The organism is Bacillus sp. JCM 19034 (assembly GCF_001310635.1).
Classification (GTDB): domain Bacteria; phylum Bacillota; class Bacilli; order Bacillales; family Bacillaceae_D; genus Halalkalibacter.
This window is the reverse complement of sequence record NZ_BAXR01000005.1, coordinates 1-57,671: the sequence shown is the minus strand read 5'-3', so window position 1 is coordinate 57,671 and position 57,671 is coordinate 1. Positions and strand designations below refer to the sequence as shown.

At 37.9% G+C, this 57,671-nt stretch carries 62 protein-coding genes and 10 pseudogenes; 56 read left to right on the top strand and 16 right to left on the bottom strand.

The window, feature by feature from the left end; all coding sequences use genetic code 11:
• Positions 1–78: 78 nt before the first annotated feature.
• The 12 genes and pseudogenes from JCM19034_RS24850 (at position 79) to JCM19034_RS09940 (ending at position 12,763) form a co-directional block, all read left to right on the top strand.
• A complete protein-coding gene (locus tag JCM19034_RS24850; RefSeq protein WP_370621878.1) occupies positions 79–516 on the top strand; it encodes an oligosaccharide flippase family protein in 438 nt (145 codons plus the stop codon).
• Complete coding sequence (locus JCM19034_RS09990) at positions 498–1,391, top strand: polysaccharide biosynthesis C-terminal domain-containing protein (protein ID WP_370621877.1); 894 nt, start codon at positions 498–500, stop codon at positions 1,389–1,391. Before JCM19034_RS24850 ends, JCM19034_RS09990 begins: the two co-directional genes overlap by 19 nt.
• A 23-nt stretch (positions 1,392–1,414) precedes the next feature.
• Entirely contained in the window at positions 1,415–1,630 is a 216-nt protein-coding gene (locus tag JCM19034_RS09985) for a YdbC family protein (RefSeq protein WP_062049380.1), read from the top strand.
• Positions 1,631–1,832: 202 nt separating this feature from the next.
• Positions 1,833–3,239, top strand: a complete 1,407-nt coding sequence (gene treP / locus JCM19034_RS09980) for a PTS system trehalose-specific EIIBC component (protein ID WP_082393951.1) — start codon at positions 1,833–1,835, stop codon at positions 3,237–3,239.
• A gap of 71 nt (positions 3,240–3,310) precedes the next feature.
• Positions 3,311–4,969 (top strand): alpha,alpha-phosphotrehalase, encoded by a 1,659-nt coding sequence (gene treC / locus JCM19034_RS09975; protein ID WP_062049378.1) that lies wholly within the window; start codon positions 3,311–3,313, stop codon positions 4,967–4,969.
• 137 nt (positions 4,970–5,106) lie between these two features.
• Complete coding sequence (locus JCM19034_RS09970; protein WP_062049377.1) at positions 5,107–5,586, top strand: glutathione peroxidase; 480 nt, start codon at positions 5,107–5,109, stop codon at positions 5,584–5,586.
• 227 nt (positions 5,587–5,813) lie between these two features.
• Positions 5,814–7,705, top strand: a pseudogene (locus JCM19034_RS09965) (ABC-F family ATP-binding cassette domain-containing protein).
• A gap of 133 nt (positions 7,706–7,838) precedes the next feature.
• On the top strand, positions 7,839–8,594 hold the full coding sequence (locus tag JCM19034_RS09960) for a DeoR/GlpR family DNA-binding transcription regulator (protein ID WP_062049374.1): 756 nt from the start codon (positions 7,839–7,841) through the stop codon (positions 8,592–8,594).
• Positions 8,591–9,511: a 1-phosphofructokinase gene (pfkB, locus tag JCM19034_RS09955; protein WP_062049372.1), complete on the top strand. Its 921-nt coding sequence runs from the start codon at positions 8,591–8,593 to the stop codon at positions 9,509–9,511. The genes JCM19034_RS09960 and pfkB overlap by 4 nt, the downstream gene beginning before the upstream one ends.
• 1 nt (position 9,512) lies before the next feature.
• Positions 9,513–11,374, top strand: a pseudogene (locus JCM19034_RS09950) (fructose-specific PTS transporter subunit EIIC).
• Between the two features lie 135 nt (positions 11,375–11,509).
• Positions 11,510–11,851 carry a hypothetical protein gene (locus JCM19034_RS09945; RefSeq protein ID WP_062049370.1) on the top strand — a complete coding sequence of 114 codons (342 nt, stop codon included), beginning with the start codon at positions 11,510–11,512 and terminating at the stop codon, positions 11,849–11,851.
• 123 nt (positions 11,852–11,974) lie between these two features.
• On the top strand, positions 11,975–12,763 hold the full coding sequence (locus tag JCM19034_RS09940; protein WP_062049368.1) for a carbon-nitrogen family hydrolase: 789 nt from the start codon (positions 11,975–11,977) through the stop codon (positions 12,761–12,763).
• Between the two features lie 64 nt (positions 12,764–12,827).
• Here the strand turns inward: JCM19034_RS09940 and ptsG are convergent, their stop codons facing one another.
• Both ptsG and glcT read right to left on the bottom strand, forming a co-directional pair.
• Positions 12,828–14,873, bottom strand: coding sequence for a glucose-specific PTS transporter subunit IIBC (gene ptsG, locus JCM19034_RS09935; protein WP_062049366.1), 2,046 nt, complete (start codon positions 14,871–14,873; stop codon positions 12,828–12,830).
• A 174-nt stretch (positions 14,874–15,047) separates the two neighbouring features.
• Positions 15,048–15,879: pseudogene (gene glcT / locus JCM19034_RS09930) on the bottom strand (glucose PTS transporter transcription antiterminator GlcT).
• A gap of 242 nt (positions 15,880–16,121) precedes the next feature.
• On the opposite strand from glcT, the gene JCM19034_RS09925 reads away from it, so the two are divergent.
• Positions 16,122–16,439, top strand: coding sequence for a hypothetical protein (locus tag JCM19034_RS09925; RefSeq protein ID WP_062049364.1), 318 nt, complete (start codon positions 16,122–16,124; stop codon positions 16,437–16,439).
• Positions 16,440–16,486: 47 nt separating this feature from the next.
• Here JCM19034_RS09925 and JCM19034_RS09920 read toward each other — a convergent pair whose 3' ends face one another.
• Together JCM19034_RS09920 and JCM19034_RS22275 are read right to left on the bottom strand one after the other, a co-directional pair.
• A complete protein-coding gene (locus tag JCM19034_RS09920) occupies positions 16,487–16,738 on the bottom strand; it encodes a hypothetical protein (RefSeq protein ID WP_062049362.1) in 252 nt (83 codons plus the stop codon).
• A gap of 56 nt (positions 16,739–16,794) precedes the next feature.
• On the bottom strand, positions 16,795–16,932 hold the full coding sequence (locus JCM19034_RS22275; RefSeq protein ID WP_197276387.1) for a hypothetical protein: 138 nt from the start codon (positions 16,930–16,932) through the stop codon (positions 16,795–16,797).
• Positions 16,933–17,014: 82 nt separating this feature from the next.
• On the opposite strand from JCM19034_RS22275, the gene rnhA reads away from it, so the two are divergent.
• The 3 genes and pseudogenes from rnhA to JCM19034_RS09905 all read left to right on the top strand — a co-directional run.
• Complete coding sequence (gene rnhA / locus JCM19034_RS09915; RefSeq protein ID WP_062049360.1) at positions 17,015–17,620, top strand: ribonuclease H; 606 nt, start codon at positions 17,015–17,017, stop codon at positions 17,618–17,620.
• A gap of 59 nt (positions 17,621–17,679) precedes the next feature.
• Positions 17,680–17,901 (top strand): hypothetical protein, encoded by a 222-nt coding sequence (locus JCM19034_RS09910; RefSeq protein WP_062049358.1) that lies wholly within the window; start codon positions 17,680–17,682, stop codon positions 17,899–17,901.
• 58 nt (positions 17,902–17,959) lie between these two features.
• Positions 17,960–18,460, top strand: a pseudogene (locus tag JCM19034_RS09905) (oligoendopeptidase); the annotation flags it as partial.
• A 184-nt stretch (positions 18,461–18,644) separates the two neighbouring features.
• On the opposite strand, the gene JCM19034_RS20975 reads toward JCM19034_RS09905, so the two are convergent.
• The gene (locus tag JCM19034_RS20975) at positions 18,645–18,815 is read right to left on the bottom strand and encodes an FbpB family small basic protein (RefSeq protein WP_082393949.1); all 171 of its coding nucleotides are present in this window, start codon (positions 18,813–18,815) and stop codon (positions 18,645–18,647) included.
• A 113-nt stretch (positions 18,816–18,928) separates the two neighbouring features.
• On the opposite strand from JCM19034_RS20975, the gene JCM19034_RS09900 reads away from it, so the two are divergent.
• From JCM19034_RS09900 to JCM19034_RS09875, 8 genes are all read left to right on the top strand, one after another.
• The gene (locus tag JCM19034_RS09900) at positions 18,929–19,339 is read left to right on the top strand and encodes a hypothetical protein (RefSeq protein WP_062049354.1); all 411 of its coding nucleotides are present in this window, start codon (positions 18,929–18,931) and stop codon (positions 19,337–19,339) included.
• Positions 19,340–19,465: 126 nt separating this feature from the next.
• Positions 19,466–19,612 (top strand): hypothetical protein, encoded by a 147-nt coding sequence (locus JCM19034_RS22270; protein WP_197276386.1) that lies wholly within the window; start codon positions 19,466–19,468, stop codon positions 19,610–19,612.
• A gap of 118 nt (positions 19,613–19,730) precedes the next feature.
• Entirely contained in the window at positions 19,731–19,889 is a 159-nt protein-coding gene (locus JCM19034_RS21755) for a hypothetical protein (protein WP_156323944.1), read from the top strand.
• A 46-nt stretch (positions 19,890–19,935) separates the two neighbouring features.
• Positions 19,936–20,085 carry a hypothetical protein gene (locus JCM19034_RS21750; protein WP_156323943.1) on the top strand — a complete coding sequence of 50 codons (150 nt, stop codon included), beginning with the start codon at positions 19,936–19,938 and terminating at the stop codon, positions 20,083–20,085.
• 433 nt (positions 20,086–20,518) lie between these two features.
• Positions 20,519–20,899, top strand: a complete 381-nt coding sequence (locus JCM19034_RS09890; protein WP_062049351.1) for an OsmC family protein — start codon at positions 20,519–20,521, stop codon at positions 20,897–20,899.
• 34 nt (positions 20,900–20,933) lie between these two features.
• Positions 20,934–22,310 (top strand): MATE family efflux transporter, encoded by a 1,377-nt coding sequence (locus JCM19034_RS09885; RefSeq protein WP_062049349.1) that lies wholly within the window; start codon positions 20,934–20,936, stop codon positions 22,308–22,310.
• 103 nt (positions 22,311–22,413) lie between these two features.
• Positions 22,414–22,938 (top strand): YitT family protein, encoded by a 525-nt coding sequence (locus JCM19034_RS09880; protein ID WP_231686898.1) that lies wholly within the window; start codon positions 22,414–22,416, stop codon positions 22,936–22,938.
• A 129-nt stretch (positions 22,939–23,067) separates the two neighbouring features.
• Positions 23,068–23,877, top strand: a complete 810-nt coding sequence (locus JCM19034_RS09875) for a YfkD famly protein (RefSeq protein ID WP_062049347.1) — start codon at positions 23,068–23,070, stop codon at positions 23,875–23,877.
• 98 nt (positions 23,878–23,975) lie between these two features.
• Here JCM19034_RS09875 and yfkAB read toward each other — a convergent pair.
• Positions 23,976–25,093, bottom strand: a pseudogene (gene yfkAB / locus JCM19034_RS23100) (radical SAM/CxCxxxxC motif protein YfkAB).
• A 130-nt stretch (positions 25,094–25,223) separates the two neighbouring features.
• Between yfkAB and JCM19034_RS09865 the strand changes: the two are divergent.
• The 5 genes and pseudogenes from JCM19034_RS09865 (at position 25,224) to JCM19034_RS09845 (ending at position 29,087) form a co-directional block, all read left to right on the top strand.
• On the top strand, positions 25,224–25,409 hold the full coding sequence (locus JCM19034_RS09865; RefSeq protein ID WP_062049345.1) for an SE1561 family protein: 186 nt from the start codon (positions 25,224–25,226) through the stop codon (positions 25,407–25,409).
• Between the two features lie 21 nt (positions 25,410–25,430).
• Positions 25,431–26,066: a histidine phosphatase family protein gene (locus tag JCM19034_RS09860; protein WP_062049344.1), complete on the top strand. Its 636-nt coding sequence runs from the start codon at positions 25,431–25,433 to the stop codon at positions 26,064–26,066.
• A gap of 97 nt (positions 26,067–26,163) precedes the next feature.
• Positions 26,164–27,701, top strand: a pseudogene (locus JCM19034_RS09855) (fumarate hydratase).
• 160 nt (positions 27,702–27,861) lie between these two features.
• The gene (gene pdaA, locus JCM19034_RS09850; protein WP_062049342.1) at positions 27,862–28,659 is read left to right on the top strand and encodes a delta-lactam-biosynthetic de-N-acetylase; all 798 of its coding nucleotides are present in this window, start codon (positions 27,862–27,864) and stop codon (positions 28,657–28,659) included.
• A gap of 98 nt (positions 28,660–28,757) precedes the next feature.
• Positions 28,758–29,087 carry a hypothetical protein gene (locus tag JCM19034_RS09845; protein WP_062049340.1) on the top strand — a complete coding sequence of 110 codons (330 nt, stop codon included), beginning with the start codon at positions 28,758–28,760 and terminating at the stop codon, positions 29,085–29,087.
• Positions 29,088–29,218: 131 nt separating this feature from the next.
• Here the strand turns inward: JCM19034_RS09845 and JCM19034_RS09840 are convergent, their stop codons facing one another.
• Positions 29,219–29,581 (bottom strand): hypothetical protein, encoded by a 363-nt coding sequence (locus JCM19034_RS09840; protein WP_062049338.1) that lies wholly within the window; start codon positions 29,579–29,581, stop codon positions 29,219–29,221.
• Positions 29,582–29,886: 305 nt separating this feature from the next.
• Here JCM19034_RS09840 and rlmD point away from each other — a divergent pair, with 305 nt between their 5' ends.
• From rlmD to JCM19034_RS09825, 3 genes and pseudogenes are all read left to right on the top strand, one after another.
• Positions 29,887–31,293 carry a 23S rRNA (uracil(1939)-C(5))-methyltransferase RlmD gene (gene rlmD / locus JCM19034_RS09835; RefSeq protein ID WP_062049336.1) on the top strand — a complete coding sequence of 469 codons (1,407 nt, stop codon included), beginning with the start codon at positions 29,887–29,889 and terminating at the stop codon, positions 31,291–31,293.
• A 189-nt stretch (positions 31,294–31,482) separates the two neighbouring features.
• Positions 31,483–32,310: a GNAT family N-acetyltransferase gene (locus tag JCM19034_RS09830; RefSeq protein ID WP_062049334.1), complete on the top strand. Its 828-nt coding sequence runs from the start codon at positions 31,483–31,485 to the stop codon at positions 32,308–32,310.
• A 134-nt stretch (positions 32,311–32,444) separates the two neighbouring features.
• Positions 32,445–32,980, top strand: a pseudogene (locus tag JCM19034_RS09825) (GNAT family N-acetyltransferase).
• Positions 32,981–33,221: 241 nt separating this feature from the next.
• Here JCM19034_RS09825 and JCM19034_RS09820 read toward each other — a convergent pair.
• Together JCM19034_RS09820 and JCM19034_RS09815 are read right to left on the bottom strand one after the other, a co-directional pair.
• Positions 33,222–34,583: an MATE family efflux transporter gene (locus JCM19034_RS09820; protein ID WP_062049332.1), complete on the bottom strand. Its 1,362-nt coding sequence runs from the start codon at positions 34,581–34,583 to the stop codon at positions 33,222–33,224.
• A 19-nt stretch (positions 34,584–34,602) separates the two neighbouring features.
• Positions 34,603–35,199 carry a TetR/AcrR family transcriptional regulator gene (locus JCM19034_RS09815; protein ID WP_062049330.1) on the bottom strand — a complete coding sequence of 199 codons (597 nt, stop codon included), beginning with the start codon at positions 35,197–35,199 and terminating at the stop codon, positions 34,603–34,605.
• A 194-nt stretch (positions 35,200–35,393) separates the two neighbouring features.
• Between JCM19034_RS09815 and JCM19034_RS09810 the strand changes: the two genes are divergently transcribed.
• Positions 35,394–36,140: a CPBP family intramembrane glutamic endopeptidase gene (locus tag JCM19034_RS09810; RefSeq protein WP_062049328.1), complete on the top strand. Its 747-nt coding sequence runs from the start codon at positions 35,394–35,396 to the stop codon at positions 36,138–36,140.
• A 50-nt stretch (positions 36,141–36,190) separates the two neighbouring features.
• Positions 36,191–36,616: a hypothetical protein gene (locus JCM19034_RS22250; protein ID WP_197276383.1), complete on the top strand. Its 426-nt coding sequence runs from the start codon at positions 36,191–36,193 to the stop codon at positions 36,614–36,616.
• 487 nt (positions 36,617–37,103) lie between these two features.
• Here the strand turns inward: JCM19034_RS22250 and JCM19034_RS09800 are convergent, their stop codons facing one another.
• Positions 37,104–37,520 (bottom strand): hypothetical protein, encoded by a 417-nt coding sequence (locus tag JCM19034_RS09800; protein ID WP_231686897.1) that lies wholly within the window; start codon positions 37,518–37,520, stop codon positions 37,104–37,106.
• Between the two features lie 416 nt (positions 37,521–37,936).
• On the opposite strand from JCM19034_RS09800, the gene JCM19034_RS09795 reads away from it, so the two are divergent.
• The 8 genes from JCM19034_RS09795 (at position 37,937) to JCM19034_RS09775 (ending at position 44,024) form a co-directional block, all read left to right on the top strand.
• On the top strand, positions 37,937–38,473 hold the full coding sequence (locus tag JCM19034_RS09795; RefSeq protein ID WP_062049321.1) for a hypothetical protein: 537 nt from the start codon (positions 37,937–37,939) through the stop codon (positions 38,471–38,473).
• A gap of 23 nt (positions 38,474–38,496) precedes the next feature.
• Complete coding sequence (locus JCM19034_RS23095; RefSeq protein WP_231686896.1) at positions 38,497–39,243, top strand: hypothetical protein; 747 nt, start codon at positions 38,497–38,499, stop codon at positions 39,241–39,243.
• A gap of 190 nt (positions 39,244–39,433) precedes the next feature.
• Positions 39,434–39,556 (top strand): hypothetical protein, encoded by a 123-nt coding sequence (locus tag JCM19034_RS24060; protein WP_269431686.1) that lies wholly within the window; start codon positions 39,434–39,436, stop codon positions 39,554–39,556.
• Between the two features lie 38 nt (positions 39,557–39,594).
• Positions 39,595–40,170: a multicopper oxidase domain-containing protein gene (locus tag JCM19034_RS24845; protein WP_370621876.1), complete on the top strand. Its 576-nt coding sequence runs from the start codon at positions 39,595–39,597 to the stop codon at positions 40,168–40,170.
• A gap of 23 nt (positions 40,171–40,193) precedes the next feature.
• Positions 40,194–41,939 carry a hypothetical protein gene (locus JCM19034_RS24840; protein WP_370621875.1) on the top strand — a complete coding sequence of 582 codons (1,746 nt, stop codon included), beginning with the start codon at positions 40,194–40,196 and terminating at the stop codon, positions 41,937–41,939.
• A complete protein-coding gene (locus JCM19034_RS24835) occupies positions 41,933–42,235 on the top strand; it encodes a hypothetical protein (RefSeq protein WP_370621874.1) in 303 nt (100 codons plus the stop codon). The genes JCM19034_RS24840 and JCM19034_RS24835 overlap by 7 nt, the downstream gene beginning before the upstream one ends.
• 260 nt (positions 42,236–42,495) lie before the next feature.
• The gene (locus JCM19034_RS24830; protein ID WP_370621873.1) at positions 42,496–43,206 is read left to right on the top strand and encodes a hypothetical protein; all 711 of its coding nucleotides are present in this window, start codon (positions 42,496–42,498) and stop codon (positions 43,204–43,206) included.
• A 32-nt stretch (positions 43,207–43,238) separates the two neighbouring features.
• Entirely contained in the window at positions 43,239–44,024 is a 786-nt protein-coding gene (locus JCM19034_RS09775; protein ID WP_062049316.1) for a hypothetical protein, read from the top strand.
• A gap of 64 nt (positions 44,025–44,088) precedes the next feature.
• On the opposite strand, the gene JCM19034_RS21745 is transcribed toward JCM19034_RS09775, so the two are convergent.
• Together JCM19034_RS21745 and JCM19034_RS21740 are read right to left on the bottom strand one after the other, a co-directional pair.
• Entirely contained in the window at positions 44,089–44,313 is a 225-nt protein-coding gene (locus JCM19034_RS21745) for a hypothetical protein (RefSeq protein WP_156323942.1), read from the bottom strand.
• A gap of 59 nt (positions 44,314–44,372) precedes the next feature.
• Positions 44,373–44,516, bottom strand: coding sequence for a hypothetical protein (locus JCM19034_RS21740; protein WP_156323941.1), 144 nt, complete (start codon positions 44,514–44,516; stop codon positions 44,373–44,375).
• A 253-nt stretch (positions 44,517–44,769) separates the two neighbouring features.
• On the opposite strand from JCM19034_RS21740, the gene JCM19034_RS09770 reads away from it, so the two are divergent.
• On the top strand, positions 44,770–45,234 hold the full coding sequence (locus tag JCM19034_RS09770) for a hypothetical protein (protein WP_062049314.1): 465 nt from the start codon (positions 44,770–44,772) through the stop codon (positions 45,232–45,234).
• A gap of 40 nt (positions 45,235–45,274) precedes the next feature.
• On the opposite strand, the gene JCM19034_RS09765 is transcribed toward JCM19034_RS09770, so the two are convergent.
• Positions 45,275–45,562, bottom strand: coding sequence for a hypothetical protein (locus JCM19034_RS09765; protein ID WP_062049312.1), 288 nt, complete (start codon positions 45,560–45,562; stop codon positions 45,275–45,277).
• A gap of 401 nt (positions 45,563–45,963) precedes the next feature.
• Here JCM19034_RS09765 and JCM19034_RS09760 point away from each other — a divergent pair, with 401 nt between their 5' ends.
• From JCM19034_RS09760 to JCM19034_RS09705, 12 genes and pseudogenes are all read left to right on the top strand, one after another.
• Positions 45,964–46,260: a hypothetical protein gene (locus JCM19034_RS09760; RefSeq protein ID WP_062049310.1), complete on the top strand. Its 297-nt coding sequence runs from the start codon at positions 45,964–45,966 to the stop codon at positions 46,258–46,260.
• 347 nt (positions 46,261–46,607) lie between these two features.
• A complete protein-coding gene (locus JCM19034_RS09755) occupies positions 46,608–46,943 on the top strand; it encodes a hypothetical protein (protein WP_062049308.1) in 336 nt (111 codons plus the stop codon).
• A 75-nt stretch (positions 46,944–47,018) separates the two neighbouring features.
• Positions 47,019–47,645, top strand: coding sequence for a hypothetical protein (locus tag JCM19034_RS09750; RefSeq protein ID WP_062049306.1), 627 nt, complete (start codon positions 47,019–47,021; stop codon positions 47,643–47,645).
• A 41-nt stretch (positions 47,646–47,686) separates the two neighbouring features.
• Entirely contained in the window at positions 47,687–48,115 is a 429-nt protein-coding gene (locus JCM19034_RS09745; RefSeq protein WP_062049304.1) for a GNAT family N-acetyltransferase, read from the top strand.
• A gap of 193 nt (positions 48,116–48,308) precedes the next feature.
• On the top strand, positions 48,309–48,752 hold the full coding sequence (locus JCM19034_RS09740; protein WP_062049303.1) for an N-acetyltransferase: 444 nt from the start codon (positions 48,309–48,311) through the stop codon (positions 48,750–48,752).
• A 92-nt stretch (positions 48,753–48,844) separates the two neighbouring features.
• Positions 48,845–49,809: pseudogene (locus tag JCM19034_RS09735) on the top strand (S66 peptidase family protein).
• 123 nt (positions 49,810–49,932) lie between these two features.
• Positions 49,933–50,332: pseudogene (locus JCM19034_RS09730) on the top strand (GrpB family protein).
• A 15-nt stretch (positions 50,333–50,347) separates the two neighbouring features.
• Positions 50,348–50,985 (top strand): annotated as a pseudogene (locus JCM19034_RS09725) (pyridoxamine 5'-phosphate oxidase family protein).
• A gap of 59 nt (positions 50,986–51,044) precedes the next feature.
• The gene (locus JCM19034_RS09720; RefSeq protein ID WP_062049300.1) at positions 51,045–52,319 is read left to right on the top strand and encodes a hypothetical protein; all 1,275 of its coding nucleotides are present in this window, start codon (positions 51,045–51,047) and stop codon (positions 52,317–52,319) included.
• Between the two features lie 161 nt (positions 52,320–52,480).
• Positions 52,481–54,130 (top strand): bifunctional diguanylate cyclase/phosphodiesterase, encoded by a 1,650-nt coding sequence (locus JCM19034_RS09715; protein WP_197276382.1) that lies wholly within the window; start codon positions 52,481–52,483, stop codon positions 54,128–54,130.
• 34 nt (positions 54,131–54,164) lie between these two features.
• The gene (locus tag JCM19034_RS09710; protein WP_062049290.1) at positions 54,165–54,377 is read left to right on the top strand and encodes an EAL domain-containing protein; all 213 of its coding nucleotides are present in this window, start codon (positions 54,165–54,167) and stop codon (positions 54,375–54,377) included.
• 10 nt (positions 54,378–54,387) lie between these two features.
• Positions 54,388–54,684, top strand: coding sequence for a hypothetical protein (locus JCM19034_RS09705; protein WP_062049289.1), 297 nt, complete (start codon positions 54,388–54,390; stop codon positions 54,682–54,684).
• A 108-nt stretch (positions 54,685–54,792) separates the two neighbouring features.
• Here the strand turns inward: JCM19034_RS09705 and JCM19034_RS09700 are convergent, their stop codons facing one another.
• From JCM19034_RS09700 to ectA, 3 genes are read right to left on the bottom strand one after another with little or no spacing between them, the layout of a single operon-like run.
• Complete coding sequence (locus tag JCM19034_RS09700) at positions 54,793–55,179, bottom strand: ectoine synthase (RefSeq protein WP_062049287.1); 387 nt, start codon at positions 55,177–55,179, stop codon at positions 54,793–54,795.
• Between the two features lie 47 nt (positions 55,180–55,226).
• Positions 55,227–56,510: a diaminobutyrate--2-oxoglutarate transaminase gene (gene ectB / locus JCM19034_RS09695; protein WP_062049285.1), complete on the bottom strand. Its 1,284-nt coding sequence runs from the start codon at positions 56,508–56,510 to the stop codon at positions 55,227–55,229.
• 51 nt (positions 56,511–56,561) lie between these two features.
• Complete coding sequence (gene ectA, locus JCM19034_RS09690) at positions 56,562–57,095, bottom strand: diaminobutyrate acetyltransferase (RefSeq protein ID WP_082393945.1); 534 nt, start codon at positions 57,093–57,095, stop codon at positions 56,562–56,564.
• 286 nt (positions 57,096–57,381) lie between these two features.
• Here ectA and JCM19034_RS24055 point away from each other — a divergent pair, with 286 nt between their 5' ends.
• The gene (locus JCM19034_RS24055) at positions 57,382–57,504 is read left to right on the top strand and encodes a hypothetical protein (RefSeq protein WP_269431685.1); all 123 of its coding nucleotides are present in this window, start codon (positions 57,382–57,384) and stop codon (positions 57,502–57,504) included.
• Positions 57,505–57,671: the final 167 nt, after the last annotated feature.

The window sequence follows — 57,671 nt, the reverse complement described above, 5'->3', positions numbered from 1 at the left end:
AACTTTTTCTTTATAATATCGATATTTTTAGAACTTGTCTCATATAGTGTACGGACAGATGAAAGAGGGAGAGAAATAATGAAGACATTTTTTAGAAGTGCAATTCTTTTGATTGGTGTAGCTCTTATAGTTGAGTGTATTGAATTTGTCATAAATATTGTGCTAGCACGTGAGCTTGGCGAAGAAGGGCTAGGCCTTTATATGGCAATTTTCCCAACGGTGGCGTTTATCATTGTTCTTTCAAGCTTAGAATTACCAATCTCGATTTCTAAGCTTGTTGCAGAAAAAGAGGAATTATTTCATAGAAGCATGCTTAAGCATGCTTTACGCTTTGCGACGATATGTGCGGTTATTTGTACGATAGTAGCCATCGTTATTCTTCCGATTATACCTGTCTTTAATCAATATCATCCGATTGTACCATGGCTATTTATTAGTCTCATTCCAATTATAACGTTTTCATCTGTTGCAAGAGGTTACTTTATGGGTGCACAGCAATGGGTAGGATTGCTTTAGCGAATTTTATTAGACGTGCTGCCCAGCTGCTATTGCTCATTATGTTATTTCTCTGGTCATCCTATCATCTAGAATTTGCTCTCGTCATTGCATTTATTACGTTAATTGCTAGTGAGGCCATTGTCTTTCTATATCTCTTTGTCGCTTTCATGAGACAGATGCGTCTTTTGAAACAGAAACCACGTGCCGAAGTTGGTTGGAAGAAAGTACGTCAGGGATTATTATCTGTATCAATCCCAACAACAGGACTACGAATTTTCCATTCAGCAACGTTTGCAATTAAGCCGTTCTTTATAAAAAGTGCACTCGTTCGCTCAGGAATGGTCGAATCAGTGGCGATGGTTCAGTACGGGAAATTAGCAGGGGTGGCGTTCTCGATTGGCTTTTTCCCAGCTTTTATCGCACATTCGCTATTAATTGTCTTAATTCCAACGGTATCTGAAGCTTTTCATAAAGCTGATTTACAGAAATTACGCTCTCTTTTACAAAAAGTGATGTTCATTACGGCAATTTATGGAATTGTTGCTGTTTGTATTTTCTATTTTTATGCAGATACATTAACTAGTTTATTTTTTAAAGACTCACCTGCTGTTCGTTATTTACAGCTGTTATTGCCGTATTTCCTGTTTCATTATTTTGTTATACCGATGCAAGCATATTTAATTGGTCTCGGTCTAGTGAAGGAGGCGTTTCTGCATGCGTTATATACAACGATTGTCTCCTTTATTTTGATGTATGTACTTGGATCGATGTCAGCCTTTCAAATGGACGGAATTATCATTGGTATGAATATTAGTGCGGTGTTATTAACGATGATGCATTATGTGACGATTTGTGAGAGAATTAGGGTGACATGGTGGTTAAGGGCAAAGTAAATGTAAACGAGGTGTAATAAGGTATGGCCGAAATTAAGTTTGAAATCGTCAAAACCATTGCAGTTCTGTCCGAATCAGAAAAAGGATGGACGAAGGAGTTAAATTTAATTAGCTGGAATGGACGTGAGCCAAAATACGATATTCGTGACTGGGCTCCGAATCACGAAAAAATGGGAAAAGGTGTGACGTTAACAGAGGAAGAATTAAACAAATTGACATCTGCACTGAAAGATTTGTAAGAGTGTCGCTTTGTTAAAGGAATAATAAGTGTATGTATTTAAGTTTGTCGCGAATTAGTGACAAGCTTTTTTTATAGATTTTAGCATTGATTTATTGGTTTGCTAGAATAGGCAACGGGTATAGAACAAATAATAAAAGATGATTAACGAGAAGTGTGTCGTGTCTTGTAATGACTTTATAAGAAGAGAGGAGAGAGAATAATTGAGCCAATATCGGAATGATGCAGAGAAAATACTCGAGGCAATTGGTGGCAAAGAGAATATGGCGTCTGCAACTCACTGTGTTACACGACTAAGGTTTGCACTTGAAGATGAAGGGAAAGTAGATAAAGATCAGCTTGAAAATATTGATGTAGTGCGAGGATCATTTTCAACAAATGGTCAATTTCAAGTTGTCATAGGTCAGGGAACGGTTGATAAAGTATATGCAGAACTAATGGATTTATCTGGGAAAAAGGCTGCGACAAAAGAGGATGTAAAAACAGCCGCAGAGAAAAATTTAAATCCATTACAGCGTGCGATCAAGATGCTTGCAGATATTTTTATCCCGATTTTACCTGCGATTGTGACAGCAGGTTTACTACTTGGTATTAATAATATTTTGACAGCAGAAGGGATATTTGCTGAGCAATCTGTCGTGGGAATGTTCCCACAATGGGCTGATCTTGCTGATATCATTCATCTCATTGCCAATACAGCATTCGTATTTTTACCGGGACTTATTGGTTGGTCGGCAATGAGGCGATTTGGAGGTAGTGAGCTTTTAGGGATTGTTCTTGGTTTAATGTTAGTATACCCAGACCTATTAAATGCGTGGGATTATGGTAAAGCATTAGAAGTAGGAGAAATTCCTTATTGGAATATCTTCGGACTCGACATTGCGAAAATGGGCTATCAAGGCCAAGTGCTCCCTATTTTAGTCGCTTCTTATGTACTAGCAAAAATTGAAAATGCCTTAAGAAAGCGTGTACCAGACGGGTTTCAGCTGCTTGTTGTTGCACCCGTTGCGTTATTAATTACGGGCTTTATTGCTTTTATTGCGATCGGACCGATCACATTTCTGATCGGAAATATCATTACAGATGCATTTGTTTGGGTATTTAGCAATGTTGCAGCGATTGGTGGACTTTTGTACGGTACGATCTATGCACCGCTCGTTATTACAGGGATGCACCATACGTTCTTGGCAGTTGACTTACAGTTGATTGGAAGTACGGGTACAACGTTCTTATGGCCAATTTTAGCATTATCAAATATTGCCCAAGGTTCTGCTGCACTTGCGATGTATTTTGTCTTAAAGGATGAGAAGACAAGAGGATTATCGATGACATCGTCGATATCAGCTTACCTTGGTATTACAGAGCCGGCGATGTTCGGTGTGAATTTACGCTACCGTTTCCCGTTTGTTTGTGCGATTATTGGTTCTGCAATAGGAGCGGTTTGGATTACGCTTAATTCTGTTACCGCTTATTCAATCGGTGTCGGTGGATTACCAGGTATCTTCTCAATAACAGCAGGCTACTGGCTAGTATTCCTAGTTGGGATGATTATTGCTATTGCCGTTCCATTTGTCTTGACATTTTTATATGGTAAAGCACGTATGAGTTAAGTTGCCTAATGAGGGGAAATGCTCCTTATTAGGCTTTCAAACATATCAGGATGTTTAAAGGAGTAGAGAACATGAATGAATGGTGGAGAAGGGCAGTCGTTTATCAAATTTATCCGAAAAGTTTTAATGATACAACTGGGAATGGTGTCGGTGATATTCAAGGGATCATTGAGAAACTTGATTATTTGCATACGTTAGGGGTCGATGTCCTTTGGGTAACGCCGATCTACGAATCACCACAAAAGGATAACGGCTATGATATTTCTGATTATTTTTCAATTCATGAAGAGTATGGAACGATGGCTGATTTTGAGAAATTGTTGGATGAAGTACATGCTCGTGGGATGAAGCTGATTATGGATCTCGTTGTCAATCATACATCAACGGAACATAAGTGGTTTAAAGAGGCGATCGCTTCCGGTGATAGCCAATACCGACATTATTATATATGGAAGGATCCTGTAGACGGTGGAGAGCCATCTAATTGGCAGTCCAAATTTGGCGGGAATGCATGGGAGTATGATGAAAAGTCAGGACAATATTATTTGCACTTGTTTGATGTTACCCAAGCGGATTTGAATTGGGAAAATGAAGAATTGCGGCATGCTGTCTATGATATGATGCATTTCTGGTTTGAAAAAGGGATTGACGGTTTTCGCTTAGATGTCATTAACTTAATCTCCAAAGATCAGTCCTTTCCAAATGATCACGACGGAGATGGTCGTCGATTTTATACGGATGGGCCACGTGTTCATGAATTTTTACAAGAGATGAATCAGGCAGTGCTTTCTAAATATGATAGTATGACGGTTGGAGAAATGTCTTCTACATCAATAGAGCATTGCATTAACTATTCAAACCCAAACAGAAACGAATTAAGCATGACGTTTAATTTTCATCACCTTAAGGTAGATTACCCGAATGGAGAAAAATGGGCTTTAGCTGATTTTGATTTCCAGGCATTAAAGGATATTCTTTCGACGTGGCAAGTGGAGATGCATAAAGGTGGTGGCTGGAATGCGTTATTTTGGTGTAACCACGATCAGCCTCGTGTCGTATCGCGATATGGGAATGCTGAGGATTATCATCAAAAATCTGCAAAAATGCTAGCTGCAGCCATCCATATGATGCAAGGCACGCCATATATTTATCAAGGTGAAGAGTTTGGGATGACGAATCCTAAGTTTGAATCAATTGATCAATATCGTGACGTGGAGACGTTAAATTATTATAAGCGTATGAAAAAAGAAGGCAACTCTGAAGAGGAGATTATGGCGATTATTAAAGAAAAATCACGCGATAACTCAAGAACACCTGTACAATGGAACGATCAACCACATGGAGGTTTTACAACAGGTACTCCATGGATTAATGTCGCTGAAAATTATAAAGAAATTAATGCCGAACAAGCCTTAAAAGATAATGACTCCATTTTCTACTTTTATCAAAAGTTAATTCGTTTACGTCATGAATTAGCGATTGTCACGGAAGGAGTCTATCGTCGTCTCGATCAAAAGCACCCGCAACTATTTTTGTATGAACGTGTGAAAGAAAACGAAAAATTGCTCGTCATCAACAATTTCTATGATCAGGACGTGACGTTTGATATTCCAGCTGAATGGCAAGAAGACCTAAATGCAGAGCTATTATTATCAAATGGGTCTGAACGGAAACTTGAAAAAAAGATGACACTTTCTCCGTATGATTCTCTCATTTTCCATAAGAAATGAAACACTAAAATGGGTAATCAAAGGTGAAGAACAACTTTCAAATGATTAATGAAGAAATAACAGGAAAAATTAAGCGGATACTTCGTGTATTACTGATCTCTTTTGTATAATGAGGTTAAACAATGAGGAGGTCATATATGAGTATTCACGAATTTACTGTAAAGAAATCGAATGGAGAAGAACAGTCACTTGAAGCCTATAAGGGTCGTGTGTTGTTAATCGTAAATACAGCAACAAAATGTGGATTAGCTCCGCAGTTTGAAGGTTTGGAGGAGCTATACCAGCGATATCGAGACCAAGGCTTTGATGTACTTGGTTTTCCGTCAAACCAATTTATGAATCAGGAGCCTGTAGAGGATTCTGATATGACAAAAACGTGCAAAATTAATTTCGGGGTAAACTTTCCATTATTTGCGAAAATTGATGTGAACGGCTCAAATGCTCATCCACTTTATACATTTTTGAAGAAGGAACAAAAAGGTGTTCTTAGCTCGGAAATTAAATGGAACTTTACGAAATTTCTTGTTGATAGGCAAGGAAATGTGGTAAAACGGTATGGACCTCAAGTTAAACCTGAAAAAATAGAGGATGATATTAAGAAGCAATTACAGGTATAATGGAATAGGTGAAAGATTTAAGGCCACTGGAAAAGGAATCCTTTTTCAGTGGCTTATCTTTAGAGATTCCGTATAGGTGACCATAGGTTATGGACACCTAGGAGATGTAGGTAAATTCGAGGAAGAGCATCGGCTTCGCACGTTACACAGCTCTATCTATGTAACGGCCACGGACGATGCTTGAAAGAAAAACTGTAATCGCGTTTTTCTTATAGGAGGTTGATGGTGTGAGTATTTTGCAAGTGGAGCAGTTAACGAAATCATATGGTGATAAAGTGTTGTTTCAAGATATATCTTTTACCGTTGAAGCAAGTCAACGAATTGGTATTATTGGTGTGAATGGTACTGGTAAATCATCGTTACTAAAAATAGTAGCTGGTATTGAAGGGGCCGATACTGGTGAGCTCAAGCATGCGAATGATTTTCAAATAGAGTATTTGGCCCAGCATTCAACGTTAGAAGAGGATCGGACTGTAATTGAGGAAATTTATGCTGGACAGTCAACTGTTATGGTGACGATGCGTGCATATGAAAAAAGCTTAATGAAATTTGAACAAGATCCAACGAATGAGGCTTATCAAAAGGAATACATGAAATGGCAGGCAAAAATGGATGAAGAGGAAGCGTGGGAAGCAAACACGCTTGCGAAGACGATTTTAACAAAGTTGGGTGTGAAAAATTTCCACTCAAAGATTAGTAAGCTTTCAGGAGGACAAAAGAAACGTGTCTCAATTGCGAAAGCATTAATTCAGCCTGCTGATTTACTTTTGCTTGATGAGCCGACAAATCATCTTGATCATGAGACGATTGAATGGCTAGAAGCTATTTAGCGAATTATAAAGGTGCGATCATGTTAATTACGCATGATCGTTACTTTCTAAATCGTGTAACAAATTATATGTATGAGCTTGACAAAGGGAAGCTGTATGTATATGAGGGAAATTATGAACAGTTTCTCGAGAAGAAAGCAGAGCGACAAATCCAGGAGGAGCAACAGGAGCAAAAGCGGCAAAATGTCTTACGACGAGAGCTTGCATGGTTAAGGCGAGGGGCTAAGGCTAGGACAACGAAGCAAAAAGCAAGGATTCAACGAATTGACCGAATAAAAGAAGAGGAGCCTCTATCTGAGCAACGTGATTTCGACTTCTCAATCGGGTCAAGAAGACTTGGGAAACAAGTCATTGAATTAAAAAATGTCCAAAAGACATTTGCGGACAAAGTCATTGTGCATTCGTTAAATCAATTGATTATTCCTGGTGAACGAATTGGAATTGTCGGTCCAAATGGTACAGGAAAAACGACGCTTCTCAATATGCTTGCGGGACGTTTAACACCAGATGCTGGTGAAGTAGTCGTCGGGGAAACGGTTCATATCGGTTACTATACACAAGAGGACAAGGAGATCAATGGCGATTTACGGATGATCGATTATATTAAAGAAATAGCGGAGGTCGTCTATACAGCGGATGGGTCTCAAATAACGGCTGAACAAATGCTAGAGAGATTTTTATTTCCTCGCTCTAGTCAATATACGTATATTAGACGATTATCAGGAGGCGAGAGAAGACGCCTTTATTTATTACGTGTATTAATGGATGAACCTAATGTACTGTTTTTAGATGAGCCGACAAATGATCTTGATACAGAGACGCTTTCTGTATTAGAGGATTATTTGGAACAGTTTCCAGGTGTCGTTATTACCGTATCGCATGATCGCTATTTTTTAGATCGTGTTGTTGATCGCTTGCTCGTATTTGAAGGGGATGGTCACGTTTCTTCCTTTCAAGGACATTATACAGATTATTTAGATAGAAAAAGGGAAGAAGAAAGCGTAGAAAAAGCTATTACACAACCTGTTGAAAAAAAGTCAGAGAAGCCAAAAACGAGAAAAAAGCTATCCTATAAAGATCAGCTAGAATGGGGAAATATAGAAGAGCGTATTACAAAATTAGAACAGCAAATCGCCGAGCTTGAACAGGCAATTGAAGAAGCAGGTAGCGATTTCGGTCAAATTCAGCCATTGTTGAATGAAAAAGAAGAAGTGGAAGCAGAATTAGAGGTGGCAATGGACCGATGGACTGAGCTTTCAATGTTAGTTGAGGGGCTTGACGCTGAATAATCTAATTAAATATGATAACGTTAGTGGTGATCGTTTATGAGCGATTTCCACTTTTTTTGGTCGTTTTTATGATGTTTTTGATTGATTTTGATCGTTTTTGGTAGTATACTGAAAATTGTAAGAGGTGATAATCATGTTAGTAGTCGAGCGTCAAAAAAAGATTGTTTCGATGTTACATGAAATGGAAACGGTAAAAATTCAAGATATTATTGAAGTAACAGGGTCTTCAGAGTCAACTGTTCGTCGTGATTTAATGGAGCTTGAACGTGCGGGGAAGTTAAAGCGATTACATGGTGGGGCAACATTACCACAAAATAAACTGGTTGAACCAACAATGGAAGAGAAAACAGCCAAAAACCGTCATGAAAAAAGACAGATAGCAAAGTTTGCTGCTGAACTCGTAACAGAAGGAGACTGTATTTATTTAGATGCTGGTACGAGTACGTTAGAGATGATTCCTTTTCTTAAAGGAAAGGATGTCGTAGTTGTTACAAACGGACTAATGAACATTGCAGCATTACTTGAGATTGGCATTAACACACATGTCATTGGTGGCTACGTGAAGTCAGGTACGAGTGCTTTTATCGGAAGAAGTGCGATAAGAAGCTTAGAGACGTACCAATTTGATAAAGCGTTTATCGGCGTTAATGGGATTAGTCTAAAAGGGGAATGTACTACCCCTGATCCAGAGGAAGCTTTTATTAAAGAATATGCGATTGAGCGAGCACAGCAAGGAATCATTCTCGCCGACCACACGAAATTTGGTGAGGTATCTTTCTCAACATTTGCTCAAATTCGCGATTGTATGATTGTGACGAGTAATCAAATAGATAAAAGCTATTACGAAGAATTAAAAGGTCAAACAACGTTAGAGGTGGTTTCATTATGATTATGACCGTAACATTAAATCCTGCTATTGACCATTTTGTTCGTCTTGATCAATTTGAACTTGGTCTTGTCAATCGAGCAAAATCCGATCAAAAGGTAGCAGGAGGCAAAGGGATTAATATCTCAAAGGCATTGAAAAATTTAGGCCATTCAAGTGTCGCACATGGATTTATTGGTGGATTTACGGGTCGTTTTATACAAGAACAGCTTGAACTAGAAGAGATTGGAACAGACTTTACGCAGATTCAAGCAGATACACGTATTAATGTAAAGATTCAAAGTGAGATTGAAACCGAGATTAATGGAGTATCTCCACAAATTTCAGTAGATGAACTAAAACAATTAGAAAGTAAGCTAGAGCAATTACAAGCTGGTGATTTCTTAGTGCTGGCAGGAAGTGTACCGAAAACGTTACCGAAAATCGTTTATCAACGTTTAATGGAGCAAGCAGCAGCGAAAGGAGCTCAAGTGTTTATTGATACGAGTGGCGAAGCACTAAAGTCTGTCATCGATCTTAAGCCAACATTGATTAAACCGAATCATCATGAGTTAGCTGAATTATTTTCAACAACAATCTCAACTAAAGAGGAAGCGATTCCGTATGCAAAGCAGCTTGTTGAAAAAGGCATTCGCTACGTACTAGTCTCTTTTGCAGGAGATGGAGCCATTTTAGCTACAAAAGACGGAGTTTATTTTGCGACAGTTCCAGAAGGGAAAGTTGTCAATTCAGTTGGAGCAGGTGATTCGGTTGTAGCTGGATTTATTGCTGCATTAGCTGAGGGACAGTCGATTGAAAACGTGTTTGCCTTTGCTGTTGCCTCAGGTAGTGCAACTGCTTTTTCACAAGGCTTTTGCCAAAGAAATAACGTACTAACACTTGCAAAAGAAGTAACCATTACAACTATGGGGGATGAGTAAGATGAGAATTTCTGAGCTGTTAAAAAAGATACGATTATTTTAAATATGCAAGCAACAGATAAATCAAAAGCGATTGACGAGCTTGTGCGAAAACTAGATACTGCCGGTAGATTAGCTGATTCATCGCAATATAAAGAGGCGATTTGGGAACGTGAAGAACAAAGCACAACAGGGATCGGTGATGGTATTGCGATTCCACACGCCAAAAGTGCAGGAGTGAAAACACCAGCGATTGCCTTTGGACGTTCTATTACAGGCTTGGATTATCAATCTTTAGATGGTCAGCCAACGCATCTATTTTTTATGATTGCTGCATCAGAGAATGCAACACAATCACATTTAGATACACTATCACGCTTATCGACGTTTTTGATGGATGAGGATTTTCGTCAAAAGCTTCAATCAGCACAATCTGAAGCTGAAATTGTTGAAGCGATTGATCAAAAAGAAGCGGAACAATTGAAATCAGAAGAGAGCTCACCAACGTCTTCGAGCTATCGTCTGCTTGCTGTTACAGGATGTCCGACAGGGATTGCTCATACGTATATGGCTGCAGATGCACTAAAAGCTGAAGCAAAAAAGCAAGGTATAACAATCAAAGTTGAAACAAACGGATCCGGTGGAGTGAAAAATAAACTCACAGAGGAAGAAATCGCTCAGGCAGATGCGATTATCGTTGCTGCTGATACGAAAGTAGATGTGGCTCGCTTCAATGGAAAGCCTGTTATCCAAACAGGGGTAACTGACGGTATTCGCAAGACGAAAGAGTTAATTGATAAAGCGTTATCGGGAGCAGCACCTATTTACGAAAGTTCAGAGCAAGGCAGCAAGCACGGCAACGGATCTGGAGAACGTCGTGGTTTCTATAAACATTTGATGAATGGTGTTTCCAATATGCTACCGTTTGTTGTCGGTGGTGGGATTCTTATAGCCATATCATTCATTTTTGGGGTAGAATCTAGTGATCCTAATCACCCAACCTATAATGTATTTGCTGATATGCTTAATACAATTGGTGGGGGACATGCATTTGGAGCTATGATTCCTATTCTAGCTGCGTTCATTGCAATGAGTATTGCTGATCGACCAGGTTTTGCAGCAGGTATGGTAGGTGGCTTAATTGCTTCAACAGGAGAAGCTGGTTTCTTGGGCGGCTTAATTGCCGGATTTTTAGCTGGTTACTTAACGTTATTTGTGAAGTATTTGTTAAAAGGGTTACCGCAATTTTTAGAAGGAATTAAAACAGTTCTGCTATATCCAGTTTTAAATATTTTCCTAACAGGTATGTCAATGCTACTTTTAGTCAGCCCGTTATCGGCGGTTAATAGCGGATTAGAGTCGTGGCTATCTGGAATGGGAACATCGAATATGGTGATTCTCGGCATCGTGTTAGGTGGGATGATGGCAGTCGATATGGGAGGACCTGTTAATAAAGCAGCCTTTACATTCGGTATTGCGATGATTGATGCAGGTAATTTCGGGCCTCACGCTGCGGTTATGGCAGGTGGGATGGTTCCGCCACTAGGAATCGCTTTAGCGACAACATTCTTTAAGAATAAATTTACAAATCAAGAGCGTGAAAGTGGAAAAACAAATTACGTTTTAGGATTATCGTTTGTTACAGAAGGGGCGATTCCGTTTGCGGCGGCTGACCCTGGACGAGTCATTCCATCTATTATTGTAGGGTCTGCTGTAGCTGGTGGATTAACGGCTTTATTTGGGATAGGCTTACCTGCTCCGCACGGTGGTGTTTTTGTTATTCCGCTAGTCTATGGAAGTGCACTCGCATATCTTCTTGCAATAGTTATCGGATCAATGATCACTGCTTTATTGTTAGGATTATGGAAGAAGAAAACAGTATAGAGAAGTATAAAGAAATTTGATCAAAAGGGTTTGATTTTCAACCTTTTTGGTCAATTTTTTGTTTAGAAAGAGGGGAACGATGAGTGGCAAGGTGAAGTTTATTTTTGCTGGGAGAAGGTGGGAGCTTTCGGTTCAATGCCTCAAATAGGTGCAGGTTTAAGGAGGAATCGGAGAGAAACGTGCATCAACCAGCGAATAGGTGTAGGTTTAAGAGGAAATCAGAGAGAAACCTGCATCAACCAACGAATAGGTGCAGGTTTAAGAGGAAATCGGAGAGAAACCTGCACCAACCAGCGAATAGGTGCAGGTTTAAGAGGAAATTGGAGAGAAACCTGCATCAACCAGCGAATAGGTGCAGGTTTAAGAGGAAATCGGAGAGGAATCTGCATCAACCGACGAATAGGTGCAGGTTTAAGAGGAAATCGGAGAGAAACCTGCATCAACCAGCGAATAGGTGCAGGTTTAAGAGAGAATTAAGGAGAAATCTGCACCTAATCATAAATCATGGGTGAAGGGTTGGCTCCACGTTTTTCTAAGCTGAAAGAGGTCTGTGAAAGTGGTAGAATAAATGTACATAATGAATAAGGTAGGGGAATATGAATGAAGGTTGCCGTTTACCAAATGGATATTATTCCAGGAGATATTGAACAAAATCGTAAGAAAGTAGAAAAATGGTCGGATGAAGTTACTCTTAATCAGCAAGTAGACCTGATTGTTTTACCAGAAATGTGGACGACTGCTTATACGCTGCCACAGTTAGAGCAACTAATTGAAGAAGATGAGCATTCAGTTGAATTATTTCTAGCGGAGTTAGCGAAAAAGCATAATGTAAATATAATTGCTGGTTCGATCGTTGTGAAAGAGGAGGGTGAGTTTTTTAATCGGGCACTTGTCTATAACCGTCAAGGAGAGAATGTTTATCACTATGATAAAATTCATTTAGTTCCAATGCTGAAAGAAGATGAGTATTTAACAGGTGGGAAAAAGCGTGCGAATGTTTTTGAGCTAGATGGACATAAAATGGCTGTCATTATTTGCTATGATTTGCGCTTTCCGGAGCTAGCTCGAGCAGTTGCTCTAGAAGGGGCTGAATTGCTGGTCGTTGTCGCAGAGTGGCCGTTAGCTAGAGAACAACATTGGAACACGTTACTTAAGGCACGTGCGATTGAAAATCAACTATTTGTAGTTAGCTCAAATCGTGTAGGGACGTATGATGGTGTCGAATTCGCTGGGCAGTCGCAGATCATTAATCCTTGGGGTGAACTGATTGAATATGGTTCAATTGAAAGAGAAGAAACGTTGCTTGCTATTTTAAGCTTAGAAGAGGTACAACGGATTCGCAAAGAGGTTCCAGTCTTTTCGAGTCGCGTTCCTTCATTATATAAATAGTGAACATCAGAAAAAGCGTCGGCTGTATTCTTTACGAATTGGCACGACGCTTTTTTGAAAAATATTAATTAGTCTTTTTTATCGCAATAATATTTTGATCGTTGCGATTGATTTGTTTTTGTTGACCAATTTCAACTGTTTGTCCTTCTTCTAAGTTCGTGAAGACAACAGGAGTAATCGTTGATGTTGCATGTTCGTTAATGTAATCAAGGTCAAACTTTAGAAGCTCTTGCCCTTGTGAAACAATGTCTCCTTCAGAAACGAGTGCCTCAAAGCCTTCTCCTTTTAAATTGACTGTATCAATGCCAACGTGAATTAAAACTTCTTGCCCTTCATCAGAAGCGATACCGATCGCATGCTTTGTTGGGAAGAAGGTCATAATTTTACCGTTCACTGGGGAGACAACGACTCCTTCTGACGGTTTTATAGCAAATCCATCTCCCATCATTTTCTCTGAAAAAACTTGATCTGGAACGTCCGTAATCGGTAATAACTCACCAGTTAATGGAGCAAGGAATGAAACTGCTTCTGCCGAAGTTCTTGGTGCTTTTTCTGCTTTTGGTGCTTCTTCGACACGAGCTGGTGTACGTCCACTAATAATATCTTGTATTTGTGATTTAATTTGATCGGAACGCGGACCAAAGATCGCTTGGATGTTATTTCCCAATTGCATAACGCCTGATGCTCCAAGCTTCTTTAATGTATCTTTTTCCACTTTATTAACATCATCAACACTTACACGTAATCGGGTAATACAAGCATCTAAATTCGTTAAGTTCTCTTTCCCGCCTAATGCTTTAAGAACGTCATAAGGTAAGTCTGATGTCGAGCTTGCTTTTTCCTCTTCTTGGCTATCTGTATCTTCTTCTTCTTCCCGACCTGGAGTCATTAAGTTAAATTTCTTAATCGCAAAGCGGAAGCCGAAATAATAAATAACGGAAAACGCTAACCCGACTGGAATAACAAGCCACCAAGCTGTTCGGCCCGGTAATACCCCATATAGTAAGAAGTCAATCACACCACCTGAGAATGTCATACCAATCTTAATATCAAGCATGTGCATGATCATAAATGATAAGCCAGCAAAAACGGTATGAATCGCAAATAAAAGCGGTGCAACGAATAAGAAACTAAATTCAAGCGGCTCTGTAATTCCCGTTAAGAAAGATGTTAAAGCTGCTGAAATCATAATACCAGCAACGACTTTCTTTTTCTCAGGGCGAGCACAATGATAAATGGCTAGTGCTGCTGCAGGAAGGCCGAACATCATGAATGGGAATTTACCCGTCATAAATGTACCAGCTGTTAATTCAGCTCCATCGCGAATTTGTGCAAAGAAAATTTGTTGATCCCCACGTACTAGCTGACCAGCTGCATTCGTATACTGACCGAATTCAAACCAGAACGGTGAATAGAAAATATGATGAAGGCCGAACGGAATTAATGCACGTTCAATGACACCAAAAATAAATGCAGCTATCGTTCGGTTGGAGTCAACCATTAAATACGAAATGGCGTTCATGCCTGTTTGTACAGTTGGCCAAATGAAATGTAAAAGTATTCCAACAAATAGGGCGAAAAAGGCCGTAGCGATTGGAACGAAACGTTTTCCAGCAAAGAAACCTAAATATGGTGGCAGTTCAATATTAAAGAACTTGTTGTACATATAGGAACCTAAGAGACCGGCAATTACACCACCAAATACGCCTGTTCCTAAAGTGGGAATACCTAAAATTAAACTATATTGTGGGTTGTCAGCATTGACCATTTCAGGAGTAATACCCCCAGTAACCCCCATGGTGACGTTAATAATAAGGTATCCAATAATGGCTGCAAGCCCGGCAACACCGTCTCCATTCGCCAAACCGATTGCTACCCCAACTGCAAATAGAAGTGGGAGATTATCAAAAACGATGGAACCAGCACTTTGCATAATGCTTGCTAGCATGACGACCCATGATGCTTCTAAAGCTGGAATAGCTGTTGTAATGTCAGGGTTTTGTAAGGCGTCGCCAAACGCAAGCAAAATTCCGGCTGCAGGTAAAAGAGCTACTGGTAGCATAAGAGCTTTACCTACACGCTGCAAGACACCGAAAGATTTCTTGAACATAATGTTTCCTCCTAAATACTTATTATTGATGATATAAATGCAACAAAATAAGGCATGAGTGAAAAGAAGTACCACAAAAGAGATAGGATAACACTATTGTTTCCTAAATCTCATGTATTACTCTCTTTTCTCTCATGCCTGCACAACCAGTCACACGGTAAAAGAATAAATATATTATCTTTTTGATAGTCGTTGAAGATGTAACGTTAAGTAAACGGCTTCAGCATCCGGTATTGTACGTTGCAACCTATGTTGCATTATTTTCATCAATTTCCATGAAAGATTGTAGCATACCGGATATTCTTCTTGCAACACTCTTTTTAAAGATTCATGATTATCTACATAATTATCCTTTTCAATCCGTTCGATTAAGTGATGAAGATGGCGAACGAGTCGTAAGTAATTAATATCTTGACGATCAATCTCAATATTCAGCGTACTCTCAATAATTTGGACTAATTCCCCAACTAGCCTTGTATGCTTATTCACTTCTGATAAGGAACGGCTTGATAGTGCACTGTGAATATGCAAGGCAACAAAACCGATTTCTCCACTAGGTATGGTAATGTTTAATGTGCGATTAAGATAGTCAATTAATTCGCTAGCGACAGCAAATTCCTTTGGATAGGCAAGTTCTGTCTCAGTGAGAAATGGATTAGATATATCGAGTCCTTGCCTAACACGTTTTACGGCGTAAAATAAGTGATCAGTCAAGGCGACATGAATATGTTCATGGAGTCTTACAGAAAAGCGTTTTTCGATTATTTTGATCATATCATCCATTAAGCCGATAAAGTTCTCATCAACGTAGCCAAGAAGTTGCTTATACTGCTCCTGTTCTTGAGTTTCTTTAAGGATATAGAACTTCTCAGCTTCTTTTTCAGAAACGGTTTCACCATTTCTTTTTACCAAATCCAATCCCTTTTCCAATTAGGATCACTTCACCATATTTAGGGTCGGTGGCAACAAGAACATTATTGTTAAGAGATTTTATGACGGAGAGCATGACAAACCTCCCATCTATCTATATTTTCTTTACATTTTTATTAATGTTTAGATAATGAACTTTTTATATCATAGCGATAATGGATGAAAGCGTCAATCAGAGAGCATCGGTTTATGTAAGAGATTACTGGAAAAAATGGCATCAGTCTTTTAAAAGGGGTGAAGGTTGATCCTTTTGTCATGATCGTGATCATGGTATGATAGATATAGATATAGAAGGATTTATAATGGGAGGGAATCATAATGGAGCAGGAACAATTACATTCATATTTTCAGAAACGTCTTACTGAGGCGAAGCGGCAATTTGAGAGAACAGTTGACTGTAAGCATACGGAATTTGATGATCTCTACCCATATATGACGGAACAGCCACAGTTTTTCTGGTATAAACGATATGTTGCATGGCAGGAGCTATTAACGATTGTTACAATAGCAAAAGACTTCAAATTAGATTGGCAATCCCTTTTTCTTGATAAACAAGTTGCATTTATTGAGGGGAAAGTATTAGATGCGAAAGTGTTAGATGAATGGTTCGAAGAGCAAGAGGCAGAAGCCAAATAAACAATTACTAACAGCACGAAAGGAATCTAGCCTTCGTGCTGTTTTACTTAGTTTACGGTAATATGTGAGTCAGTATGATGATAAACTCCATTAATCTTTTCACCAATGTCTTCTTCAATTTCTTTATTTGATGGAATTTTGTCATAGCTTTCAATGATTGTAAACGTTTTGAGGCACAGTAAATGATAAGGGAAACGTTCACCTTTATCTTCAATGATGGCATAAAGGCGGCTTCCTTTTGTACTAATCAAATCACCAGTTTCTTCAACGGTTCGTTTGCGATTGATAGTAATATTCATGCCAATCACCTCTTTTTTACAACCATTATTGGAACAAATTCCTCTGTTTATACATATTAGTGCTTTTTCTTATGATTGGCTTTGTTAGATCCGTTATCGATCATTTCACTAGCTACTTCTTCATTGAAAAGTGATTCCTTTGGTGTCTTATTATTCGTTATCGCTTTATCTTTTTGAGGGTTACGCTTTTTCATTGAGAAAATCTCCTTATTTGTATGTTTTTCGATTCATTGTTACTATTTCATTAAGAAAAAAACTTATACATGAGGTGCTGAATTGGCTAAAAAGAAATTTTATGTTGTTTGGGAAGGAAGAAATACAGGGATATTCACTTCATGGTCTGAATGTGAAAAACAAGTAAAAGGCTATACTGGAGCAAGATTTAAATCATTTCCAACTAAAGAGGAGGCTGAACAGGCATTTAGTGATGAACTATCGCAAAATAACAAGTCTCAGCAAACAGGCTCTAATTTAGAAATTGATTGGAACAGTATTTCCGTTGACGTCGGCTGTAGAGGGAACCCTGGTATCGTTGAATACAAAGGAGTTGATACAAAAACAGGAGCCGTCTTATTTTCCCATGATGAAATTGAAATTGGGACGAATAATATGGGTGAGTTTTTAGCGATTGTGCATGGGTTAGCATATTTGCAAGAACGTGGCAGTGATAAAACGATCTATTCTGATTCAATGACGGCGATAAAATGGGTGAAACAGAAAAAAGCAAAATCAACGTTGGAACGAAATAAACAAACCGAATATATTTGGTCGTTAGTGGAGAGGGCAGAGCATTGGCTACAAACAAATGATTACAAAAACCCGATTAAAAAATGGCATACGGAAAAATGGGGTGAAATTAAAGCTGATTATGGACGTAAATAATCATCAGGTCTTAACTCTAGCATGCAAACATTTCATTGTGTTATCAAAGGGGAGATAAAATGACATTTCCAGAGGTATGGGAGCTCTCTTCTATTTTTAAAGGCGGGAGTGATTCTAACGAATTTAAAGAGTTTATCGATGAAACGGATCGCTTTTTAGAACAATTTGAGAAACAATTACAGGTTGATGATATCTCTTTATTTCAATTAGAAGCCTTGATTAACGATGGGCAATATGTGATGCAACGTGTACGGAGGCGAGTGCGTTTGTCAGTTGCTTAACGGCACAAAATGTCAAAGATCACAAAGCAAATGTGTGGCAAGGGAAAATGACTGAGCGAAGGAAATGAAAGTCATGCTGCTTGAAAATAAAATAGCCCGTTCGTTCGCATTCTTTATGAACATTCATGCTCGATATTTGTTCGAGATCCATTTTTATGAACGTAGAAAGCAGGGGATCCTTTCTGTAAAGGAGCTTAATGATTTAATGTTGGAAGCACAAAAGGAAGCTTATGGTGATCAGTTATCTGCCTACTCACCAACGTTTTGGGCTTCAAAGCACCATTTTCATATAATAGGTGTCCCTTTTTATCATTTTCCATATACATTTGGCTACTTGTTCAGCTTGGGATTGTATAAGAAGGCAAAACGAGTTGGATCAACGTTTGAGAACGAATATATTGCTCTATTGCGAGATACAGCAAGGATGTCAGTAGAGGAATTAGCGAAGAAACATTTAGACGCTGATTTAACGAAGCCTCACTGTTGGCAGGAGGCAATTGAAGTCGTCTCAGATGATATTCATCAATTTATGGAATTAACAGAAGATATGAATCTTTAGTAATTGCCCACTATGAAGTAGTAGCTCATAGTGGGCCTTCTTTAATTAATTGCTTTGACTGTTTCTAGCAGTCATAAAAATATTGCACAAACATAATATGGTGTTAGTTATGATCATTCTTCCTGTTGGAAATTTAGAAATGTAGTCTTATACGTGGGGCTTTGACAACGTATGCTTATGGATTCTAGTCTTTAGAATCTGTTGTGTTGTTTAGTTCTGAAGTGTTTTGCATGCTTGCTTTGATTTGCCGCTCTTCAAGTCTTTGTTCAATTTCATCAAGAGCTTTAGGGTCTTTAAGAAGCTGTTGCTTGTATTCTTCCACTAGATTTTCAAAAGATGTTGATTGTTTACGCATCGAACATCACCTTTTTTATTAGTAATATGTTCATTATAACAGAATATTGCCGTTAAAAATGAACGAATTGTTAAAATTTTTTGAAAAGTATATAAAATAAAGTGGTGATTTGATTGAGCTATATGTTGTATCCAAGGGAAATTGACCCTAATGACTTGTTACAATTACTACAGTATGAAAGCTCGGATATTTTGCGAATCGATTATTTATCGGTGATCGGCATCAAACGTGAGGATCGACAATTATGGCGGAGGTTATTGGCAAGCAGAAAACAGTATTATGATCGAGTAAAGTGGTTATATTCTTATTTAACAGGGCAAGAACCACAAGTTAACCATCAACCATTCAATCGTCCTAATTCTTACGAAGATGGTGTTTTTCAGCAAAAAGAAGTTGACCAACAAAAGCGTCAAAAACTGCAAGCACTAACCGCTCAAGCGACGGATCACGTAGTAGTAGAACGGTTATCGGAGCTTACACAAAGACAGCAGTATGAAAAACATTTGATTGAGCAAATAAAATGATCTTTTGCTATTTACAAAACGCAAAATTATTGTTAGAATATTTTTAACTTTAGAAAATTAATGAGTTTCTTTTTTTTATAATAAAACTGAGCGAGTGCTCAATCAGGGGAGAAGGAGCGAGGTCATATGACGGTTTCTCAGAAGCGAATGATCGAGGATATGCAAAGAGAATTAGAACGCTTAGCGAATGAACTGAATGAGTTGAAAAAAGCTAAGTATGAAGGCTTTGAATCTGTTGAAACAGATGATTTCCTAACAGAAGCCTATAATTAAATCACGTTAAAAAATATAGCATTAAAGGGGTGCACTGGAAAATTCGTGCAGCCCTTTCTTTTCTTTTTGGACGTCTTGTTGGTACAATATAATTATGATATGTGAAGGAGGTAGTCGTATGGGTGAAGAGGTACGAGTACAAGAAAAAAAATCTGGTTCCTTATATAAAGGCTTATTGGTTGGTGGAGCTATAGCTGTCGGTTTAGTCTTGGCGAAAAAAGAATGGAGAACGAAGGTAATTTCAGAATGTAAACAAATGACGAAAAAGTACATCTGATGCTATACGCTTTGTACGAGATCATCGCGAAGAAATTACAACTCAAGTGAAGCAAGTATCAAATGATGTCTCACAGGCAATTAAAGGAATTACCACGGACATCAAAACAATGAGAGAAACGGTGTCACACCTAAAGGAAAGTTCAGAAGAAATTATTGAAGCAACAAAAGGAGTAGCCGAAGATGTAAAAAACTAAAAAATGAATGATCAATAAAACCGTATAGTTTATCTGGTTTCGGATATGATAATAGTCGAGGTCAGCAAAAGCTGATACTCATTCACCATTATTCATCGGTCAGATTGTTCAAAGATACAATAGGATAGTAACTGATTTTTGTAGTCAATTCGTTATGAGGTGATTACGTTGGAGGACAACAAAGAATTTCAAGATTGTTTCTTAACATGAATGGAATGAGGTGTCTCCAAAAGATAAAAATCGTTTCGACCCCAGATTGTTCGTTGAATGATATGAAATGATCCGTGAATATGGGCAAAAAGGTGGCCACAATGCTGGCCACCTTTTTTTACTTTCTTTTAGGTGAAACAAGCTAGCCAAGTAACGGCTTCGTTAAGTATTATATGGTAGACTAAGGATAAAGAATGTAACTTTTGATAAGGATGTGGGAATGATGGAATTTAAAATGAAGGAAAATGGTTTTCAAATTGATTTGGAGTACGGGACGTTAGACGTGTCAGGAAATGAACAGTATGGATACCGCCCGTATCAATTGCTTGTTTCATCTATAGCCGTATGTAGCGGTGGCGTCTTTCGTAAAGTACTTGAGAAAAAACGAATTACATATGAAAATATTACGATTGAAGCAGATGTGAAAAGGAATGAGGAAGGGGTAAATGAAGTGACAGATATAGCTCTTCATTTTATTATAGAAGGGTGCCCGGCGACTGAGAAGCAAATCGAAAAGTCGCTTGAAATTGCGAGAAAGAATTGTCCGATCGTTCAATCAGTGCAAGGTAGCATAAATGTGACTGAAAGCTTTGAGCAGAAGTAAATCTATACCAAAAGATGGGGATGAAGGATGAAACATGAGTGTACAACAGCTTGATTTTACAGATGGACCTATATTAAAGAAAATGGTCATTTTTTCATGGCCCATTTTTTTGAGCAACGGTTTACAGGCGTCCTATCAATTAATTGATTCATTATGGGTAGGGAATTTGTTAGGGTCAGAGGCTTTAGCTGCAATCACGATTTCAGCAACGGTCATTTTTACGATCTTAAGTTTTATCATCGGATTAAATGGTGCAACCTTAACGGTAATTAGCCAACGTAAAGGGGCGAAAGATGAAGAGGGCTTAAAGAACTCTTTAAATGCCTTTGTTTTTGTTCTTGGTACGTTAACGTTATTATTAGGGTTTGTTGGTTTCTTTTTTTCAGATGTGATTTTACGAATTCTTGGTACTCCTGAATCAGTTTCGCCGTTAGCAAAATCTTATTTGCAAATTAATTTTATCGGAATCTTTTTTTTATTTGGCTATAATTTTATTGCGACAGTATTGCGTGCGATGGGAGATAGTCGCACGCCGATTCGCTTTATTTTTATGGCTGTGATGCTTAACCTCGTGCTTGATCCATTATTTATTTACGTGTTTGGATTAGGAATAGAAGGAGCTGCTTATGCGACGGTAATAGCTCAAGGGATCGCATTTTTATATGGCCTATGGTTTTCAATTAAGAAGGCGGGAATTCCATTTCAAATACCTACTTTACCTGAACGAAACTATTTTATCGTCCTTTTTAAAATGGGGTTACCAGCCGGATTGTCGATGATGGCGATTTCAGCTGGGACGTTAGCGATTATGAGTGTTGTCACAAGCTATGGTGAAGATGTTGTCGCTGGTTTTGGGGCCGCTCAACGTTTAGATAGCTATATCATGCTGCCAGCACTAACGTTAGGATCAGCCGTAAATAGTATGGCTGGGCAAAATATTGGGGCGCAAATGTGGACAAGAGTCAACGACATTGCAAAGAAAGCAGTTGGCTTAATTGTTGTTGTGTCAGTAATGATTAGCTTGACTGTATTTATTTTTGCTAAACCACTGATTCAACTGTTTATACAAGATGAACAAACGGTTCAGTTTGGTAAAGTCTATGTTCAAACGATTGCCTTCTTTTACCCTTTTTTAGGAATTAACTTTGTATTAAATGGCATCGCACGGGCAGCAGGGGCGATGTTTCCTGTTTTACTGTTAAACATTATTTCATTTTGGTTATTACGGTATCCGCTAACGGCGTTATTCTCCAGCTATCTAGGTGAAAAGGGGATTGCTGTTGGGATGGGAGTGAGCTTCGTTGTGAGCAGTTTCTTCGCACTCGGTTATTATTTCCTCGGAAATTGGCGAAAGGTTAGTGAAGATATTACACAAAAAACAGCGAAGAATCTAGAAAAAAGAGAGGAATAACTATGAATGCTTATACAATTAGAACGTTAAGCTATATTGGTGGCTTGTTAATCGTTTCTTTTGGCATATCTTTAACGATAATATCCGGTTTAGGGATTGGTGCTTGGGATGCCTAAATGTTGGCCTGGCGAATCTAACTCGTTTTACAGTCGGTAATTGGGTGATTATTATCGGGATTTTATTAATATTGGTTAATGCTTTGTTAATTAAGCGAAGACCTGAACTATTCTCCATTTTGACGGTATTTGTCCTAGGTTATTTTATCGATTTTTGGTTAATTTATATCTTTTCAAATGTATTATTTGCGACATTTCTATTACAACTGCTCGTTTTATGTATTGGGATCACTGTGATTGCTTTTGGTGCTTCTATTTATTTGCAAGCGGAGTTTGCCCGAATTCCAGTAGATGGATTAATGCTCGCGATTAAGGATTTACTTAAGGTGAACTTTTTTATCGCAAAGACGATAACGGAGCTGCTTGCTTTAGTACTAGCCTTTATTGTTGGCGGGCCGATAGGATTAGGGACGGTATTTGTTACCTTTTTAATTGGGCCAATGATTCAATGGTTTTATCCTTTAGTTGAAAAGAGAATTCAATGGAAAGAAGCGAAAAAGTTAAACAGTTAAAGTGAAATTTAGACTTGCTACACAAATTTGGAATCACTGTCATTTCAGAACACTCGTTAATGGATAATATCGCTTTCCACTGCTTAAACTAAAGATACAAATGAGCTTAGTTTGAAGGAGGAGTGTATGATGAAACGTGTACTCATAGTATTCATTGTTATGGTAGCAGTTTTCTTTTCACCAATTCAATTCTTGGCAGAATCAAAGGATGGGAATAAAAAGGCAGATGATTTTGAAATACCGGATTCAGTTATTAAAATTGGAAAAGAAAATACTTATACAAACCCGACACAGGATTTGCCTTACCTGCAGCCGAGTGAATTAGCTGAAGAATTAATGGGTACAACTGAAATCTCAATCGAGAACCCCGATTTAGTGAAATTGTTAAATGAAACAACGGTTCAAAATTCTAAATTAGCTATAGGGTTTCGTGCATCGATATATTTAGGGGAATGGCCGTTGTCCTATCAATCGGATAGTACGGAAGTAAATTGGGAGCATCAGAAGATTAATACGAATTTCTTAGATAACCGTGGGGGAAATGGTTCTAAAAAGTTATCTTATTATCAAGAGCAGCAAAAGAAGTTTACAGGTGGTTTGACAGCTAAGATACCGAACAGTGAAGCAGTCAAAAAAATGATGATGATTCACGCTGCAGAGGTGACAAGCTTACCGCTTGCGTTTGAAACGGTTATAGGTCAAGGAACGAGTAAGCAAAATAAGTATAATGTTCCTGCTAAACAGATCGGTTATTTATACAGCTATGTACCGGCTGTACATGAAAAAGGAAAAGTAACATATGGTGAAGTTTATTTAACGTTTAAAGGTGGAAAACGAACGCTTGAGGTGAAGAATGTCACACAGCAAGGAGTAGGTGCGTGGATTCCGGTACAAGATCATTTGTCCTTTACGTTTGTTTCATCTGATCAACCGCGATAAGAAAAATGTGCTAACCATTCGAATCGTTTCCCGCAGCCTTCAGCGATATTATACCTTCTTACGCCTAAAGAAAAAGTAAGCTAGTCTCTCTAGCTTACTTAATTTTCGTTTTGTCGTTTTTGAAAATCAACATTTGGATAATAGGCATCCTTGACAAGGACATTTGGACCGAGGCATTTTACGGCAGGACAATGACAATGGAGTGACTTTGCGAGTGGTGATTGCCGCCACTTATCGTAAGAATCTTGGAGCCTCATATTTTGAATATTCCAAGTGTAGGTCCTTCATCGCCAAAGTCTGTCACAATGACATTACCATCAAAAATATTCACATTTAAACGCGAACGGCCATCGGGATCGTTGCGAACAGTAACATTTTTTTCCTTATAGAGACGATTTAATAAAGCCAAATCTTCTTCTTGCTCATTACAAGGGTAAAATGGTAACGTACCAAACAACATCCAAACGTCTTCGTTGCGGACATCTAATAAGCGGTGAATGCCAGCACGAATGTCATCAAGTGAAGCGGTCTCTAATGCACTCGCAAAATCACTAGTACATAGGGTGAACCTCATGACGTTGACAACCCATTTCGACGATTTTTTCATGGATTTTCTCAAGGTGCGGCAATGTTCGTTTATTAATCATCGTCTCTGCTGAAACTAAAACTCCTTCACTTGTTAGAGCCTTTGCATTTTCAACCATTCGATCATAGAGCTTCGCACGTTGTTCAAAAGAAGGCTTACGCTCCATTACTGCAAAGCCAATCGAAGCGAAGTCCTCAACACTTCCGTAATTATATGAAATATGAAGAACATCTAAATATGGAATGATTTTTTATATCTTTTTAAATCAAGCGTTAAATTTGAGTTGATTTGCGTTCGTACTCCACGCTCGTGGGCATACTTAAGAAGAGGGACGACATATTCATCGACTGATTTCGTTGAAAGCATCGGCTCTCCACCTGTAATGCTAAACGATCGCAACGTTGGAATTTCATCAAGACGTTTAAGTAATAAATCCAATGGTAGTGGGTCTGGATCCTTCGTTTGTAACGTATAGCCAACTGCACAATGTTCACAGCGCATATTACATAACGTCGTTGTTGTAAATTCAATATTCGTTAAAGTCATCTTGCCGTATTCTTTTATATCCTCATACGCCTCCCAAGGATCATTGGTCGGTGTAATAGCTTGTTTCGTATGTATCACTAACATCGTGCTCCTTTCCTACCCATCATAACGTAAAATGGCAAAATTGACGAGTGGTAGACAAAGTCTGTTTGTACCCACTCATGATGTTTGTTACAATTTAAAAGAAATATTAGCAAAAAAGGAGCGAAATCATTTGTCTAATCAGACAGAAAAATATCAAGAAGAAAAGCAAATGGATGAATTACATAAACGACTTCATTCCATTCTCGACATGTTGGATTCAATAGATCCAGAAGCAGCAGGTGTAAAGGAAATCGATCATATTTTAGCGATGTTAGATGATGTTGAAGAAAAATGTAAGCAATTTAGAAACAGTTAGTAGAAAAGAGGAGAAAAGCTGATGAAGTTGTATTTGATTCGACATGGTGAATCAGAGGGGAATTCATTAGGGAAAATTCAAGGCCAAGAAAATTACGAATTAACGGAAAAAGGTCGAAGGCAAGCAGCTTTAGTCGGACAGTATATAAAGGAAAAGGCAATTACTCATTTGTACAGTAGTGATTTAACACGTGCACTGGATACAGCAACGATTATTTCACAGAATATTAATGTGTCTCCTGTTAAAACACAGCTTATTCGTGAAATCCATTTAGGACCGTTGCAAAACTTAACGAGAACGGAAATTTATGATAAATATCCACATGTGATTGAATCGTCAATAATTTTGTCGGGTATTGAAGGTACTGAGCAAGCTGATGCGATAACGGCTCGTTGCCAGCAATTTTTACAGGAAATGCTTCAAAATCATAAGGATGACCATGTTGCAGTCGTTTCACACGGAGGCTTCTTAAGTATCTTATTAATGTATTTAATTGTTGGGGATGAGTGGCCAAGTTATAAACGGCCATTTCAGTTGTCGAATACAAGTGTAACGAGTATTGAATGGCGAGAAGGAAAGTATTCGCCTGTTATTCATTATACGAATAAGACGGAGCATTTACGAATGGACGAAGTATCAGGAAAGGGATTGCTGTGAGAGAAAAGGAGAAGCTGTTCCTTTTCTTTCACAGCATTCTCGCATTATAATAGAAGGTGTATCATTTTATAGATGAAAGGGAGATCTGATAATGGGTATGGAGAAGCTTCAAGAGAGCATGTATAAGCTAATTGTGGAAACGTCTACAAATCTACCAAACGATGTACGTAGAGCGATTGTAGCAGCGAAGGCGAAAGAAAACGCTGGAACTCGTGCGGCACTTTCTTTGAAAACGATAACAGATAATATTAGTATGGCAGATGAAAAGATTTCACCTATTTGTCAGGATACTGGGATGCCAACCTTTGAAGTGAAGGTTCCTGTAGGCGTGAATCAAATTGAAATGAAAAAAGTGATTAATGCGGCTATCGAGCAGGCGACAGCAGATAGTAAATTACGCCCGAACTCTGTTGATTCACTAACTGGAAAAAATAGTGGCAATAATCTCGGAGCTGGAACACCTGTTATCCATTTTGAACAATGGGAAAAAGATGTGATTGATGTTCGTCTTATTTTAAAAGGGGGCGGCTGTGAAAATAAAAACGTCCAATATAGCCTGCCAACTGAATTAGACGGATTAGGTCGGGCCGGACGTGATTTAGATGGGATTCGTAAATGTATTATGCATTCTGTTTATCAGGCGCAAGGTCAAGGCTGTAGTGCTGGATTTATCGGCGTTGGAATCGGTGGCGACCGGACAACAAGTTATTCATTAGCAAAGGAACAGCTTTTCCGTACCGTTGATGATGTTAACGAAAATGAAGAGTTACGTAAGCTAGAGGAGTACGTATTGGAAAATGCCAACAAGCTTGGTATCGGTACGATGGGCTTTGGTGGCGAGGCCACATTGTTAGGCTGTAAAATCGGAGCGATGAATCGCCTACCAGCAAGCTTCTTCGTATCCGTTGCATACAATTGCTGGGCGTATCGTCGTTTAGGTGTTGTCCTTGATCAACATTCAGGCGAAATCATTGATTGGCTTTATAAAGATGATGAAACAGTTGATTTAGAGCAAGCATCAAAAGAAGTAGAGGTTGCAGAAGCGACAGAAGAAGTTCGTGAGGTCGTGCTAGAAGCTCCAATTACAGAAGAACAAATCCGTGAGTTAAAAGTTGGGGATGTTGTCGTGATTAATGGGATGATGCATACGGGCCGAGATGCGATTCATCATCACTTGATGGAACATGATGCACCTATAGATTTGAACGGTCAAATTATTTATCACTGTGGCCCGGTTATGATGAAGGATGAGAATGAAAAATGGCACGTGAAGGCTGCTGGCCCAACGACTAGTATTCGTGAGGAGCATACCAAGGTGACATTATGAAGAAGTTCGGTATTCGTGCTGTCATCGGTAAAGGTGGCATGGGGCCTAAAACATTAAAGGCACTTGAGGAGCACGGTGGTGTGTACTTAAATGCGATCGGTGGAGCAGCACAATATTATGCTGACTGTATTAAGGAAGTCAAAGGCGTGGACTTAATGGAATTTGGGATTCCAGAAGCAATGTGGCACTTAGAAGTAGAAGGGTTCGCTGCAATTGTCACAATGGATTCACATGGTAATAGCTTACATGCTGATGTTGATAAAACGTCATTAGAGAAGCTTGAACAGTTTAAAGAGCGTGTCTTTTAATAAACAGAATCGGCTGTCTTTAGGTCATATTATTGACTTGAAGGCAGTTTCTTTATATTACAAAGAGTTTCGGTCTCGTAAGTCAATATTACGAAAAATTTATTTTGCTACATAAAGCATGCAGAAAAAGGCACGCTAAAAATAAAAAGGAGTCGACAAGATGGGAAAACGAATACTCATAACAGCTCTTTGTTTTATATCGATGTTTTCTTTCATTCCTCAAGCTTTTGCCTATGATAATACAGCATACAATTGGAGTTATAAACCAGAGAAAAATCAAAAACCAGTTACCACCGAACCTCACTATTTAGAGCTACTTGAGAAAACAGGTGGTTTTTTTATCGGTGACACGAATGAAAAAGAGCTTTATTTAACGTTCGATAATGGATATGAAAATGGCTATACCGAAGTCATATTGGATATTCTAAAGGAAAAACAAGTTCCTGCTGCCTTTTTTGTAACCGGTCATTATTTAGAGGATGCATCCGATTTAGTAATAAGAATGGTCGAGGAAGGTCATATTGTCGGAAACCATTCATGGCATCATCCAAGCTTACCAAAGGTTGGCGATGGTCGTCTTTTAAATGAGTTAAAAAAGGTGAAAGAGCGATTTACTGAACTAACAGGTGTGAAGGAAATGCAGTATTTACGACCACCGCGTGGAGAATTTAGTGAACGGTCTTTAGCACTATCACAAAAGCTTGGTTATACAAACGTATTTTGGTCGATGGCCTATAAGGATTGGGAGGTCGATAACCAAAAGGGAGGCGATTATGCCTACGAACAAATTATGAAGCGAACCCACCCTGGTGCGATTATGCTTATACACTCTGTTTCAAGTGATAACGCCAAAGCATTACCGCGTGTAATTGATGATTTACGAGAACAAGGATATGTATTTAAAAGCTTAGATGACTTAATGTTGAAAAAGCAGCTAGAAGCATTACCATTTCCGTAAGATTGTTTACGGGAGGGCTAGAATTGAGCTAACTGTATGTTTATCCGAAGGAACACATTTTCATATAGAATAACTAGCGAATAGGTGCAGGTTTACGAGTGAAAAAAGGGGAAACATGCATCAAAAGGCAAATAGGTGCAGGTTTGCGAGGAAAAAGAGGGGAAACGTGCATCAAAAGGCGAATAGGCGCAGGTTTGCGAGGAAAAAGAGGAAAAACGTGCATCAAAAGGCGAATAGGTGCAGGTTTGCGAGGAAAAAGAGGGAAAACATGCATCAAACGGCGAATAGGTGCAGGTTTGCGAGGAAAAAGAGGGGAAACGTGCATCAAAAGGCAAATAGGTGCAGGTTTGCGAGGAAAAAGAGGGGAAACGTGCATCAGAAGGATTAAGTGCAATTCCGAGTGGAAAGAGCTGATGTTTGCAAGATAACAAAAACAATTGGATCAAGCAGAATGTTTGCTGCTGTAATCGGTAATGATGCGTGTAACTAATTAGTGTCATTCGTTCCACAAAAAGAGCCTCAAGTAAGGGATAATCCCTCCTGAGGCTCTATTATGTCTTTAGTTCGCGAAGCTTTCTTGACCAATTGCTGCAGCAATTGTTTCAAGAGTGCTAACATCTGTTACATCAAATGCTATCGGTTGCTTACTTCTTACGACAAGCATTCCAATCTCCTCATCTGATGAATTTGTAATTGGGAATTTTAGCTCACCGTTACATTCCCACTTTAAATCATCCTCAAATGATGATGCAGCAACAAGCTTATGATTAAGCTGTTCATAAAGATAGATTCCCGCCCAATCAATATAGAGAACTTGTTTAACTAAGCTCTCAACTGTTTTCTCAAAAATTGATTGCATACTTTCTTTCTTGTATACATACGCCATAATTTGTAATGAAGCGATATCTGTAGGTATTGACACACATTATCTCCCCTTTTTCATATCTGTTTTACTATTTTATCAGAGATAAAGAGGTTAAAGGTCTAGTAAGTTTAGGAAGTATTGCTGAAATGTAATTAGACTTACAATTAAGTTATTTAAGCGGTGCAAAATATATTCTCTTGATTTTGCGAGTTTCCTATAATTATAACTGCTACTTTCAAAAAACAACTCCTAATGTTTAGCATCAAATAAGTTTCGTAATACTCTCTTTCACGAATCATTAAACAAAAGGAACACGTACAATATGCTATAATAAAGGGAATTTGTGATCGGAGTTGAGTGACATGAATAAAAAGGTTCAACAGAATCATGTGAAAACGAACCAAATGGAAAAAGGGCAAAAGTTCCCGTTAACGATAAAGAGGTTAGGTATTAATGGCGAAGGAGTCGGCTACTTTAAGAAACAGGTTGTGTTTATTAAAGGTGCATTACCTGGAGAAGAGGTAGTTGCGGAGGCTGAAGTGATTCATCCGCGTTATACAGAAGCAAAGGTACTTAAAACTAGGAAAAAATCGCCTGACCGAATTGATGCACCATGTCCTGTTTATGATCAATGCGGGGGCTGTCAGCTTCAGCATTTAAAATATGAAGCGACATTAGAGGAAAAACGCAATATTGTCGTTCAAGCATTTGAGCGTCATACAAAGCTTAATATGGAAAAAGTAACGATATTGCCAGCGATAGGGATGGACAACCCATGGAATTACCGTAATAAAGGCCAAATGCAAGTTAAGAGAGAAGGGCGTTTTGTGCGAGCGGGCCTTTATGCAGAGAACTCACATCAGCTTGTCGATTTGTCGGAATGTCCAATCCAGCATGAAGCGATAAATCGCGTGACGAAAGTGGTTAAGCAAATTTTAAACGATCTAAACGTCTCGATTTATGAAGAGAGAAAGCATAAGGGAGCGATTCGGTCGGTTGTATCAAGAGTGGCCTTTGAAACAGGAGAAATTCAAGTTGTTCTTGTAACGAAAACGAATGAGCTGCCAAGAAAAGAGGCAATGATCGCTGAAATTAACAAACGATTACCTGAAGTAAAATCGATCGTTCACAACATTAATGAGAAGAAAACATCACTCATTTTTGGTGATAAAACAAAGGTAATCGCAGGAGATAGAGAGATCACTGAAAAATTAGGGTCACGAACCTTTTCCTTATCTGCAAGAGCATTCTTTCAGCTCAACCCAGAGCAAACAAAAAAGCTTTACAACAAAGTGAAAGAAGCTGGTGCATTTACAGGTAAAGAAAAAGTCGTTGATGCATATTGTGGAGTTGGAACAATTGGCTTATGGATTGCCGATCAAGTAGCTGAGGTTAGAGGAATGGATGTTATTGCTGAAGCAATTGAAGATGCTAAAAAGAATGCAAAAGCAAATGGCTTTGAGCATCTAACGTATGAAGTCGGAAAAGCAGAGCAGCTCCTGCCAAAATGGGTTAAGCAAGAATGGAAGCCTGATGTGATTATCGTCGATCCGCCAAGAGTCGGCTGTGACAAGCAACTACTGCAGACGATTAAGAAGGTAAAGCCAAAAAAAGTGATCTATGTATCGTGTAATCCTTCAACCTTAGCAAAGGATGTGGAGGAATTGCGTAAAGAAAACTACAAAGTAAACTCGATTCAGCCAGTGGATATGTTTCCATGGACGGCACAGGTTGAAAATGTTGCGGTGTTAGGGTTGAATAATAATTAATTTGATGGTTGCTATAGAATCGGTGAAGTACCTAAGGCTCCCACCGGATTCTATATACTTCGCTCAAAGCATTGATCATATTAGCATTAGGATTAAACTTTTCTATTTTATTTTCAAATAATGACCTATGAGTGATATACCTTTGCATTTTCTTTTCCCGAAAGATGAAGTGTATGAGAGGAGAAAAAAATGATTTCTGAATTAAAGCAAAGTGATTTTCATAAATGTACAGGAATTATAAATGAACAAGGGCAATTAGAGGCTAAAGCAATCATTACTGGAGTTAACCCTGGACGTATATTTGTTGACAATACGATTACACCTAAATCTGGACTTATTTGGTTAGGTAATAATGATGGTTTTATATTTATTGGAGATGAAAGTAATGAGAGATTTAACAAAGAAATAAATACTTTTATTGACCATGTAATAAAACCTGAAGCAAAGAAAGTAGGTTTACAATGGTTTGAAGGGGTAGGCAATCATCATAAGTGGAATAACACTATTGAATTGTTATTTAAAGATCGCAAATTAGGAAGTTGGCTACAAAGAGTTTATATGTTAGAAAAAGAGAACTATAAACCTGAAAGAGAATCTTTGCTGGAAGAAGGGTATACCGTTCATAAAATGACCAAGTCTCTCTATGAAAACAATAATAGCACAATAAAGAACATTGAGTTCTTACACTCAAAAGTATTAGAGTTTTGGTCATCACCCGAACGTTTTTTTAATGAGGGGATTGGTTATTGTATTGTCTCTAATAACGAGATTGTTAGTGTCTGTTTTTCAGGTTTTGTTTTTGAAAATATTCATTGTATTGATATTGAAACGTTAGAGGGACATCAAGGAAAAAAATTGGCTCAAACGATAGCACACAGCTTTGTAAAAGAGTGTTTTGAGAATAATATGGTTCCGTATTGGGATTGTATGGAGGTAAATAAACCATCCATTGCAGTCGCCGGAAATTTGGGATTTTATCATACATTTAACTACGTAGGCTATGAATTTCCAATTTAACAGCATCAAAAGTAAAAATGTATTCTCCGTTTGTAATGCTTACTCGTACTATTCTGATAATTCAGAAACATATCACCCCCCAGAAATAAGTAACAAGTTTAATATAATCATTCATTTTGCTAGGAGGGATCAGAATGTTATTCAAAAATGGTGAGTTAGTAGTTCGTAAATTAGAATGGAAAGATAACCATTTGTTAGCTAAATGGCTTTCTGATCCTTTAGTTCTTGAATACTATGAAGGAAGGGACAATCCCTTTAATTTAGAAAAGGTAAATAAGGAGTTTTATCAGCGTGAAAACGGTGAAATCGGCTGTATTGTAGAATTTGAAAAAGTTGAAATTGGATATATTCAATTTTATCAATTGGATAATGAAACAAGGAAATTATATGGGTATGTTGATGTTCCTGATGTTATTTATGGAATTGACCAATTTATAGGAGAAATCAATTATTGGAATCGAGGTATTGGTACCCTTCTTGTTAAAACTATGGTGGAGTATTTAGTTGAGCAGAAGAATGTAGATAGAGTGGTTATGGACCTCAAACTTGGAATGAGAGAGCCATTCGCTGTTATGAAAAGTGTGGTTTTGAAAGGGTTAAGCTTCTACCTAAAAATGAACTTCATGAAGGGGAGTATCGAGATTGTTGGTTGATTGAATATGCAAAGTAAACTTTCGAATAAGTACATATAATCGATTTGCTAGATGTATGCACTTAATACGTTCGTGCCCTAATAAAAGATTAAATAATGCTTATGGTACGGAGGAAAGAATGGTTAGGTTTTCAATATATATTTAAGTCCCACAGGATGCGTCGTATAGTGACCATTATTATTAGCTTGTCTATGAAAGTACATAACATATAGAAAGAGGCTGGGACAAAACCCGCCTCTTTCTGCGATTGTATCTATCTTACGATGCCTGAATCGAATCGATATGGTTGGTGAGTTTCTTTTCCCACTTTCTCCCTGTCCATCGTCTGTAATGAACAATGCCTCTAACCCATTCATCACAAGCATGAGCGATCCAAACTCCTAATACTCCATATCCTAAGTGGATACCAAATAGATAGGCCAATGGAATTTTTAGTCCCCACATTGAAATGACGGCCATTACTAACGGAAATTTCACATCTCCGGCAGCGCGTAGTGAATTAATGATCACATGGTTGAACACGCGACCTGGTTCTAGGAGGATACAGAATAATAGGACGGCTGATCCGACCGTAATAATCTCCAAATCATTCGTAAAAATCATCAGGACTTGTTCTCGGAATAGCGATACGATAAGAATAAGTCCGAGAGTTATGCCGAATGCCCATTTTAAACTTAGTAATAATTGCTTGTATGCTGTTTCAATCTTCCTCGAACCGAATAATTGAGCGACAAGGATTTCCGTTCCTTCACCGATCGCCATGCCAAATAACATGAAGAACAATACAATATTTGATGCATAGATATGTGTGGCTAGAGCGGTAGCACCCATTAATGTCACCATTTTCGTCACCATCATTTGGCTAAAATGATACGAAAGCCACTCTAGTCCAGAAGGAATCCCAATTTTTAACGTCATGCCAATTTCCCGCCATTTAATATGGATATAATCCCGCAACGCAATTGGTGCTTGGATTCGTTTATATAAAAGAAATAATAGAAAAATGAAGCCTAAGATTCTACTAAAAGCCGTAGAAAAGGCAACGCCCATCACGCCAAGCTCAGGAAAACCGAATAAGCCAAAAATGAGCACAGCATTACCGATAACGTTCACAACGTTCATGCCAATTCCGATATACATCGTATCCATCGTAAATCCGTGAGAGCGAATAACTGGCCCAATCGTCAGCATGACGGCTTCTAAGAACAATGTTCCACCCACAATAAGTAGATACATTTGTGCTAGCTCCGATAATTCTGGAGTTAAATGATAAAACGATAAAAATAGATCACGATTTAATACGAACAGAACACTAATGACGATTCCGAATACGAAATTTAACGTGAGTGCTGATGCAGCAATTTTACTAGCATCATTGAAATTCTTTGCCCCAACAAATTGGGCGATAATTACACCAACACCTAGACCTAATAAGTTAAATAAAATAATTGAAAAATCTAGTAACTGCCTTGTTACTCCAACTGCGGCTACTGCATTATCAGAAACATGGCTTAGCATAAATGTGTCAACATTCCCCATTAAAATATGGGTTAGCATCTCGACAAAAATGGGCCAAGTAAGGGAGAAAGCAGTAAGCTTTTTTATGCTCTTGTTGTTCAATCTACCATTCCTCCAAAAATCACTTAACGTCTATTTTTATTCCATGTAGGAGTACACTTATTGCTTTTTGATTCATTTCGAGAGCTTGTTGTAAGCTCATTCTACGAGAATTCGTTCCAAGCCCTTGCATTAATGAATCAAAAATAAGACTTAGCATTCGGCAATCGTCCTGTTTAAATTCACCTCGTGCCATTCCTTCTTTGAGCAATTTCTCATTAAATTGTAGGTTACTTTCGACTATTTCTCTCAAACGCTCTTTCATTTCAGTACTATGCTGACCTGACATAAATTCATCCCAAGCCTTTGTTAGAGGATTACTAAAATCATCTTCCGCTTGAAACTTAGCTAAATGGTATAGTTTATCGCTAACGGTTTGGCAGTGTTTTTCGATTTCTGTCCACGTTTCATTCCACTGGCGATCCCATTCCTCAAGCAAACAGAGGAAGAGCTTCTCTTTGCTATTGAAATGGTAATAGATGCTCCCTTTACTACAACCGGTAGCCGAAACAATGTCTTCAATTGAGGTAGCTGTATACCCTTTATTAATGAAAAGAGTACGAGCCTGTTCCACAATTTTCTTCTTCGTTTCTTCTGATGCTAGTTGTTTTTTATTCATCTCCACCTCTCCTTAATACTGAACGTTCGGTTTGTAATGTTATTATAAATAGTTTAAGAGGATATAGACAAGTTAAAATATATGACAAAATAGCCTAAGGAAAGGAAGAATGTGTTAGTATTAGGATGCAGTTGTAGCGAATTCACCCTTTTATATAAAGGGATGTAACTATTTTTAGATAGGTGTTGAAAACAATGAAATATATGTTTCATAAAAAGATTCTCGTCTTTATTGTCCTTATTATTTTAAGTTATTTGCCTTTTATTCTTCAATCAACAATAGGTTTTGTACTTACTGCGATTCTCTTTTTTTATGGCACGATAAAATTAGTAAAAGTGGTTAATATAGATGGATTAAAAGATTTAGGATTATTTCGTCATAAAAAGTGGGGCTATTTGTTAGTGAGTGGGATTTTAATTGGATGTTTTTTTAATTATGTCGTTTATGTTATCTTAACTCATTTTAATATCGTTACAATTGAATCTACTTCTCTACAAAAAATTGCTCTTATTCTTGTCTTTGCTATTTTTACTGCTGGTTTTACAGCATTTGCAGAAGAGCTCATTTTTCGGGGCTATGTAGTAAGAACATTGAAAGGGCATCTATCGTGGAAATGGATCGTCTTGATTATTTGTCTTTTATTCACATTGTATCATTTACCACAATGGGGGTTGCCCCTTCCTTATTGGATTCGCTATTTTGTTATGGCCGTTGTTTTTACATTACCATTTATAATAACGAAATCTTTGTGGTTTAGCATCGGCATTCATTTTGGAGGCAATTTTACCTATTATGTGCTTTTAACAGAGTCAGGGTTATTAGCAACAGAGCGGACTGAGGAAGTTATTGAAAAAATGGGCTGGGTATCAGCAGGTATCGCCTTTGTATTGCTTGGTTTTATCTATGTTGTAGCTAAGAAAACGAGACTTCTAGGGAGGTAGACATGGCAATTATTTATAAACAGTGTCCGAATTGTTAGTCAAAAAACACAGTGAAAATCCAATATGGTATGCCAACCTATGAAGCTTTTTTACGAGCAGAGGCAGGAGAAATAAAACTTGGTGGATGTTGTGAGTTGGTCGGAGGACCGAAATATTATTGCCATGATTGTAAGAACGAGTGGAATAAAGAACAGGCCATTGATGCTGCATATGCAAAGATACAAGCTCTTAAAGCGTCAGTCGGTGGCTATTTCGGTGATAGCTATTACGTTGACATAGATATTATTAACCGTAGTATTACATGGCAACATTATAATGATAATGGTTTAATCGTTGGAATTATACAAAAAAATATAAGAAAGGTAACTGTTACGAGATTGATTGAGGAGTTAAAACCGATCGACTTGTTAAACTGGAAAGCCCACTATGAAAACCAAGGTGTTTTGGATGGAACTCAGTGGAGCGTGAGATTTTGAGAGAAGGACGAAATATAAAAAAATCCGGAAGTAACCATTATCCTGAAGAATGGGAGATGTTTTGTAAAATAATTAGAAGGGTGTCAGGAAAGGATTTTAGGTAAAGATAAAACGTTAATGGCAGACGTGTAGCTTGATGCTTTTAAATCTGCCATCTTTTTTGAAGGAGTCAAACGTGTTCTATTACTTTTAAGCATATCCACGTTTTATTTATATTTCATAATAGGGAATTCTATCCTATCCCTTTAACCAGCCAATCAGTTGTTTGTCCGTATAATTTTGTAATAGGTAATTCTTTGCCCTATGGCTTATTTCAGCATTATTTTTATAGAATAAGTTCATACGCCATACTGCTAATGATTGGGGGTTGCTCATATCAATTCAAACAATGTCTTTACAATCTCGATAGTATGTAATGAGCAAACCATTTAACCATCACTGTTGTGGAGGGGAGCTAAGTAGCGAAATGTATAAGGACCATAGCTTATCATGACCTTAAAGAGTAACAAAGCATCCCCATTAAAATAAAAACGATAACCTGTGAAAAACCAATTAATAAGAGACTGTGGTTTGCCATATCACCGATCATCGGTGCCATAATGCCGCTCATCACACCACTTGTGATCCCCATAATGACCGTTTGGTATTCGACTAATGCACCGAACAATACCCCAATACTAATCCCAATGATCGTTGTAAAAATAGTTATTTCCGTAAAATGATATGGGAAATGATAAATAAGAATTAATCCCGTTGCAATTGAAATAATCCCCGCTGGAGTCATCGCTAAATTCATTCCTAAATGATACCCAATTAGTTTGCGTTTTTTAAATAAGAAGGCAAATGTCATTCCTACTAAGACAAAGTTCACATAGAAAAATAACCACAAAATGATTGACGTCATCACCACACCTCCCATTTTACAATATGTATGTTCATCGCGATTAGAAGTAGCCTTTTCCAATTTTCGAAAAAAAATTAATGTTTGTATAAGCCCAAAAATAGAGATTTTATTCCTAAAAGATTGATGAGGGCATATGTTTAGATAGAAAGAAATTGAACCTAAGGAATGAAAGGAGGATAGAATGAAAAGGTCTAATATCCGATTAGAGGAGTACAAAAAAAGCTGTGGGAGCAAAGGAAAAAGGAAGTCATAAAAGAAAGTGCTGAAAACGTAGTTAGCCTTAAAAACGGGCAAGGCCTAACGTCACCAGCTAGTGAGCTACCTACAGAAGAATTGAAAATGGTCCAACAGTATATGCACAGATCGAATTTGCTAAACCTATCCAAAGCATTACCAGATCAAAAAAAGCTATGATCTTGAGGAAATTTTTTAAGCATAAACGAAATCAACAAGTAGAGATATACACGATAGGTGAGAATCCACTACAAATAGTTGGAAAAGTGAATACAATCGGTCGCAATTTTGTTACAGTAACGTCTTTGAAGGATCGGATTTGGATACCATTTTCTAGGATTGAATCTGCTAAAGTTCCATACGGTTTACCTGAGGTTTCATCTTCTCACCAGCATTTTGTTTACGATGAGGAATTACGAAAAAAATTAATTACCCAATTTAGTCAAACCGTTATTGCTAAGGATATCTTGCTGCAACAGTTTTTTGAGGAGACGTTGGAAACCAATTTGCAAACATGGAAAGATACGCGTGTCGAAATTATGACAGAAGATATGGAATACATCGGTAAGATTATCCATTCAAACGATGGCAAAGTTGAAATTAACGGATTAAAAGGTAGTCAATCGATTTTACTGTCAGATATTACGCTTATTAAAACAGTAAGGCTTTTTCATGTGTTAGCTGGTTTTTTGAGGAAAAAGAGGTCAAATAATCCATGAGATGAAATGGAGGATAAAGGTTTATGGATAAAAGCAAAAAGAAGAGACATGTGGCACCGATCATTATTGAACGTAAGAGCAAAAGTGTGCATATGGAACCTGAAACAATGGAAGCAGGGGACGAGAATCTAGAAGAAATAGATGCCATAACAATGGAATCTCGGGACAAGACTGTGGAAGAGACAGATCCATTACCAAAAGATATAGAGGAAGAGAGTGAAGAAGAATTCGGCCAACTAGTAGAAGAGGATGAAAGAGAGGAAGAATTCGGCCAACCAGTAGAAGAGGATGAAAGAGAGGAAGAAATCGACCAATCAGTAGAGGAGGATGAAAGAGAGGAAGAATTCGATCAACCAGAAAAAATAGAGGGTGAGAGAGAGGAAGAAATCGACCAACCGGTGGAACCAGAGGAAGAGAATGTGGAAGGAACGGATTCAATAACAAACCAATCAGAGTACAAGGAAGGACGTTCTTATCGGAGCACGACGGGTTCAAGTTTAAATGAAATTGATCTGTTTAGAGAACGAATTGGTGAGGATGTTTTAATCGTTCTTGAATCTCATCAACTAAATATTTTAGGTCAAGTATTTCGTCCAATCTTTACTGGGAGAATCATTGAAGTTACAGTAGGTTCCATTTTGTTAGAGGATGTCATTATTAAAATGCCTAATGCCCCATTTTTCCAATTTCCAACGCCGCTTAGCTTCCCAATTCAAAAAGTTGTTGGAATGACACGTTTTGATCCAACGACTAGAATGCCGATATTGTAATTACTATTTTCGGAAGGAGAGAGACAAATATGTCAAATTATCAGTTAAGTAAAATCCTTATGATTGGCGAATAGAAGCAATAGCCGAGGAATTTACAAGATACATTGGAAATCGAGCGTTTATTCTCGTTCCACAATTTCCGTTTATTTATATTGGTGTCATTTTAGATGTCGTTGGTAACGAAATTGTAATGGATGTAGAAAGGACGCAAATTGAACAATTAGAAAATCGCATTTGGCAAATTAATATTGATACCATTCATGTTTTTTACATTGAACGTGGAGATGGATGGCCGACAATTCCTGAATTTTAAATGAAAGAAGGGAAGAAATATTATGCTAAGACGATATCATGTCGTTGCGATCCCGATCAGAATTGTTTATAACAATTTGGGATCATGATCCGGATGGCCGAATGTATGTATTAAAGGAAAATGAGGAGCTAGTTAGGGAGCTAGTTAAAAAAAATCCATTCACACCTATTGACTTAGTTGAACCTCTGACCATTCGGGCCAACGAAGGCGATGAAGTAGAAATACTTTTCGAAAATCAATTAAAAACACCTTCCTCAATGCATTTCCAAGAAGCAAACTATGATGTTATGACCTCTGATGGAGCTAATGTGGGCTTTAACGAAGATACAACGGTGCCTCCTGGTGGAGAAATTTTATATTGTCTGAAGGCAAATAATGAAGGGATTTATTATTTCTCAGATGTGGCTAATCCAATTGATGGAGAAGATTTAGGTACAAATATTCATGGCTTATTTGGGGCATTGTTCGTTCAGCATCGAGGATCCACTTGGACCGATCCCGTAACAGGTGGACCAATAAATAGTGGTGCGATCGCCGATGTTCACCACCCCATTTTACCTTCGTTTAGAGAGTATGGCTATTTTTTCATGATGAACCAGAAAATGATGATTTAACGGGAAATGAGCGGATAAACCCGATGACTGGTCAGCCCGCAGAATCGGTGCATGCAATCAATTATCGCTCAGAGCCGTTACACAATCGAGCACGCTTACTAGAAGAGGGCGTTGTTTGTCCTGATTGTGATTCCGAAGAAGTTCACCATGACTCGTGGGTATTTGGTGATCCCGCAACCCCAATTATGAGAGGGTATGTCGGCGATCCGGTCAAAGTTCGTTTAGTGCATGGCGGTGTGAAAGAAACACATGTCTTCCATTATCACGTCCATCAATGGTTGTTTAATCCAGATGATGTCGATTCTTTTACAAAAGATTCCCAAGCGATTAGCCCACAAAATAAATATACAATTGAGCCTCTTTATGGTTTAGGAAGCTTGCACGGAGCAATAGGTGATGTAATCATGCATTGCCATTTATATCCTCATTTTGAAGATGGGATGTGGAATATTAACCGCATTTTCGATACGTTACAAGATGGCTCTCAATGCTATCCAAACGGTGTTCCAATAAAACCGTTACAGCCTCTGCCAGATCGCCCGTGTCCACCAAGGCCAACGCTAGAGAAACCTGGTTTTCCTAACTTTATTCCTGGGAAAGTTGGTTGTAAAGCTCCAAGGCCACCGCTTGGCATTGTTGGTGGGAGAGAAATGACAGAATTAGAAGAGAACGCAGCGGTTCCAAATGCTCGTCCAGGAGCGGTATTTGTAGAAACTTGTATTGGGAATCCTGTCGTGAAGGAATTTAACGTTTCGGCGATCGAGCTGCCTATTATATATAACCGACAAGGCTGGCATGATCCAAAAGGACGTATTTTCGTGTTAGATGAAGATGTTGAAGATGTGTTGGCCGGAAGAAAAGAGCCAGAGCCTCTCGTTTTAATAGCAGAAGCTGGTTCATGTATTCGTATTAATTTCACGAATCGGCTGCCAAATATTCTGGAAGGAGATGCATTTCAACTTGTCACGAGAACCTATGAAACCGCATTGCATGTCCACTTTGTGAAATTTGACGTGCTCGTATCAGATGCTGCGAATGTAGGCTGGAATTATGACAGTAGCGTTCTACCAGGTGAAACGATCCGTTACGAGTGGTTTGCCGACGTTGAGCTAAAAGCAACATTTTTCCATGATCATTTGTTTGCAGCGGTGCATCAACAGCATGGCTTATTTGGTTCCATTAATATCCTTCCACGGTTTTCTTGTGTGTTTGACTCTAGTACCGGGGAAGAAGTAGACCACGGAACACAAGTAACGGTAACGAACCCTCTAATTCCAGATTATCGTGATTATACGCTATTTATTCATGATTTTGCACTACTTTTCGATGAAGACAAATGTCCGCTAGCACCTCCGCCATTTCCTGGCTCTCAAGATGATCCAGGTGTGTTTGGTGTCAATTACAAAAATGAGCCATTGCAATTTCGTCTAGATAAAAATTGTGATCCTGCCTATTCCTTTAGTTCGACGGTACACGGTGACCCAATCACACCGTTGCTTCGGGCTTATGCTGGTGATTCGATTCGTTTTAGAGTGTTACAAGGGCTCATGAAGAAAGTCATAGCTTTGTGGCCCATGGACTTCGCTGGAATGAAGAGCGTCGTGATGTGGAATCAAATGATAGGAATCAAGAGCATCTGGGAATATCGGAATCGTTTACGTTTGAGACGTTTATTCCACGGTCAGGTGATTATTTATGGGCGTTTGAAGATGTCGAAGACCTTTGGATCGGGACGTGGGGCATTTTACGGGCTTACGACGAGTTGGTAGATGACTTAATCCCTTTGCCAGATCAACCGTCACCACTGCCAAGAGAAACCCCGCTCAAAGAAGTGACAGGATGTCCACCAGAGCCAGCGATCGATGATGGCTGTATTTGTCCAGATGGAGCAATTATTCGCAGGTTTGACGTTGTCGCCTTTCAAACTTGTATTGAGTATAACAAATTTGGAGATCATGACCCATATGGCATTGTCTTTGCCTTAGCAGAAGATGTGGTAGATATATTATCAGGAAAAGTAAATCCGGAGCCTTTAGTCATTAGGCTAATGCCGGTGAATGTGTAGAGATTAACTTACTAAACAAACTCGATCCAGAGCTGTTCCATAACAAGGATGGTGTCCACGGCTACCCAGATGTCAAAGTACCGGCCTTTTATCCTCCATCTCCGCGTATTTCGCTTCATCCGAATTTAATTGACTTTGATATAAAAACGTCGAGTGGGGAAACAGTTGGTTTTAATCCAGACCAAACAGTTGGTCCAGGAGAATCAATTACGTATCGTTGGTATGTTGATAAAGCATTTGGTGCTTGCAATTTATGGGATATGGCAGATATTAGAAATCACCGTCATCATGGTGCATTTGGGGCGTTTATAGCAGAACATAGAGGTTCCGTCTATCTTGATCCTCATACGTTAAAGCCAGTAAAATCAGGAGCAAATGTGATTATTTCTAATCCATTATTACCTGATTTCCGTGAATTTGTCCTGCTTATGCATGACGGTGTTCGATTATTAGATAAAAACGGACAATTAATCGTCGATCCACCAGATGGATTAATTGAAGAAACTGATCTTGGTGAAGTTGATACGTATGATCAAGGATCGAGAGGCTTTAATTACAGAACTGAACGTATCATTAATCGCTACACGGAACAATTTACGATTCAGGATTGGGCAAGTTCGAAAACATTTGGTGACCCTTCTACTCCTGTATTTGAGGCATATGCAGGGGAACCGACAACCGTTCGCCTAGTCGTGCCTGCGGAAAGGAGACGATCCCATACGTTCCATATCCATGGACATTACTGGAAAAGGGATCGAGAAGATGTGGAATCGAGATTCCGTTCTGTAGAGGGCCAAAATATTATTGGTCACGAGCTTGATGCACGTCTTACTGGAGGAGCTGGAGGGTTATACAACTTCCCAGGAGATTATATGTACCGGTCAGGTAATATTCGCTGGGATATCGAATTGGGGATGTGGGGATCATTCGTGTTCATGGCCAAATGCAGCCTTATCTTCCACCGATTATAGAGTTACCTTGCAACATAGAGGAGGTGGAATAGATGAATCATCATAATCATTGCAATGAATTTCACTGTCCATCTTTTGTGCCAGCGGATGCACCAGATGACTTTTGTATCCCAGAAGAATGCTGCCAAGAGAGAATTCCGACTCCTAAATTCCCGTCGCCAAATACGTGCTTATCTCCGGAAGAACTTGAAGATTTGGAGAGAAGAATTGAAGAGGCGAATGAATTATTGCTAAGTCTTGCCCTATCAAGACGAGACGTGGAAGAGGCCGCCGACGTTGAGGAGGAGAGATTACGGGAAGCATTTGAAGGATTAAAGGGACAGTTTATTAAGGTTGAGCTTGCAAAACAAGAAGAGGGCAGGAAGAAATTAGTTCAAGGGGTCGTCTGTTTAGTTGGAAGAGATTTCGTCTTATTGGAGGATGAACGTTTTCTGAAGGTTTTTCGACTAGAAGATGTATGCTCTATTAAACATGATGAAGTTCGTAAGGAAGAACATGAGCAGGAGGTAACGTTTGACCCATGCCTGCGAAGGGCGATAACGTTAGACTTTGGGGCAACAGTTGGTCAATCACCGGAATTAATTCAGTTATTTTTCGGGTTAGATTTAAAAACCTTCCTATGCTTCCATTTAGGAAAACAAGTCTATATCGTTATGAAAAGAAACCTTATTAGAGCAAGCTTTATAGATATTAATGCGGATAAGTTAACGTTTATGCGTAGAAGAAAAATAGTAATGAATTTGGAAGATATTTATTTGCTGAAAATTAGAAAGGAATCTCGGAAAAAGATGAGAAGGAAATCGAGAAGGGCAAAATAGGGATGAAAAAGAATAATCAGGGTGCTTACAACAGGAAGCACACTGATTATTCTACATTCATTCATTAACAGTGCTTTTTATCATCTTCTACTTTTATTGCTTTGATTTCATCGAGAGGGATGATCACGAAATCATCTTTACGCTCTTTGTGTTTAGTGCGACTACTGCAATGGCAATCTCTGCGGCGTCTTCTTTCTTCATCAATTTTTTCAATTTCAACAAAATCTCGGCCAACATGGCAAATCGTTCCTATAAATACGTTACACTCATCACCGCATTCAACTTCCAATTTAACTACACAGCCGACAAGCTGGCGTAACCTGAAAGCAAAGCCACCTTCTAACCCTCTTAAACGAACATTAAATCGGTCATCGCAAAATCTTTCACGATGTCTGAAATCGCAATCTCTGTGTCTATGATGTCTATCTCTATCGATGCAATGGCAATCTTTGAAATGATCCCTTTTGCAATCACATAAACTACGACAATCATGTCTTCGGTGGAAATCATGGTGACGGTGACGGAAGTCTATTCCACAAGAACAACGTGAGAAAAAGTCATTTCGAAATCTGCCACATGAATGGCATTCAAAGCCGTGACTCATATATTCATTCACCTCTTTTCTCGAAAAGATACTTTATCATATGAGACTAGAATAAATGTGAAAGGTACAATAGACTAGTAACATTTACCATTTTTAGTTAAATTACACGTTATATTTTTTGGAAAGGAGTTCAAAAATGTTATGAAAAGACGCCCTAAATCATTACCGTATCTCGTAAATAACGATAACATGAAGGCGAATCAAAGCTTTTATTATTCAGAACACGCTAAAGATCGCCATGTAATAAATCAAATAGAAAAAGAATTACAGCAATTCATTCAACCGCCTGACATAAACAATCAGGTTACAGACAGTGATCTACTTCAAGTATTAATGGAAGAAAGTCGTGAGCAAAGAAAACGAATAAAAGAACTCGAAACAAAAGTAAAATCATTGACAAACGCTACCCCATTTAAAAAAGTGTTCGAGTCTTTACCAGCAAATTACCCAGTATATGAAGTATTGCTTAATGGCTGTGTTGTGCCTACTACACGCTTTTTAAATACGGAAGGAGAGCTGGTCCATTTTTCAAATGAGGATAGCATTAATTCGTTACATGTAAACAAAATTGATGGCGTACGTTGGGGCAGTGAGGATCTAGAATAAAATGAGGGAAAGATCGTCTCTTTCCCCTATTGTTAAAAGATTAAAGCGGTTCTGGTGCTTCACCAAAAGCGATACCAGTAATTTTATCGACTTCTAGCACAACAACTTGACCCTCTTCATCTAAAAAGTATGCTAGACAATCACAAACGTTTGAGAAAAACGCTACTGGAATAAGCTTACCTTTTACGAAGACACCACCAACAGGATAGTTTGGAGGAAGATTTTTAAGAACTTGTTCTACCCCACATTTATCGTCCCCACATTTGTCATCTCTCTTTTTATCAAGAAGCTCTTTTAGAAGATTTTCAAGCCCTAAGTTTTGTGACATCATAAATCCCCTTTCTGATTTTTAAATATTTCCTCAACATAGAGGACTACTATAATTTATGATCATAGTCTGTTATGGATTGGGCTTTGTACACTTTTTTACAAAAAAGGGCAGTGTGTACGTAAGACCGTAAAAATATATGATAGTGCCCGTTTAGAATTCATGTATAATGAAAATGTGTTTATTCCATATTGAGGAATTTTCGATTGTGTTGGAGGATAATAATGTGTCAAGAACAAATTAAGAAACAAATGCTTCTACATATAACTGCTTGTTTTATTACCGGCATTTTATTAGGGGTAATTGCTTAATTTACTGATACGATCCCTTCTAATGATAGTATAACTGGCATAGTCTTCAGCTTTATTAGTGATGTTACTACAAATCTAGAAATATGGGTTGTGTTGGCGACTCTCATTGCTTTTTGGAGCAAGAGGCCTATTTATGTCGCTCTTAATGTATTCTTTATCTTTTTTGGGATATTACTAGCCTACTATCTTTATTCACAACTATTATTTGGCTTTTTCCCAACTTATTATTTTTTACGATGGGGAGCGATTGCACTTGCTTCGCCTATAGCAGCATACATCGTCTGGTTTAGTAAAGGTGAGGGGTGGAGTGCAGCTTTTTGTGCTGCATTACCTATTGGATTATTGCTTACACAAGGTCTACCTATTTTCCATCGACGTTGGGTTTGAACTTTTTCTGGCACTAATGCTACTTATTATATTGCCAAAGTCAAAGAAGCAGTATGTGAAGGTTGTTCCACTGTCCTTATTGTTTTTTTCATACTTGAGAAGTTTGATATTCTTATGTATCTCTTTGGTGGTTTATAGAAATCGTTTTATACTCTTAAGTGAAAGGAGATGTGCCGTGCGTAGATTACGACATTTGGGAGTATTTGCAGTATTACTATTTGTGTAAGACCTGTTTCAAGGCAAGCTTTCGAAAAGTCCAATCATGTAGATGATGCTAGGTATTGTCTTCTAAGTTAACCTGTACGTGTGCAAAGAATATGCATTTAACATAATAGAGGAGAAATAAAATGAAACTTAACATCTCTTGTTTAATCGTTGTAGCGATCATGGCCAGCATTCTTACTAGTTGTTCTTCTGATGAAACGAATTTAGGTTCTACTGCATCAATGATTGAAGTAATTAACAAACAATTTTCAGAGGATTATAGTGAAGCATGGATTGTTGCTTTTGATCCTAACGGTGATACAAAGGAAGAGCCGTTAAGAATCTTCATTGAGGAACCTATGGTATGGAACTTAATAGAAGAAGGGAAAACGTATTTTGCTTCCTACAAACAGGAAGATAGTGAAACGTGGATTTTACAGCAAATAAATCATGAAGACGATGAGGATGCGTTAAGGTAATTTGATCTAAATTCGGTCGGATTACAGATTACATTGAAAAATGTACATAAACTCTTTTTGATAGAAGGTGAGTGAGTGAAAGTCTTAATCCTCCAACCAAAACTAGAAAAACAGATTAAACAACTCGAAGGAGAGATAACAGAAAATCCGGATATAGATGCTGTTATTTTTCCTGAGGGATATTTAAATGAAAATATTAAAAAAGCGTGTGAAGTAGCTAGAAGATTTAATACCGTGTTAATCGGAGGATATAGAAGGCTACAAGAAAAGCCAAAAGACAGAGCATTAATCATTAATCGTTCTGGTGAAATTATATTAGACAGAGTGAAATATAGCACAACAGCTTTTGTCGAAGTAGAAGACATGAAAATAGGTCACATTCTATGCGATGAATTAATCGTTCAAAGAATAAAAGGGACGGATTATCAAGGTGTAGACTTAATCGTACATCCGATTGGTGTAGGGATGTTTAGTGAGGAACAGTTTGCAGAATGGATTGCTGAAGCTACTAAAATAGCAATCGACTACAAAACGATGATTATTGGAACTAGTCATGCAGACGGTTCGTTTCGCGATTCAGACATATCAATACCTATTGCTTATTGTATTGTCAAGGATGGTACCGCTGTCTTTATTTCAAAGAATGATGTTCGAACACGTATCGTAGATGTTCAAACAAATGAAGTGCTCATTTATAAATAGAATACCGTAAAAAATATCTGAAATAAGAGGAGAGAAAAATCATGCAACCAACCGTAAAGCTACTAAAAACGGATTCAGAAATCATGTCTGCTTTTAGCACGATGAAACAACTGCGTCCACATTTAACTAAAGATGGTTTTTTAGCTAAAATGAGACGACTGCAAAAGAGCTATCATTATAACTTAGTAGCTGTAATAGAAAATGATGAAGTAAGGGCTGCAGCTGGGTATCGAATCACGGAATCTCTAGCTTGGGGGAACTATTTTTATGTTGATGATTTGATTACCGATGATAAAAGCCGGCGAAAAGGATATGCGAAAATTCTTTGGGAATGGCTAATCAATCAAGCGAAGGAAAATGACTGCGAGCAATTTCATTTGGATTCTGGTGTACATAGACACGATGCCCATAGATTTTACCTTAAAGGCGGATTAGATATCACTTGCCATCATTTTCAGATGTCTCTTTAACGACAAAAGTAAGCATCTTGTATGTAAGTAAGAAATTGGTTGAATATGAAAAAGAGCTGAGGAGATGCAGAATGATAGTTGATGATTTAAGACCGAATTTCTCTAAGTATGCAAGCTTACTATAACATAATGAACTCATGTTAAGATGAATGGAGATTGTATAATAAATTTTAATTAAGGTGGTAGAAGGGGAATGGAGATAAATCAAGCAACAATTGCAGATTTAGATGGAGTATCACATTTATTTAACCTGTATCGAATGTTTTATGGACAATCATCCGATCTGGAAGGAGCAAAAGCATTTATAAAAGATCGTATAGTAAATAAGGAGTCTGTTATTTTTGTTGTGAAAGACAAAGAGAAGTATGTAGGCTTCACGCAGCTTTATCCTACATTTTCATCAGTCTCTATGAAACGGGCCTGGATATTAAATGATTTGTATGTAGATGAAGGAGCGAGAAAACAAGGAATTGGAGAAAAGCTTTTACAGAAAGCAAAAGAATCTGCAATTATAACAGGTGCGAAAAGGATTAGTTTAAGTACATCGGTAGATAATCACTCTGCTCAAAGATTATATGAAAAATGTGGTTATAAACAGGACACACAATTTTCTCATTATGAGTTGAGCTTAATTTGATCGTTTTTATGGTTATTTGAATGAAAGTCATGACGAAGAAGTTCGATACGAAATAGCCATTGAAATGATGATCGTAAAGAGGAGAGCCTATTATGATAATACCAGCAAAGCTTAAAGCAGGGGACGAAATCCGAGTGATCGCTCCAAGTAGGAGTGCTACTATCCTATCAGTGGAGGGAATTCAACAAGCAAAAAAACGATTTGAAGGCCTAGGTTTTATTGTAACGTTTGGAAAGAATATATTTCACAGTGATTTACATAATTCTGCTCCGATCGATGAACGAATAGCGGATCTGCATGAAGCTTTTCAAGATCGGAATGTTAAAGGAATTTTAACCGTAATAGGTGGTTTTAATTGTAACGAGCTACTTCCATATATTGATTATGAATGCATTAGACAAAATCCTAAAATATTTTGTGGATATAGTGATATCACGGCAATAGCAATAGCTATTACAGCAAAAACAGGTTTAATTACTTATTCTGGTCCACACTTTTCAAGTTTCCAAATGGAACAAGCACAACCGTATCAGACTGACTTTTTTAAGAAATGCCTCATGCAAGCTGAAATCTATCAAATTCACCCATCTGCACAATGGAGCGATGATGCATGGTTTTGGATCAAGATAATAGAAAGTTTGAAAAGACGAATTGGAAAGTATATAGCAAAGGGCGAGCTCGTGCACAATTATTTGGAGGGAATCTCTGTACTCTTAACTTGTTGCAAGGAACTGAATATATGCCAAGCCTCCGAGGAAAGGTATTATTTATTGAGGATGACCAAATGACGATTCCTGAAACATTTGCTCGTGACTTTACATCGTTATTACAAGTGGTAGGTAAATTAGAGGGACTTGTGATTGGACGTTTTCAGCGTGCATCTAAAATGACTGAAGAACATCTACTATATATTCTCGATAAGCACCCTATGTTGAAATCTATTCCAGTTTTGTATGATGTCGATTTTGGGCATGCACAGCCTAGTTTTACTTTCCCGATTGGTGGGACAGTTGATTTAAATAGTGAAAATCATCAAATCGTACTCACAAAATTTTAACGTTCATTTCATTCAAACATACTAGTGGAATAAGGGGGAGCACAATTGGAACATTCCGGAATAGAACTTGTTACAGACGAACGATGGGCGGAAATATTTCAACAAATCAAGCGAATTTTAACTATGTCTTTACATAATTTAATTATTGATATTGAGCACGTTGGAAGCACTTCTGTTCAAGGTCTTGCGGCGAAACCAATTTTGGATATAGACATTGTAATAGAAAGCTATGATGTTTTCCCTAATATAATTCTAGAGCTAGAGAAAATAGGATACTTTCACCAAGAGGAATGGAGCTTTGAAGGCAGAGAAGCATTTGGTAGAAAGGATATTCTTACTCCACAAGAAAGATAGTAAAGAACTTGCAAGACATTTAGCATTTAGAGACTACCTACGTAATAACCGACAAGCTGCCATTGAATATGAAGATTTAAAACGGAATTTAGCACTTACAGCCAAAGACCGATCTTCGTATACTTCAGGCAAAACCGAATTCATTAATAAGATTCTAGATTTACAGTGAGAATAGAGGTGGCATATGAAAGAAGACGTTCAATTTCAACATACAATTGAAACAGAAGAGGAACTTCGATCAATAATTGGTTTTCCTAGTGAGCTAGTAAACAATAAAGCTATTACATATCTCGATCATAATTGTATAGAATTTATATCAAAGTCACCCTTTTTAGTTATGTCAACTGCAGATAAGGATGGCTTTTGCGACGTTTCTCCTAGAGGTGATCAAGTAGGTTCGTAAAAGTACTAAGTCATAAACAGTTAATTATACCTGAGCGACCCGGTAATAAAAGAATAGATTCGATGCGTAATATTTTATCAAGCCGAAGAGTAGGTCTTATCTTTATTATCCCAGGGTTAGGTGAAACATTAAGAGTCAACGGGAAGGCAACTTTAGTAATGGATCAGGAATTGCTTAATAAAACTGCCGTTAATGGGAAGAAGCCGCTTTTAGCTATAGGAGTAGAGGTGGAAGAATGTTTTATTCATTGTGCGAAAGCTTTCAAGCGTTCTCAGTTTTGGGAACCAAACTCTTGGCCTAATAAAGAACAATTACCAGCCGCTTCTAAAATCATTTTTGACCATGCAAAGCTTCCTAATACGAGTGTTGAGATGATTGAAAAGAGACTTGAAGAGAGTTATACAAAAAGGCTTTATTAAAGTGGATTTTGCTTGTAAGTTACAATTTCAACTAAATCTTTTAATAATGGAGGTTCATAATGGATCGAAGAATAGAAGAGTTAGTTAAAGCTACAAAGGACAAGTTTGGATTAGAGAATTATTATTTACAACGGCACAGTCTTGCTCGGGATCTGAATGTTCTCAATGAAACGAACTACACGTTTTGTATGGAATGGTTCCCTAATCATGTAACGGTAGAAGAGGAAGATGATTTGAACCCTGATGGAACAGCCGTGATCGAATTTGATGTAACAAGTCGGAAGTATAATAGTGTTAGTTTTGTTATGGGGCAAACATATGCAAAAAATGGGGTTGCTTTTAAGAATAAAGATAAAAACGACATCATCAAATGGATTGAAAACGAGACGGGCCTTACTTACCAAAAGCATTTTAAATTAAGTAAAGAGGAGGAAGGAGAGCTTTGCTTTCAAGCATGTTATAAAGAAATAGCTGTAGCTCCAGCTGGATATATTAAGGTTACATATAATCAGGAAGGAAAGCTTATTTCGTTTTCAAAATTTGGCCTATTTCCTTCTAATGAAATCGTGGAAGATGCGAATTATACACTTTCTCTTGAATCAGTCGAACCGTTAGCAAAGGACCAATTGAAGCTAGTAGAATTCCCTTCCTTTAAAGAGAAAAAACTCATTTCCGTTTATGCAATAGAAGAGATTTATGTAATGAATGATCGAAGTTCAACGATTCCATTTGATTTACATGTGGAAGTAGGGACACAGGTGAATATTGATGAAACGATCGATTGGGAGGAGCCTATATATAATAAACGTGTTGAAAGAACAGAGATTAGTATGACTGAAGATATAACGGTAGAGCAAGCATTTTCGAACGAGCCAAGCCCTCTGTCCCTCCCAATCACAGAGCTAGAACAAAAGCAATGTTTAACTACAGTTAAAAATGTGTTACGGCAGGATTTTTCTAGTGATACGGGGAAGTGGAAAGTCGAAACATTGCATCGCGACAAGGGGTATATAATCGCAACGTTAAGAGCTAATGAACAGGAACTTCGTGTGTTCAAACGGAAACTGCTCATTTTCATTGATGCTAATACGCTACAACCAGTTAATTATATCGATAATAAGCTAATGCTCGAGGAATTTGACCAATTTCAAGCATCTGACCCAATAAAGCTAACAAAAGAAGAAGCCTTTGAAAAAGTAAAAGAATTCATTGAGCTAAAGCCTTATTACGTTTACGATGTAGGTCAAAAGCGATATGTCTTATGCGGAAAATTAGATTGTCAAATGGCTGTCAATTCAGGAAACGGTGATGTTATTTCACTACATGACTTGTAGTACTATCGTTAAAGTGACAAGCTAGGTTGTAAGATCATTACACTAGGCTTTCTAAATAAACTTCTAAAAATGCCGAAACAAAGATAAAAGGAATTTGCCTATTTTTGTTGAATAATAATGTAAGCGTTTTATTAAAGGTTGTCGTCATGGGGGAAGATAATGTGTTCAATAAATCATTTTTAACGATTAATCAATTATTAGTAATTGTAATGAGTTTAATTGTTGTACATTTCCTTTTACCTTATGCTGCAACAGAACCCTTGCTACTGATCTTACAGGGAGTCCTGTATATTGTCGTTATCGTTCTTATTATTTGGTTATTAATTGAACTTAAAGAGAAGAATAAGGCTCTAAACCAACTAGAGAGCATGTATGAATCTGCTAATTCCGTTTTATGGTTAAGAGATGCTAGAACAAATGAATTGCTTCGGGTCTCATCTTATGTTAGAGAACTGCTTGGATATTCAAACGATGAATTAGTCCGGGCGTCGAGCCTTTGGTATGAACGCATACATCCAGAAGATCGAAAGGATTATACTTTATGTCATTGGAAAGAAATGTTTGATAAAGAACAAAATATTATCATCAAATATCGGATACTCAAAAAGAATGGTGAGCAGTGCTGGGTTCAAGATCAAATTTATCCGATTTATTCAGAAAGTGGATCTTTGATTCGTATTGGCGGCATTGTAACTGATATAACGAAAGAGGAGCAAGCTTCTGAGAAAATACGATACCTTCATTTGAATGATCCGATATCAGGGTTTGCCAATTATGAAGGCTTAAAATACACTCTTTCAGAACGATTGAAACATGGCGAACCGTTTGGCTTTTATATTTTAAAAGTTAATCGTTTAAACTTTATTCGAAAACATATCGATCAACAAATTTCAGAGGAAGTTGTACGTATTTTAGCAAACCGTTTTAAACCGTTGTTAAGTCCGAATTTATATATTGCAAAAATTAGCGATAGTCGCTTTGCGATTATTGACCGCAAAATAAGACCGAATGAACAGACGATTAAGATGATACGCTTTGCGATTAAAACAATTGAAGAAACAGTGAAATACGATCAGTATGAGTTTTTCTTAACGGCAACTGTTGGTATTACTCACTTTCAAGGTGCTGGAGAAACAGAGAAGGATTTGCAAAAAAATGCTATGCATGCATTAGAATTTGCAAGAGAGCACCATCAGCCATTTGCTTTTTTTCATAACTCTATGAAAACACGCCCAAATGAAGCAATACGAATTGAGGCAGATTTACGTAAATCAATTGACCTAAATCAACTTCTGTTATATTATCAACCAAAACTCAATATTAAGACTGGAGACTTAGTCGGTGTCGAAGCATTAGTAAGGTGGAAGCACCCAAGTGGCCGAATGATATCACCTGGAGAGTTTATTCCAATTGCCGAAAGGACGGGGATCATTTTAGCAATCGGTGAATGGGTTATTGAGCAAGCTTGCCTGCAAATGAGAAAATGGATCGATGAAGGAATTGGCATACCTACAGTTTCAGTGAATCTATCAGTTAGTCAGCTGTTTCAACATAATTTAATTGATAAGATCAAACATTATTTAAGAGAATATCAATTACAACCACACCAATTAGAATTAGAGATTACAGAAACGATGGCGATGGAAAAAGGAAGCGTGCATCAAATTTTAATGCGTTTGAAAAAATTAGGTGTCAGTCTTAGTATTGATGATTTTGGTACAGGCTATAGCTCATTAAACCAATTACGAGATTTACCGATTGACATCGTCAAGGTTGACGGTTCTTTTGTAAAAGAAAATTACAACAGATGAAAAAGCAAACGCCCTTTTATCTTCTGTTATAAGAATGACAAAGCTTTTAAAGCTACAGGCTGTTGTTGAAGGGGTTGAAACAGAGGAGCAGTTACATAAGCTATACGAAAACGATTGTGAAATTGTACAAGGATTTATTATTAGTAAGCCACTACCAGCTGAGGAGCTTAACAAAAAAAGAGAGCAAATAAAAACGAATATTAAGCGATTAGGAAAAATGAACACGTATGTAATGAAAGGGAGTTGATTATAGATTTATGGTTGTGTACAAAGCATCGTTTATACATCCGTATACGCACATTCCTTTTAATATTTATTATAATAAAAGCGAAGGCTATGTGACGTTAGAAAAGGATATGGAAACATTGGAGCTCGTATTAAACATGCAAACAGACGACGGAATGAATGAAGCGTTTCTTGAACAAGTTGATCAAGCGAGCAGCGTTTGCGAAAATGTATACCCATGTGATTCCTTTAATGAATTGTATGAGTTTCTAGAGCGAATCGGGGTAGAATTAGAAGACATCTCATTTCAGTCAATGTATTTACATTAATAATAATAATTTGCGTCAGAATCATTTGTAGTACGCTTGGATGAAAGTGGGGTTCTTTCATCCAAACGAATTTTAATAGCTGAGCACGACGCATTACAAATATCTTAATTAGTCTTCATCTACAGGATAAACCCCATTCTCGTCGTGTACCTCCCTACCGGTAATCGGAGGATTGAAGACACAAACCATGCGCATATCAGTTTTTGCACGAAGAAGATGTTCGTCATGTTTATCTAATACATATATTTCATTTTTCTTAATCGGCCACACTTTGTTATCAGCTAATGTTTCTACTTCCCCTTCTCCTTCAATACAATAAACGGATTCAAGGTGGTTTTGATACCAAATATGAGTCTCCGTACCTGCACGGATAATCGTATCATGTACGGAGTAGCCCATCCCGTCTTTTTTCAGGACTAGTCTGCGGCTAACCCAGTTTCCTCCGTCTACTTCTTGATCTGTTCCAATAATATCTTCTAATTTTACTACTTTCATGTTATATAGCCTCCAAGTTTGATGTTTTTATATGATTAGAGAAATGTTTATGAGGTAACAAGCTCCCTTGCTCCAAGTACTGCTTTCACACTATCTTCAATAATTTCAAAGCCTTTATTTAAGCCTTCGTCATCAATCGTTAAAGGTGGGAATAACTTAAATACTTCATCCTTAGGACCTGATGTTTCCATGATTAATCCACGTTCAAACGCCTCTTCAGCTACCTTTGAAGAAAGACCATCTACCGGTGATGAGATTCCGACCATAAAGCCGCGTCCTTTTGCCTTACCTTCAAGCTCAGGATAATTAGCGACAATACGCTCTAGGAAAGAGAAAATTCGTTTCGAACGCTCTTGAATGCCTTTTTCAAATTGATCGTCTTCCCAATAAGATAGAGCTGCAGTTGCTGTAATAAAGGCATGGTTATTTCCTCGGAATGTACCATTGTGTTCACCAGGTGCCCAAATGTCTAAATCAGGACGAATTAATGTAAGAGCAAGCGGTAAGCCCATGCCCCCAATTGATTTTGATAAACAAACGATGTCAGGTTTAATTCCCGCTTTTTCAAAGCTAAAGAAAGTACCTGTACGTCCAACTCCAGCTTGAACATCATCAACAATTAGGAGAATACCCCAACGCTTGCAAATTTGTTCAACACGTTGCAACCATTCAAAACGTGCAGCATTAATTCCACCTTCACCTTGAACCGTCTCAAGAATCATCGCTGCCGGAATTTCAACACCGCTACCACCGTCTTCTAAAAAGCGCTCAAGATACTCCAATGTATCGAGATCTTCACTAACAAAATTATCATATGGCATCGTAACCGTATTTTGTAACGGAATTCCAGCTCCTTTTCTTTTAAAGGCATTACCAGTTACAGACAGTGATCCGATCGTCATACCGTGGAATCCGTTCGTAAAGCTAATAATATCCGTACGTCCAGTTACTTTACGTGCTAATTTCAAAGCACTTTCGACCGTATTCGTTCCAGTTGGACCAGGGAACATAATCTTATATTCAAGGTTTCTCGGCTTTAAAATGACGTCGTTAAATTTTTTCAGAAATTCCGCCTTTGGTGCTGTAGCCATATCTAACGAGTGAGTAATACCGTCATTTAATATATAATCAACGAGCTTTGCCTTCATTTTTGGATCATTGTGACCATAGTTAAGGGCACCAGCTCCTGAGAAGAAGTCAATGTATTCTTTACCTTGTTCGTCCCACATTTTATAGCCTTTTGCCTTGGTAAAGATTGTTGGGAAACTACGACAATAACTACGAACTTCCGATTCTAATTTTTCGAAAATATTCATATTATTTACATTCATTGATAAAGTCCTCCTAGTTTTTTTCACTTTTTCTGACAAAAGTTTATTTGCTTAGCGAATAGGTCCAATACGAAATGTTAATTCTTTTTCATGACCTTCTTCAGGGAAGAGGTCCTCCGAAAAACATTCCTGTACTTCACAGTTAGTATCAAACCTTGTACTTAATCGTCGGAATAATGCTTGAGATGCTTCATTTGAAGGTGTAATCGTTGCTTCAACAAACTTTACATCATTGCATCCGGGGCGATTAATCAGTTCTTCAAGCATTTTTGACGCGAGTCCTTTGCCGCGTTGAGAAGAATGAACACCTATCTGCCAAACAAACACGACATCTTGCCGCTCCGGAGGGATAAATGCTGTCAAAAATCCAACAACCTCGTCAGCTACTTTGGCTACAACACATGTTTCTGCAAAAAATTCGCACATCATAATGTACTTATAAGCAGAGTTTTGATCAAGTGTTGATTCCTTTACTACTTTCCACATACCAGCTCCGTCTTCAACAGTTGGTTTTGAATAAATAACCTGATCTGTTTTACTTGCTACAGGAGTTCCTTGGTTTTTAATGTTAGTTTCCTCCTTCAAAATTCAATTTGTTAAACGATCTATTAATATGATAAGCGTGTTTATAAAACTGGCGCAACTTAACAAATAGCGGATTAATCGTGCTGAGCCACTCTTAGATAGATTGAAGGGAAGTAAGAACAAGAATCGCTGTAAATGCTACGGAATAGTTAGATTTCCTTACAATTTGAAAATATCGCCTTTTCTCCGGAATGCTGGAAAGTGTTGATATATAAGGGGTTGAGAGTGATTTTTCAAAAGCGATTTATTTGAGAAGAAAAAATAAATAAACTTTTCGGGAGGAAAAATGAGTTATTTTATTAGTATAATAAATGCTGTTGTTAATTCTTTGCAGCCGGAATGTCTGGGAAATGGACGGATGAATGAATCTGTAACTGTCGGAGTTGGATTGGAGATCATGAGGAATTAGTGAGTGAGGGTGGGAATATTAGGTTTATAGGTGCAGGATTGGGAAGAGAAATTGCGTGAAAATGCATCTACGGACGGATAGGTGCAGGATTGGGAAGAAAAATTGCGTGAAAATGCATCTACGGACGGATAGGTGCAGGATTGGGAAGAAAAATTGTGTGAAAATGC

Coding starts and splice junctions, on each gene's coding strand:
- JCM19034_RS24850 (WP_370621878.1), top strand. CDS start 79: ATGAAGACATTTTTTAGAAGTGCAATTCTTTTGATTGGTGTAGCTCTT.
- JCM19034_RS09990 (WP_370621877.1), top strand. CDS start 498: ATGGGTAGGATTGCTTTAGCGAATTTTATTAGACGTGCTGCCCAGCTG.
- JCM19034_RS09985 (WP_062049380.1), top strand. CDS start 1,415: ATGGCCGAAATTAAGTTTGAAATCGTCAAAACCATTGCAGTTCTGTCC.
- treC (WP_062049378.1), top strand. CDS start 3,311: ATGAATGAATGGTGGAGAAGGGCAGTCGTTTATCAAATTTATCCGAAA.
- JCM19034_RS09970 (WP_062049377.1), top strand. CDS start 5,107: ATGAGTATTCACGAATTTACTGTAAAGAAATCGAATGGAGAAGAACAG.
- JCM19034_RS09960 (WP_062049374.1), top strand. CDS start 7,839: ATGTTAGTAGTCGAGCGTCAAAAAAAGATTGTTTCGATGTTACATGAA.
- pfkB (WP_062049372.1), top strand. CDS start 8,591: ATGATTATGACCGTAACATTAAATCCTGCTATTGACCATTTTGTTCGT.
- JCM19034_RS09945 (WP_062049370.1), top strand. CDS start 11,510: ATGCCTCAAATAGGTGCAGGTTTAAGGAGGAATCGGAGAGAAACGTGC.
- JCM19034_RS09940 (WP_062049368.1), top strand. CDS start 11,975: ATGAAGGTTGCCGTTTACCAAATGGATATTATTCCAGGAGATATTGAA.
- ptsG (WP_062049366.1), bottom strand. CDS start 14,873: ATGTTCAAGAAATCTTTCGGTGTCTTGCAGCGTGTAGGTAAAGCTCTT.
- JCM19034_RS09925 (WP_062049364.1), top strand. CDS start 16,122: ATGGAGCAGGAACAATTACATTCATATTTTCAGAAACGTCTTACTGAG.
- JCM19034_RS09920 (WP_062049362.1), bottom strand. CDS start 16,738: ATGAATATTACTATCAATCGCAAACGAACCGTTGAAGAAACTGGTGAT.
- JCM19034_RS22275 (WP_197276387.1), bottom strand. CDS start 16,932: ATGAAAAAGCGTAACCCTCAAAAAGATAAAGCGATAACGAATAATAAG.
- JCM19034_RS09910 (WP_062049358.1), top strand. CDS start 17,680: ATGACATTTCCAGAGGTATGGGAGCTCTCTTCTATTTTTAAAGGCGGG.
- JCM19034_RS20975 (WP_082393949.1), bottom strand. CDS start 18,815: ATGCGTAAACAATCAACATCTTTTGAAAATCTAGTGGAAGAATACAAG.
- JCM19034_RS22270 (WP_197276386.1), top strand. CDS start 19,466: ATGACGGTTTCTCAGAAGCGAATGATCGAGGATATGCAAAGAGAATTA.
- JCM19034_RS21755 (WP_156323944.1), top strand. CDS start 19,731: ATGGGTGAAGAGGTACGAGTACAAGAAAAAAAATCTGGTTCCTTATAT.
- JCM19034_RS09890 (WP_062049351.1), top strand. CDS start 20,519: ATGGAATTTAAAATGAAGGAAAATGGTTTTCAAATTGATTTGGAGTAC.
- JCM19034_RS09885 (WP_062049349.1), top strand. CDS start 20,934: ATGAGTGTACAACAGCTTGATTTTACAGATGGACCTATATTAAAGAAA.
- JCM19034_RS09875 (WP_062049347.1), top strand. CDS start 23,068: ATGAAACGTGTACTCATAGTATTCATTGTTATGGTAGCAGTTTTCTTT.
- JCM19034_RS09860 (WP_062049344.1), top strand. CDS start 25,431: ATGAAGTTGTATTTGATTCGACATGGTGAATCAGAGGGGAATTCATTA.
- pdaA (WP_062049342.1), top strand. CDS start 27,862: ATGGGAAAACGAATACTCATAACAGCTCTTTGTTTTATATCGATGTTT.
- rlmD (WP_062049336.1), top strand. CDS start 29,887: ATGAATAAAAAGGTTCAACAGAATCATGTGAAAACGAACCAAATGGAA.
- JCM19034_RS09830 (WP_062049334.1), top strand. CDS start 31,483: ATGATTTCTGAATTAAAGCAAAGTGATTTTCATAAATGTACAGGAATT.
- JCM19034_RS09815 (WP_062049330.1), bottom strand. CDS start 35,199: ATGAATAAAAAACAACTAGCATCAGAAGAAACGAAGAAGAAAATTGTG.
- JCM19034_RS09810 (WP_062049328.1), top strand. CDS start 35,394: ATGAAATATATGTTTCATAAAAAGATTCTCGTCTTTATTGTCCTTATT.
- JCM19034_RS09800 (WP_231686897.1), bottom strand. CDS start 37,520: ATGACGTCAATCATTTTGTGGTTATTTTTCTATGTGAACTTTGTCTTA.
- JCM19034_RS23095 (WP_231686896.1), top strand. CDS start 38,497: ATGGATAAAAGCAAAAAGAAGAGACATGTGGCACCGATCATTATTGAA.
- JCM19034_RS24060 (WP_269431686.1), top strand. CDS start 39,434: ATGGATGTAGAAAGGACGCAAATTGAACAATTAGAAAATCGCATTTGG.
- JCM19034_RS24845 (WP_370621876.1), top strand. CDS start 39,595: ATGTCGTTGCGATCCCGATCAGAATTGTTTATAACAATTTGGGATCAT.
- JCM19034_RS24840 (WP_370621875.1), top strand. CDS start 40,194: ATGACTGGTCAGCCCGCAGAATCGGTGCATGCAATCAATTATCGCTCA.
- JCM19034_RS24830 (WP_370621873.1), top strand. CDS start 42,496: ATGGCAGATATTAGAAATCACCGTCATCATGGTGCATTTGGGGCGTTT.
- JCM19034_RS09775 (WP_062049316.1), top strand. CDS start 43,239: ATGAATCATCATAATCATTGCAATGAATTTCACTGTCCATCTTTTGTG.
- JCM19034_RS21740 (WP_156323941.1), bottom strand. CDS start 44,516: ATGATTGTCGTAGTTTATGTGATTGCAAAAGGGATCATTTCAAAGATT.
- JCM19034_RS09770 (WP_062049314.1), top strand. CDS start 44,770: ATGAAAAGACGCCCTAAATCATTACCGTATCTCGTAAATAACGATAAC.
- JCM19034_RS09765 (WP_062049312.1), bottom strand. CDS start 45,562: ATGTCACAAAACTTAGGGCTTGAAAATCTTCTAAAAGAGCTTCTTGAT.
- JCM19034_RS09755 (WP_062049308.1), top strand. CDS start 46,608: ATGAAACTTAACATCTCTTGTTTAATCGTTGTAGCGATCATGGCCAGC.
- JCM19034_RS09745 (WP_062049304.1), top strand. CDS start 47,687: ATGCAACCAACCGTAAAGCTACTAAAAACGGATTCAGAAATCATGTCT.
- JCM19034_RS09740 (WP_062049303.1), top strand. CDS start 48,309: ATGGAGATAAATCAAGCAACAATTGCAGATTTAGATGGAGTATCACAT.
- JCM19034_RS09720 (WP_062049300.1), top strand. CDS start 51,045: ATGGATCGAAGAATAGAAGAGTTAGTTAAAGCTACAAAGGACAAGTTT.
- JCM19034_RS09710 (WP_062049290.1), top strand. CDS start 54,165: ATGACAAAGCTTTTAAAGCTACAGGCTGTTGTTGAAGGGGTTGAAACA.
- JCM19034_RS09705 (WP_062049289.1), top strand. CDS start 54,388: ATGGTTGTGTACAAAGCATCGTTTATACATCCGTATACGCACATTCCT.
- JCM19034_RS09700 (WP_062049287.1), bottom strand. CDS start 55,179: ATGAAAGTAGTAAAATTAGAAGATATTATTGGAACAGATCAAGAAGTA.
- ectB (WP_062049285.1), bottom strand. CDS start 56,510: ATGAATGTAAATAATATGAATATTTTCGAAAAATTAGAATCGGAAGTT.
- JCM19034_RS24055 (WP_269431685.1), top strand. CDS start 57,382: ATGAGTTATTTTATTAGTATAATAAATGCTGTTGTTAATTCTTTGCAG.